Below are 57,671 nucleotides of genomic sequence, written 5' to 3'. Positions count from 1 at the left end.
ATACAAGTAGTGGGGGAGCCTGTGATAGAACGAGTGCTCTTTACTGACTTTGTAATGCAATAGGTGAGTACGTGACTGATTTATTAAGTCAAGACGAAATTGATGCGCTGCTTCATGGCGTAGACAGTGTCGATGAAGGCGAAGATGAGTTAGATTCCGCTGATGCGGGGGCTGTCTCGTTTGATTTTTCATCACAAGATCGCATTGTTCGCGGTCGGATGCCGACTTTAGAGCTGATTAATGAACGTTTTGCTCGGCATATGCGCATTAGTTTATTTAATATGCTTCGCAAAACCGCAGAAGTTTCGATCAATGGCGTACAAATGATGAAGTTTGGTGAATACCAAAATACCTTGTATGTCCCCACCAGTTTAAACATGGTTCGTTTTCGCCCTCTTAAAGGTACCGCGCTTGTCACAATGGAAGCTCGGTTAGTCTTTATTTTGGTGGAGAACTTCTTTGGTGGCGATGGTCGTTATCATGCTCGAATTGAAGGGCGGGAATTTACGCCTACTGAACGCCGAGTCATTCAACTATTATTAAAAATCGTCTTTACTGACTATAAAGAAGCTTGGTCTCCGGTGATGGGGGTTGAGTTTGAGTATTTGGATTCTGAAGTGAACCCAAGTATGGCTAATATCGTCAGCCCAACCGAAGTGATTGTGGTCTGTTCATTTCATATTGAAGTGGATGGTGGTGGTGGCGATTTTCATATGGTCATGCCTTATTCGATGGTTGAACCGATCCGGGAACTGCTTGATGCAGGGGTTCAGTCGGATAAAATGGAAACCGATGTGCGTTGGAGTTCCGCACTTCGGGAAGAAATTATGGATGTCCCCATTAATTTTCGCGTTAACTTATTAGAACAAGATATTGCCCTACGCGATCTAATGGAATTACAAGCAGGTGATATTATCCCGATTAATATGCCTGAGCATGCGATAATGTTTGTGGAAGACTTGCCCACTTATCGAGTAAAAATGGGCCGATCCGGTGAAAAGCTGGCGGTACAAATTTCAGAAAAAATCCGCCGTCCAGATGTGGTAAAAACCGATCTTGCGTTCTTGGGCAAAGATATTATTGCCGAATTAGAGAACGATGAACTGGAAGATGACGAACAAGTACAAGATTAAAAAAATAGGTAGCGAAGATGTCAAAATCAGATGATCAAAAGCTGGCAGATGAGTGGGCTGCCGCTCTTGGAGAAGACCCTAACGCCCCTGAAATCGATGTTGATGAGGTATTAGCGGCTCCGTTGGATGAGTTAAGGGATACAGCGCCACCCATTACCGATGATGAACGTCGTAAACTCGATACCATTATGGATATTCCCGTGACCATCTCGATGGAAGTCGGACGCTCTAAAATCAGTATTCGTAACTTATTGCAATTAAACCAAGGTTCAGTGGTCGAGTTGGATCGTATTGCGGGCGAGTCATTAGATGTGATGGTTAATGGCACCTTGATTGCTCATGGAGAAGTTGTAGTGGTCAACGATAAGTTCGGTATTCGCCTGACGGATGTGATCAGCCAAACGGAACGAATTAAGAAACTGAGATAACTTATGAAAAAGCTCATAAGTTTATTGTTCGTCTCATTCCCTACTTGGGCGGCAGAGGCGGCTTCATTGGATATAGCGACCACCTTTGGGTCGCTTTTATTCGTTGTTGTGCTGATTTTATTTTTAGCTTGGTTACTCAAGCGTATGCGCGTGCCAAGCTTTGGTCAGCAAAAAGGCTTTCAGGTCATTCGCCAATTACCTATTGGCACAAAAGAACGATTACTGGTTGTTCAAGTGGGGAAAGAGCAGTTTTTGATTGGGGTCACCGCTCAATCGATTCAATTAATCTCGAAGTTGGATACGCCGCTCTCGCAAGATGTTAACGATGAAGGCTCATTCACTAATCAACTGACTCAGTTACTGAAAAAACATGATAAATAATCGCCGATATACTTTTTTCTCTATGCCATTATCTTGGGTGATAATGTTGGTTTGCTCAGTGATTTTTCTCTGGCCTTCTTTAGCGAGTGCGCAGCAAACGTTGGAGACACCCATTCCAGCCAACACCCTTGCAGATCGTGGGGTAACGGTGAGTGTTATGGAACAAGAGCAGGGAGCATCGAGATCCTTAGCACTCACAAGCCGTAGTGGAGGCGGTGGAATTCCTGCCTTTACCATGACAACGAATTCTGATGGTAGTGAAGATTATTCGGTCAACTTGCAAATTTTAGCCTTGATGACCATGCTTGGTTTTTTACCAGCCATGGTTATCTTGATGACCTCTTTTACTCGAATTGTGGTTGTCATGTCGATTTTGCGCCAAGCCATGGGCTTACAACAAACCCCATCGAATCAGGTTATTATTGGGATAGCGATATTTCTGACCTTCTTCATTATGTCCCCGGTACTGAATCAGATAAACGATCAAGCGATTCAGCCTTATCTTAATGAACAGATCTCTGCGCGTCAGGCTTTTGATTTAGCTCAAGACCCAATGAAAGCTTTTATGCTCAAGCAAACACGCATTAAAGATTTGGAAACATTCGTGCATATTGCTGGCTCAGATGTTCAAAGCCCTGAAGACGTTTCGATGGCTGTTTTAATACCTGCGTTTATTACTTCAGAACTCAAAACGGCTTTTCAAATTGGCTTTATGCTGTTCTTGCCTTTTTTAATTATTGATTTAGTTGTAGCGTCAGTTTTGATGGCTATGGGGATGATGATGCTCTCTCCTATGATTGTCTCATTGCCTTTTAAGTTGATGCTTTTTGTCTTAGTCGATGGTTGGAATCTCATTTTATCCACCTTGGCAGGCAGTTTTGCCTTGTAGCGGGAGAAGCCGATGACACCTGAACTGTTTGTTGAGCTGTTTCGTGAGTCGCTGTGGATGGTACTTATTATGGTGTGTGCCATCATAGTTCCTAGCTTACTGATTGGTTTAGTCGTGGCCATTTTTCAAGCCGCTACATCGATTAACGAACAAACTCTGAGTTTTTTGCCGCGTCTTATTGTGACACTTCTGGCGTTAATGATGTTTGCTCACTGGATGACACAGATGTTGATGGAATTTTTCTTAGCCATGGTTGAGCGTTTACCACAGGTTCTCTATTAGGAGTATTGATGGAATACCCGACGAGTGTGGTGCTGGATTTTATTGCTCACTATTTTTGGCCTTTTACCCGAATTTCGGCCATGTTAATGGTGATGTCTGTCACGGGGGCTCGGTTCGTTTCTCCCCGAATTCGTCTTTATCTCGCTTTAGCGATTACCTTCGCCGTCATGCCCGCTATTCCTGAAATTTCAGAGGAAGTCCCGCTTCTCTCTTTTCAAGGTTTTTTAACGACTTTAGAGCAGTTAATCATTGGTGTTGCTATGGGGATGGTGACACAATTTTTGATCCAATCTTTTGTTATTTTGGGGCAAATTCTCGGTATGCAAGCTAGTTTAGGCTTTGCATCGATGGTTGATCCGGCTAACGGTCAAAATACGCCTTTATTGGGTCAACTGTTTATGTTTCTGGCGACCATGTTTTTTTTGGCGACCGATGGTCATCTACAGATGATCCAATTAGTGGTGATGAGTTTTAAAAGTTTACCCATCGGCAGTGGCTCACTGACAAGTGTGGATTTTCGGGAGTTGGCACTGTGGCTTGGTATCATGTTTAAAGTGGCGTTGAATATGGCCTTGTCTGGCATTATCGCCCTGCTTACCGTAAACCTTTCTTTTGGGGTGATGACACGGGCAGCCCCTCAGCTGAACATTTTTTCACTTGGTTTTGCTTTTGCATTATTGGTCGGTTTATTGCTTTGTTGGTATATCGTAGGCGGTTTATTTACTCACTATGAACTCTTCTGGTCAGACGGTGAACAGCAACTTTGCCGCTTGATTCGCTTAAATTGTTAGGAGGCGACGATGGCAGATTCTGACGGACAAGAAAGGACCGAACAGGCCACCCCCCGACGGTTGCAACAGGCGAAAGAAAAAGGCCAAGTTGCGCGCTCAAAAGAGTTGGCCTCGGTTTCTGTATTAGTGGTAGGGGCGGTATCACTGATGTGGTTTGGTGATCGATTAGCGCGAGGCTTATATAGCATGATGGAGCGCTTATTTTCACTCAGCCGCGAAGAGATTTTTGATAGCAGTAAGTTGTTTGAAATTATTGCGGGAACCTTCGTGGGGTTATTGTTGCCATTAATGCTGATTTTGATCACGCTTTTTGTGGCCGCATTATTTGGAGCAGCAGGGGTTGGCGGTGTGAACTTTTCTGCGGAAGCGGCAATGCCTAAGTTTTCTAAACTCAACCCGTTGAGTGGTATTAAACGGATGTTTGGCCTACAAAGTTGGGTGGAATTGGTCAAATCGATTTTAAAAGTGCTGCTGGTGGCGGGGGTGGCCTTTTATTTAGTTGATGCCTCAAAGAGCGATCTCTTCCAGTTAAGTTTGGATGTGTTTCCTCAGAATTTATTCCACGCTTTAGATATTTTGCTGAACTTCGTTTTGCTCATTAGCTGCTCTTTATTGGTGGTTGTGGCGATTGATGTGCCTTTTCAGATTTGGCAACACGCTGAAAAGCTCAAAATGACCAAACAAGAAGTTAAAGATGAATATAAAGATACCGAAGGGAAACCTGAGGTGAAAGGACGGATTCGGATGCTGCAGAGGGAAGCGGCTCAGCGGCGTATGATGGCTGATATTCCTCAAGCAGACGTCATTATCACCAACCCAGAACACTTTTCTGTGGCTTTACGTTATAAGCAAGAGACTGACCGTGCACCCGTTGTGGTGGCGAAAGGTGGGGACTTTCTGGCGTTAAAGATTCGAGAAGTCGCTCGTGAGCACGATATCATGATTGTTCCAGCTCCTCCTCTCGCTCGTGCGCTTTATCATACAACGGAGTTAGAGCAAGAGATCCCTGATGGCCTGTTTATGGCGGTAGCACAAGTGCTCGCATATGTTTTTCAGCTTAAGCAATATCGGCGTAAAGGGGGAGAGCGTCCGGTGCTTAAAGAAGATAATCTGCCTATTCCACCGGATATGCGTTATTGATGAGACTGGGGCTATTTTTCTGGAATAGACAAGAGAATTAATAATGCCCCATTGCCACCAAACTCTAATGGTGCTTGGTGAAAAGCCAACACATCAGGGTGCTGAGCTAACCACAGTGGCACCTTTTGTTTAAGAATATGCTTACCTATACCATGTTGAACACAAGCACAGTGTACGTTTTCTTTTAGGCAGTAAGCTATCATTGCTCCCAGTTCCCGCTTGGCTTCGAGCTGAGTCATGCCATGCATATCAAGAAAAACATCGGGGACATATACGCCACGGCGCAACTTCTTGACTTCATACTTTGAAACGTCACTACGAGCGTAACGGGTTGGCCCTTCTTCACTCAGCATTGGTACAAATTCGTCAGAAAAGTAAAAATCGTTATCACTAGCTTCGCGTGAGGTTCGGCGGATTTCTTTTTGTTTGGGGTTTCTGTTTGGTAGCTGGACTATGGTATCCTGCGCAAACTTTTTTACGCCTTTTACTGCATCCTGAAACAGAGAAAAATCATCAGCATCGAGATCAGCGTTTGGATTGAAATCGGTGTGTTTTTTGTTCATGTTGGGTAAATAATCGGTTATGAATCGGAATTGGCAGTATTGTAGCGCTTTTCGGAGGCAATTTTGGATAAGATTTTTGTAGATGAAGCAGTTTCTGAACTGTATACGCTTCAAGATATGATTCGTTGGACGGTGAGTCGCTTCAACGCCGCGAAACTCTTTTATGGTCACGGAACTGATAACGCTTGGGATGAAGCGGTTCAACTTATTTTACCGACGCTCTACTTACCGATTGATGTGCCTCCTCATGTCCTGAGTTCACGCTTAACAGGCAGCGAACGTTTACGCGTGGTTGAGCGAGTGGTGAAACGCATTAATGATCGGACTCCAGTAGCGTATTTAACCCATAAAGCATGGTTTTGTGGGCTAGAGTTTTTTGTTGATGAGCGTGTATTGGTGCCTCGTTCTCCAATTGGCGAGATAATTCAAGCTGAATTTGCGCCTTGGTTAGTGGAAGAACCGACTCGAATTATGGATTTGTGTACCGGAAGTGGCTGCATTGCCATTGCTTGTGCTTATGCTTTTCCTGATGCAGAAGTCGATGCGATTGATATTTCGACGGATGCGCTACAAGTGGCTGAGCAAAATATTCAGGATCATGGTTTAGAGCAGCAAGTCTTCCCTATTCGTTCCGATCTGTTCCGAGATTTACCTCAAGAGCACTACAATATCATCGTGACTAATCCACCTTATGTGGATCAAGAAGATATGAATAGTTTACCTGAGGAGTTCAAGCATGAACCCGAGCTGGGATTAGCCGCTGGAACTGACGGGCTTAAATTGGTTCGCCGTATTTTAGCCAATGCTCCTCGTTACCTGACCGAACAAGGTATTTTGGTGTGTGAGGTTGGTAATTCGATGGTTCATTTGATGGAACAATACCCAGATATTCCATTTACTTGGCTGGAATTTGAAAATGGCGGGCATGGTGTCTTTTTATTAACCCGTGAGCAGTTAGTGGCGTGTGCGGATGAGTTTGCACTGTACCGCGATTGATCATTGAATCGCCATTAAGCGCCGGCTTCGTGCCGGCGCTTTGGTCTCCGCTAGAAATTAGTGCGCGATAGGGGCTTTACATCATTCGTTAATCAAGCGAGTATGATTCTACGAATAATAGTCATGAATGCGATGGGCGAAACCACACGCTCAACGTAAGCGAGTATGAGGAAACAATGGCAGGAAACAGTATCGGACAACATTTCCGAGTGACCACATTCGGAGAAAGTCACGGTATCGCACTAGGATGTATCGTTGATGGATGCCCTCCAGGTTTGGAAATTAGCGCCGCCGATCTACAAGTTGATTTAGATCGCCGCCGCCCTGGAACCTCGCGCTATACCACACAGCGACGTGAGCCGGATGAAGTGAAAATTTTGTCCGGAGTGTTTGAGGGAAAAACAACGGGCACTTCGATTGGTCTGTTAATTGAAAATACCGACCAACGCTCAAAAGACTACTCGGAAATTAAAGATAAATTCCGCCCCGGTCATGCCGATTATACTTATCACCAAAAGTATGGTTTGCGTGACTACCGAGGTGGTGGCCGCTCTTCTGCTCGGGAAACGGCGATGCGTGTTGCCGCTGGGGGAATTGCTAAGAAATATCTCAAACAAGAATTTGGTATTGAAATTCGAGCATATTTGTCGCAAATGGGGGATGTCTCGATAGAGAAAGTCGATTGGAATGAAATTGAGAACAATGCCTTTTTCTGCCCTGATGCTGATAAGGTGGATGCGTTTGATCAACTGATTCGTGAGTTGAAAAAAGAGGGTGACTCCATTGGGGCTAAAATTCAAGTGGTGGCGACTCAAGTTCCGGTTGGTTTGGGCGAACCCGTGTTTGACCGTTTAGACGCGGATATTGCACACGCTCTCATGAGTATCAATGCCGTAAAAGGGGTTGAAATTGGTGATGGTTTTGAGGTTGTACGTCAAAAAGGCAGCGAACACCGAGACCCACTTACTCCTCAAGGCTTTGCTAGCAATCATGCAGGGGGTATCTTAGGCGGTATTTCGTCTGGGCAAAACATAGTGGCAAACATTGCCCTAAAGCCGACCTCAAGCATTACCGTTCCTGGTGAAACCATTACCCGAGAGGGGGAGGCGACTCAGTTGATCACCAAAGGTCGTCATGATCCTTGCGTGGGTATTCGTGCGGTACCAATTGCTGAAGCGATGTTAGCGATTGTATTGATGGACCATTTACTGCGTCATCGAGGTCAGAACCACGGTGTCCATACGGAAACACCAATACTGTAAGGTTTTCCGTTTAGCAAAACCTCATATCTTGTATCGGATGTGAGGTTTTTTTGTTAGGAAAAGAGAATTAATGCAGCGGTTTATCGGTTTCAACCAAATGGAAAGAAGGTAAACGCCACTTAAATCGAACCGCAGCCATACGTAAAAGATAGCCGACGACTAAGGTGGTAATCGTATTGGTTATCTCACTGACCCCCAGCTCAAGTAATGTCAGATAGAGTCCTGATGCGACGAGTGTGACTGAAGCGTACAGTTCATCATGCAAAACCAAAGGGGTTTGGCGGCAGATTAAGTCTCGTAATAAGCCACCAAAGACGCCAGTGACTAATGCGGCCACCATGCAGATCATCACATGATGTCCCATACCTAGCGCGACTTTAGTACCAATGATGCTAAATACAATCAGCCCTAGTGCGTCTAAGCGAATAAATAACCCTTTTAGTTTAATGACCCAGCGATAAACCCCAGTGGTTAATACGCCAGCTAGGCAAGTAATTGCAAGGAATTCTGGGTTTTTTACCCAGCCTAATGGGTAGTGACCAAGTAAAATATCACGCACGGTGCCACCACCAATCGCGGTGGCACTGGCAACCAACATAACGCCAAACCAGTCCATTTTACGGCGACCCGCACTGAGTGCGCCAGTCATTGCTTCCGCCGTAATACCAATAATATACAGAACGCTCAATAACATGTTGGTACACCTTACCTATTCATCTGAAGCTTGAGAAAGCGAGAGTGTAAGAGGAATTTTTCAGGTTGGCGAATGAGTTTTTATATAGATGAAGTCACGGATAGATTACTTAAACTAATTATTAGACCGAATGGGTGGGCGTGAGTGAGTGTCATGTCAGAGAGTGTTGATTCATTTACAGGCCGATTGTCAGGGTAGCTCTTTACCCCGTGATAAAAAACCGAGAGAATGCCTTTCGTTAATGAGAGGGGAGAGGCAAGTACCCATGACACATCAATATCAGGATCTCATCACCATTTTTAACCAGACTTTTTTTACTGATTATCAGACCCAATTAGAATTAGGGGGTGAGGAGCCGATTTATTTACCTGCGAATGAGCAAACGCCTTATCACCGAATTATTTTTGCTCGGGGTTTCTATGCCTCGGCTTTGCATGAGATTGCACACTGGTGTGTTGCTGGGCCTCAACGACGGTTACTGGAAGATTTTGGCTATTGGTATGAGCCTGATGGGCGGTCGGCGGAAGTGCAGGCGGAGTTTGAACGCGTCGAAATTCGCCCTCAAGCTTATGAATGGATTTTTGCACAAAGTGCGGGTTTTCCATTTACCGTCAGTTGTGACAACCTAAATGGTGATATTGAGCCAGATCGATTAGCCTTTATGCATAAAGTGCATCAACAGGTGCTAGCACTGTTAAAACAAGGGTTACCCTTGCGAGTGAAACGGTTATCGGATGCCTTGCGCCAGCACTATGCTAGGCCACCTTTAAGCCCTGACCAATTTATAGTGAAATAATGAGTAAAAGATGATTATTGAATTTGAAGAAAAATGGCTGAATTTGATTGATACGCGTATTGAGTCCGCCTCTGATGATGAGCTGTTTGCTGGGGGGTATTTGCGCGGTCATATTTCACTCTCTGCTGCGGCTTGCGAAGAAGAGGGGATTGATGATTTGACTGAATTTAAAACGCGAATCGAACAGAGCTTAACGGCGGCACGTTCAGAGTTATCACCGGCGGATAGAGCGATTGTTATTGAACTTTGGCAACAACTGGTCGCGCAAGTTTAAAATTCCGTTGCAGTGAGCCATTGAAGAAAAAATAACGCAAGGGGAAGTGTCGATGATTGCGACTTGTTCAAAATATTTGAATAACCCCATTTGATTTTACGACTTGCGACTTGCGACTTGCATGATGGATGTTTATTCTAATTGTTATCTTAGGAACGGTGAGGTTATCACAATGAAAGTTATCGCATTTGGCGCAAGTACCAGCTCAACATCAATCAATAAAGCGTTGGCAACTTACGCGGCTGGTTTGATTGACGGTGCCGATGTTCAAGTACTGGATATTAGCCAGTATTCAGTGCCTATGTTTAGTGAAGATGTAGAAAAAGAAATCGGTCAAGCTGAAGGCGCTCAAGCTTTCTTGAATGATTTAGCGCAAGCGGATGCCTTTGTTATTTCATTTGCTGAGCATAATGGCCACCACCCAGCGGCGTATAAAAACTTATTTGACTGGGCAACACGAATCGACCGTAATGTCTTTAAAGATAAACCTGCGGTTTATTTAGCTACTTCACCAGGCCCGGGCGGAGCGAAATCCGTATTAGCTGCAGCGATAGGTTCTGCGCCATTTTTTGGTGGTAATGTTAAAGCCTCGCTCTCTATTGCCAGCTTCTATGATAACTTTGACCAAGAGTTGGGTAAGGTTACAAACCCAGAACTGGCGGCCCAAGTTCAAGAAGTCGTCGCTCAATTAGCGAAATAAAATGATTTATTGATTGAATGCTCTCAAACGCCTCGTCATTACGAGGCGTTTTTACATCACTCAAAAGCCATGGTACAGAGTGCTATTCTATTGGCTGAGTAACTTGCCTTTTTTCAGTTTGCGGATCCACATCCGACTTGGATGCAGCGTTTCAAGCACATCAACAGCAAGGGGAAGCGGATCCCCACAGATTTGTGATGCCAGAACTTCAGCCATTAAAGGGGCAGAGCTTAACCCCCGAGAGCCCAAGCCCAGTAATCCATATAAATGCGGATAATTTGAAACGGGAGAGATTTGTTCTGGGGACTGTTGAGGTAAATCTGAGTACTGCTCAATAATTTGGTCACGTTGACCGATATTGCCAACAAAAGGTAGATGATCTCGGCTAACACAGCGGATGCCTTGCCGAGATTGATTACCTGACACCTCTACCCGTTTAGGCCAAGGTTGGTTGGGAATACAACGCGTTAAGCGCTGAGCATTCTCTTGCTGTGCCTGAGGGTCAAAAAGACGGTCTAACGATTGTCGGTCGTAACTTGCGCCAAGGCAATGAGTGTTGTGAGTAGGGCTATTGGGGGTCATATAACCGTCATAACAAAGCACCGAATGAAGTGAGTTTAAGGTTGAATTTGTAGGCACGTGGCTCACTTGGCCTTTCACTTTACCTAAAGGAATGAATCGGGTCTGCTCGAATTGATCAAATTGATGACCATTAGCAATGACCACACATTGATGTTGAAATGATTGGCCATCACTGTCTAATTGCCAACACTGTTGGTTTTCCAACCAAGTTAATTTATTAATTGGTTGTTCGAAATAGGCGGTTAATGTTCCTTCTTCTTGTAATAATGTCAACAATGCTGTGGTGAACTCTGCCGGGGATAACCAGCCACCAAGTGAGTAATAAAGGCTAGGCATATCAATCGGTAAGCCTATTTTTTCTTGAGTTTGCTCTTGAGTGAGAAACTGAACCAGCGCATCAGGAAAATGGCCTTGCAACATACGGGTGAGCTTATCAGTGGATCGGGCATCCCACATTAACTGAGTCACCCCACACCAATCATGCTCAAACGGACAGTGTTGTGCTATCTGTTTAACGATTTGACGAGTGAAAAGAAATGCTGGGGCAAAGACACGAGATACACTGCTGTGTTCACTATTGAGTAGAGGGTAAACCGCACCTTGTCGATTACCGGATGCTCCATCTGCGGGGGTGGTATCTGCGCAGTATAAGGTTACAGGAACGCCGCGTAGAGAAAGTGCGTAAGCCAGGGTTGCACTGGCAATACCGCCACCAATAATGGCCACCTCTTTAAGGTTGGTGACTTTTTCTCTGTGATAGCAAGGGTGAATATTGGTGTATGGGGTTTTGGATGCCAGATGGCCAGTAATCATTTCTCGTTTTGTACCAAAACCCTTGACCTTTTTCATGTCAAATCCGGCTTCGATAAGGCCTCTGCGAACAAATCCCGCGGCGGTAAAAGTCGCACACGTAGCCCCTTGTTTGGCTAATTGGCTCATGCCGTTAAACAGATTTTGATTCCACATTTCAGGGTTTTTACTGGGCGCAAATCCATCAAGAAACCAAGCATCAACCAATCCTTGTGGCGGAACTGGCACCTTGGGCATGCAATCTTTAATATCCCCGAACCACAAATCAAGCGTTACGGTTCCGCCAGCTAATAGAATGCGATGGCATTCAGGAACGGCAATTGGGTAATGCTCTTGTAATTGCTGAGCATACTCGGCCAGTTCTGGCCAAGATTGATGTGCTTTGATCAAATCGGCTTTGTTGAGTGGATACTTTTCAAAACTGATAAAATGCAATGTTTTTAGCGTAGAATCAGGGGATTGCTGTAAAAACTGATCAAACCACTGCCAAGCCGCAAGGAAGTTGAGTCCAGTTCCAAATCCTGTTTCTGCGATAACAAAACGGCGTTGGTCATACTCATGCCATCTTTGTGGGAGATGATTTTTTTCAAGAAAAACGTAACGAGTCTCTTCTAATCCATTAGTATTAGAAAAATAGACGTCGTCAAATTGGTCTGAAACAGGTGTTCCTGCGTCATTCCAAGCTAATTGTGCATGAGTAATGGAAGTCATAATCGATGAGTTCTAGGAAATATGCGTTGAATAAGGCAAGATTGTACGGATTTATAGGAAAGCTGACCACTTTTGTTACTTATCTTCGTTATTATCTAACGAGAAATTTTGAATTATAGGAATGTTACATGAAACGAGTCGTAATCACTGGTATGGGTATTGTTTCCAGTATCGGTAACAACGTCCAAGAAGTTTTAGCATCTCTGAAAGCTGGCAAATCAGGCATTACTGCTTCTGAGCAATTTAAAGAGCAAGGCTTACGTTCTCAAGTGTGGGGCAATCTGAAAATTAATCCTGCGGAACATATTGATCGCAAACAAATGCGTTTTATGGGCGATGCCGCTGCGTATGCTTATTTATCCATGGAACAAGCCATTGCAGATGCAGGGTTGACGCCAGAACAAGTTTCTAATGATCGTACTGGGATTATTGCTGGTTCCGGTGGCGCATCATCATTAAACCAAGTGGTGGCTGTTGATACACTACGTGAAAAAGGCGTGAAACGTATTGGGCCTTATATGGTCCCACGTACGATGTCTTCGACCGTTTCTGCGTGTCTGGCGACTCCATTTAAAATCCGCGGTGTGAATTATTCTATCAGTTCGGCATGTGCCACTTCTGCTCACTGTATTGGTAATGCGATGGAACTGATCCAATTGGGGAAACAGGACATCGTTTTTGCGGGGGGGGGTGAAGAGTTAGATTGGTCTTTGACCATGATGTTTGATGCGATGGGCGCACTATCAACAAAATATAATGATACACCAGATCAAGCATCACGTACTTATGATGCCGACCGTGACGGTTTCGTTATCTCTGGTGGCGGTGGCATGTTAGTGATTGAAGAGTTAGAACACGCTTTAGCTCGTGGTGCCAAAATATATGGTGAAATCGTGGGGTATGGTGCGACATCTGACGGCTATGACATGGTGGCCCCTTCTGGTGAAGGTGCGGCTCGTTGTATGAAAATGGCGATGCAACATGTTGATCGTGTGGATTATGTGAACACCCATGGTACTTCAACACCGGTTGGTGATGTGAAGGAGTTAGGTGCGATTCAAGAAGTCTTTGCGGGTAACAGCCCAGCCATTTCTGCCACAAAAGCCATGACGGGTCATGCTCTTGGTGCGGCGGGCGTTCATGAAGCTATCTATTCTACCTTAATGCTGCATCATAATTTTATTGCTCCAAGCATTAATATTGAAACATTAGATGACGCCGCTCAAGGCTTAGATATTGTGACTGAAATGCGGGAGCAGCCATTAACAACGGTTATGTCTAATAGCTTTGGATTTGGTGGAACGAACGCCACGCTGGTGATTAAAAAGTACTCAGCGTAATTACTAAATACCGTAAGGTAAAAAGGTTTCCAGAACCGATCGGTATCACCGATCAAACAGACGCAGACTCTGTCCCCTGGAGAGCGGGACAGGATCCTTTTGTTCTGGATATTCACCCGGTAGCCAATTGGTACCGGGTATTTTTATTCTCGACACAGTGAACGCTTTTCTGCACAATGCTTGCCAAACAGACGGCGCGTCTTGGTGAGTTGAGCTATCTTCTCATTGTTCCCCTTTATTCCTCAAAAATAACTTGTGTGAACCTGCTATGAAAATATTGATTGATGAAAATATGCCTTATGCTGAGTCGTTATTTGGTCAGCTTGGTGAGGTGATTTTAAAACCTGGGCGAACACTTACCGCTGACGATTTAATCGATATTGATGCTTTGATGATCCGCTCTGTGACAAAAGTGGATGAGCGCTTACTTGCTAAAGCGAACCGATTAACGTTCGTTGGTACGGCAACCGCAGGTACGGATCATGTAGACCAAGCCTTATTGGCTGAGCGGGGCATCTTTTTTACCGCCGCCCCTGGTTGTAATAAAGTTGGGGTTGCCGAGTATGTGTTTAGTGTTTTGATGGTACTTGCTCAGCAGCAAGGTTTCTCGGTATTGGATAAAACCGTAGGCATTATTGGTGCAGGCCAAGTTGGGAGTTACTTAGCTGAATGTTTAACGGGCTTGGGTATTAAGGTACTTCTTAACGATCCTCCTAAACAAGCTCAAGGGGATAGCCGTGAGTTTACCGAGCTGTCTATACTATTAGACAATGCGGATGTGATTACGTTACACACCCCGATTACTCGTGAAGGTGAATGGCCGACACACCACTTGATTAATGAGTCGGTTCTACAGCGGTTGCGTGGTGATCAAATTTTAATTAATGCAGCCCGTGGTCCTGTTGTTGATAACGAGGCGCTCAAAGCCCGTTTGCAGCAGCAAGATGGATTTACGGCGGCGTTAGATGTATTTGAGTTTGAACCCCAGGTGGATTTGTCGTTACTGCCATTGCTTGCCTTTGCAACGCCACATGTCGCAGGTTATGGTTTAGAAGGCAAAGCGCGTGGTACAACGATGGTGTTTAATCGCTATAGTGAGTTTCTAGGGCAAGCATGTTGGGCAAACCCCTCAAGCTTGCTTCCTGTTGCTCCTATTCCAGAAGTGACATTAAATCGACGATGGGATGAAGCGACGCTGCTGAACTTAACTCAATTGGTTTACGATGTACGACGTGATGATGCGCAGTTTCGCCGAGAAATCCAGCAACCCGGAGCCTTTGATCAAATGCGTAAACAGTATTGGGATCGGCGAGAATATAGCGCAATCAGGCTCGTGGGGGATGAATCTTGTCAACTCGAGCCACTAGCGAAATTAGGTTTTAATATAGAGGTAACGAATGAGCCAAGAATTTAATGTTGCCATTTTTGGCGCAACAGGAGCCGTGGGTGAAACGATGTTGGAAGTTCTGCAAGAACGTCAGTTTCCGGTCGGTGAATTATTTTTACTAGCCAGTGAGCGCAGTGAAGGTAAAACCTACCGTTTTAACGGTAAGACAGTCCGCGTACAGAATGTGGAAGAGTTTGATTGGTCTCTTGCTCATATTGCGTTGTTTTCTGCAGGTGGAGAGTTGTCTGAACACTGGGCTCCGATTGCCGCTGAGGCAGGCGTTGTCGTGATTGATAACTCTTCACAATTTCGTTATGACTACGACGTTCCATTGGTGGTTCCAGAAGTTAATCCACAAGCCATTGCGGAGTTTCGTAATCGAAACATTATTGCTAATCCGAACTGTTCAACTATCCAGATGTTGGTGGCCTTAAAACCGATCTATGATGCTGTTGGTATTGAACGTATTAACGTGACCACATATCAATCCGTTTCTGGTGCAGGTAAAGCGGGTATTGATGAACTTGCAGGGCAAACGGCTAAGTTACTGAATGGTATTCCGGCAGATCCTCAAGTATTCAGTCAACAAATTGCTTTTAACTGTATTCCACAAATTGATCAATTTATGGAGAATGGTTATACCAAAGAAGAGATGAAGATGGTGTGGGAAACCCAGAAAATCTTCAATGATCCTTCGTTGATGGTTAACCCTACTTGTGTGCGAGTTCCGGTTTTTTATGGTCATGCTGAAGCTGTACACATTGAAACCAGTCATCCGATTGATGCCGAACAAGTGATTAGGTTATTGGATCAAACGGATGGCATCGAGGTTTTTCAAGGCGAGGAGTTTCCAACGCAAGTGCGTGATGCTGGTGGTAAAGACGGTGTGTTAGTCGGACGTATCCGTAATGATATTAGCCATCATAGTGGTATCAACTTGTGGGTTGTCGCAGATAATGTACGTAAAGGTGCAGCAACGAATGCGGTACAAATTGCAGAAGTCTTGATCCGTGATTACTTTTAGCTTAACGCTTGGATATGACGAGTAATAAAAAAACCACCGTGCGGTGGTTTTTTTATGTGATTACTTTACTTTGTGAGCATCAGGATCGGTTTTACAGTTTCCGTTAGCACATTTACCGTACAGATAGAGACTGTGATTGGTTAATTTAACATTGTATCGAGCAGCAATCTCTTTTTGGCGCTGTTCGATAATATCATCTGAAAACTCAATCACTTCACCGCAATCGAGACAGACTAGGTGATCATGATGATGTTGAGTCGAGAGCTCAAAGACGGATTTGCCCCCTTCAAAGTGGTGGCGAGTAACAATGCCCGCATCATCAAATTGGTTTAAAACTCGATAAACGGTGGCAAGACCGATCTCTTCCCCGAGATCAATCAGCTTTTTGTACAGCTCTTCAGCACTAATATGTTGGCACTCTGGCTGTTGCAATACTTCTAAAATCTTTAGCCGTGGAAGGGTTACTTTAAGACCAGCATCCTTTAGCGCTTGGTTATTGTCTGACATATACTTTCCCGTTGATGATCTGCCGTCGTAAACAGAAGTCAATATTGCTCAATATTATAGGTCACCGAGTTAAAACAATAAACCACGAAGTTCAAAGGGTTACTGTCTTTATTAATAAAGTCGTGTCAAATCACGGTGAAATCTGATTAGACCAGTTACAATTGTGCAACATTAACTGCATTGTACTTCTCAACCTTGAACTAAAGCTACCCTTTATTACTAAGAGGCTGAGAGTTTCTTGAGTCTAAGGCACGGATAGCATGAATAAAACACTGGAAATGTTATATAAACCGAATATTGTGAAGTGGGCACTAAATAGTTGGCCCCCTTTCTGGGGAGCTGGAATAAAAATAGAGTCGATCAGTGATGACTTTCGTGAAGCAAAGCTTCGGTTAAAATTACGTTGGTGGAATAAAAATGCCAACCGATCCCAGTATGGTGGGAGTATTTTCTCTCTTACTGATCCCGTTTACTCTTTGATGTTGATGGGTATTTTAGGTAAACGCTATTATGTGTGGGATAAAGAAGCGAGCATTAATTTTATTAAACCCGGCCAGAGCGATCTCTATGCTGAGTTCTTGATTTCCCAAGCTCAGTTAGATGACATATTGGCCGTCACCGCTAATGGGGATAAATGTTTTCCTGAATTTATTATCCATGTTAAAGATAAAGAGGGAACGGTGGTTTCCGAGGTGCATCGTAAGTTATACGTTCGAAAAAGACCCAAGTACCGCACCAGTGGTGGTGATATGCTGCCTTCATGAGAGTTATGTACTCAATGTTTTATCTTGATGTCTGATACTGCTCACACAGTTCAATCCATGCTTCAGCGGTACGGGACACGTACCGTTCACCGTGCCAAATTACGCTAAGTCGCCAATCAATTGTTGGGGTGATTGGTCGTATCAGTACCCCCTCGCTCTGTATCCGTTGGCAAAGGGGTTCAGGCAAAAAGGCGACACCGACTCCACTTTTCACAAGGGCAACCAGAAAGTCCCATTGGCTGCTGCGTGCTGCAATTTGTGGGGTAAATCCTTGTTGTTGACAGAGAGACTGCACACAATCACTTAAATTAAATTCTTTGGTATAAAGATAGAAAGGTTCATTTCTCAACTTGTCCCAAGTCATTTTCACCATCTCTTTCCAAGGAGAAACATTGGGAAGAACGGCATAGATGGGATAGCTATCCAGCACTAAGGTATTCAGGTTTTGCTCAGCATGAGGAGAAAGCATGGTGACCGCGACGTCTATCTCGCCATTCAATATCGCTTGTTCTATTTTTCGGCCTCCGTATTCCACGATTGTCATCTCAACATTCGGGTAAGCTTGGCGGTATTGTCGAATGATCCCTGCATAGAGATGCCCAACCATCGGGGGAATTCCTAATCGAAGTTGACCTCGCTGTAATTGGTTGAGGTCTATCAATTCAGCCTTCAGTTGAGTTAGATGCGCGAGGATTTCTACGGCACGTTGATAGACAATTTCTCCTGCTTCGGTGAGCCAAAAACGCCTTCCTTCTCGATGTAATAGTGGTTGGCCGACTTCAAGCTCAAGGCTACGAATCATTTTACTGATGGTGGGTTGTGTTACATAGAGCTGCTCTGATGCACGGGTAAAACTTTGTTGGTTAACGAGTTCAACAAAGTATCGAAGCGCTTTAATGTCCATGATGACCTCGGTGTTCTAAACATTCCATTTTGGAATGATTTTTATAATAAAAAGTCATTTTATGCAGGTTTGTTACCTTACTATACTGTGACTAATTTCACAAAAACATCGAATAATAGAATGAGAAAAATAGAAAATGGTTTGCTGACTTTAGGTCAAATTTTGGTTTTAGCCTTGATATGGTTGATTGCCGATTACTTGGTACATCGTTTTCATCTTCCAATCCCAGCTAACTTAACGGGGATGCTTTTGTTACTGGTACTGGTGTTTAGCCGAGTTGTGAAGGTGGATTGGTTGCGTAAAGGTGCATCGTGGCTGCTGGCGGAGATGTTATTATTTTTTGTTCCAGCGGTAGTTGCGGTCGTGAATTATCAGCCGCTAATGCGTCAGCAAGGGCTACGTATTATGCTGGTTTTAGTGATTAGCACCATTGTGGTGATCGCTGTGACCGCTTGGGTTGTCGATAAACTCTATCGTTTCGAATTAAAATGGGCTCGGCGCAAAAGCCATCCGGTGAAGGGAGCATAAGATGTCGATTCATCTATCGTTACTGGGCGTCGCTTGCCTTATTTTAACGTTGCTTCTTTATTACGGCAGTAAAATGCTGTACCAACGTAAACGTTCGATATTATTAATGCCACTTCTGCTTGCACCTTTACTCTTAGTGGTCATCGTGATGGGGTTAGGTATCCCATATCAAGCCTATATGGAAGAATCTCACTGGCTGCTCTGGCTACTTGGCCCAGCCACCGTCGCCTTTGCTATCCCGGTTTATGATAATCGTAAGCTGATTGGTCGCCATTGGCTTTCATTATCTGTTGGGGTTTTGGTGTCGGTCGTTGTTGCGGTGGGCAGTACCGTTTTGCTTGCGCGCTGGTTTGAATTGCCAGAACTCCTACAGCGCAGCTTAGCCATGCGTTCGATCACCACGCCTTTTGCTGTTGAGGCAACGCGTTCTATTGGTGGACAAAGTGACTTAACGGCTCTATTTGTGGTGTTAACTGGCGTCATTGGTATGGCGGTGGGGGAAACCGTATTAACCGTACTGTCGATTCGCTCTCGTTTTGGTAAAGGGGCGAGTTTGGGGGCTTCGGCCCACGGAGCAGGAACGGCTAAAGCCTATCAAATAGGAAACTCTGAAGGGGTCGTATCTAGTGTTGTGATGATGATTGCAGGGATGGTGACTGTGTTGATTGCTCCATTTTTGGGGCAACTTTTGTGGTAATAGGTGACGGAAGATAAGTGAATTTAGGTAAAAAATAGCCCTCAGTTCAGAGGGCTATTTTTTAGTCGTCTAGCTCAGCGAGACACATTTCTTCATAAACTTGGTTTACCCAAGTTGTAACACGTTGCTCGGTGAGTTCTGGCTGGCGATCTTCATCAATACACAAACCAACAAAGTGGTTATCATCCACTAATGCCTTTGAGGCTTCAAATTCGTAGCCTTCTGTCGGCCAATGACCCACGATTGTTGCTCCTTTCGCTTCGACGATGTCACGTACTGTCCCCATCGCGTCACAGAAGTATTCCGCATAGTCTTCTTGATCTCCACAACCAAAAATGGCGACCAATTTAGTAGAAAAATCGATGGCTTCTAACTCAGGGAAAAAATCATCCCAGTCACATTGAGCTTCACCGTAATACCAAGTAGGGATGCCTAGCAGCAGAAGATCGAAATTATCGATATCCTCTTTACTACTTTTGGCGATATCTTGGACATGGACCAGTTTTTTACCGAGTTGTTTTTGAATCATTTTTGCAATAGCTTCGGTGTTACCTGTATCGCTACCAAAAAAGATACCTACACTTGCCATAGAGTCTTTACCTTTACATTGTTATCGGTTGATGGGGAGTGATGCTAGGTCATTAGCCCAGCCCTGAGCCTTCCCAACTGAGTTGAATAAGGCCTTTGGCAATAAAGCCCGCGCAACCTAAAAATAGCACCAGCCATACGATACGACGGCCAAATGGCGGAACATTACCTTGTTTCAATACGTCTTTTATTGCCATTCCAATGAAGAAAAAAATGGACGCAAAAAGTAGATCAAGCCCAATCGATTCGAGCATGTTCATATAGTCGTAAAGCATGGTTATCCTTTATACCAATTTGCTTGCGCGAACTATACCACTGTTATTCGTCAAAGTTAATCAGCCCATGAGCTTTGATTTGCCCCTTGTTTTTATAAGGTTTATGGGCTTAAACGATGAATTTTCGGATTGCTCGCAATACTTCGGCGGGTTTTTCGGCATGTAACCAATGTCCTGTATTAGCAATTACATGCGCTTTGGCATGGCTAAATTGTTGTTGAATCGCTGTTTGATGTTCTGCGGTTAAATAATCTGAATCGGCTCCTTTAATAAAGAGCGTCGGCGTCTTATTTTTCGGGATAGGTTCCCAACCGAGAATGTTTTCATAGTTAGCTTTTATTGCCTTCACATTAAAGCGCCAAGTCATTACACTGTCTTGGTTGATGAGCGATTTACTGAGAAATTGACGTACGCCTTCCAACTGAATGTGCTTGGCTAAAATCGTCATGACTTCACTACGGGAGGCGGGTTTTTGTTCTAGAATCGCGTCTAACCCTGCCAAAACATTATCATGTCGACGTACCGTATAAGCAATGGGAGCCATATCGAGTACGATTAATTTCTGAATGGCTTCTGGATCTACATCGGCCAGTTTCATGGCGACCTTACCACCCATTGAGTGGCCGATGAGGGTGGCTTGAGAAATTTGAAGATGCTGAAGCAGTCGAGCCACATCTCGCGCCATTAATGCATAGTTATGTTCTGGCGAGTGAAAAGATTGACCATGGTTACGTAAGTCAATACTTAATACTTGGTGATCTGTTTTTAGGTCTCGGGCTAATAATCCTAAATTATCCAAACTCCCAAATAGGCCATGGATCAAAACAACGGTGTGACCCTCACCTTCGAGTTTATAATTGAGCAGTGCTGACATTTTATCTTAATAGTAATGGGTTTAACGTAGAGTCTCGGCAAAGATCTCGCTATAATCCCACAGAGTTTAAACATTGAGATTGTGAAAAGCGAATGAAAACAATAGAGGTTGATGAAGATCTATACCGTTACATTGCTAGCCAAACCCGACATATTGGTGAAAGCGCGTCAGATATCCTGCGCCGTTTGCTGAATGTGGATAGACAGTCTATGCAAGAGCCAGCGTCGGATGTGCTGGTGACTAAAGGTATAGTTGTGAGTAAAGATGCCGCTCAAGAAACGAAAATCGATAGCGTCAAAGAGATGCGTGCCTTACTGATTTCAGATGAATTTGCTGATCTGAAAAAAGCGATTGATCGTTTTATTTTAGTGCTTTCTACACTCTATCGTGTCGATCCTGAAAGTTTTTCTGAAGCCATGTCGGTTAAAGGGCGGAAACGAGTGTATTTTGCGGATAATGAACAAACATTATTAGCTAATGGGCAAACCACGAAGCCTAAAGCTATCCCACATACGCCATTCTGGGTGATTACCAATAATAACACGAGCCGAAAACAGCAAATGGTTGAGCAAGTTATGGTTCGGATGAATTTTCCGACCGAGATCATTGATAAAGTGACTCAATCTATTTGACTTTTTAGAGAACAAAGGCCAAAAGTCTGATTGAAACCTCATAATATGCAATTAAAACAGCGTACTATGGGGTTTTTTATTTGTCGTTATTTTACATAGGATGTCATTATGGCTATGCACCCACGTGCAGGACAAAAAGCACAACAGCAGGATTTGCACAATATCCCCGCCCTTGTGGCCAACTACTACTTATTGCAACCCGATCCAAAAAATCCGCAACATCAAGTTCAGTTTGGTACATCAGGCCATCGGGGTAGCGCCGATAAGGCGACATTTAATGAAAATCATATTTTAGCCATTGCTCAAGCAGTGGTGGATATTCGAGCGGAGCAAGGAACGAATGGCCCTATTTATGTGGGGAAAGATACTCATGCTCTATCAGAACCAGCATTGAGCAGTGTACTTGAAGTTCTGATTGCCAATGGTGTTGAAGTGATTATTCAAGAAAATAATGGCTATACACCAACACCGGGCATTTCCCATGCCATTTTGACTCATAATCTTCAGCATACGGCGAAAGCGGACGGTATTGTGATTACCCCATCGCACAACCCTCCTCAAGATGGTGGGATCAAATACAACCCAACCCATGGTGGGCCTGCTGAGGGGGAGTTAACCCAAGCGATTGAAAATCGGGCTAATCAACTGATTGCGGAAGGGTTAAACGGTGTTAAGCGTCTTTCTATAACAGAAGCCAAACAATCCCCATTATTGAAGCAAGTAGATTTGGTGAAACCTTATATTGATGACCTTGTTAATGTTGTTGATATGCAAGCGATTCAAAAAGCCAAGCTAAAAATAGGTGTGGATCCTCTCGGTGGGAGTGGTATTGATTATTGGCGTCAAATTGGGCAAGCCTACAACCTAGACTTAACCTTAGTGAGTGAAGCGATTGATCCTACTTTCCAATTTATGTCATTAGATAAAGATGGCGTGGTGCGTATGGATTGTTCATCCCCTTATGCGATGGCCGGACTATTAGCACTGAAAGATCAATATGACCTTGCCTTTGGTAATGACCCTGATTATGACCGTCATGGTATTGTAACCCCACAAGGCTTGATGAATCCCAACCATTTCCTCGCGGTGTGTATTGATTACCTTTATCGTCATCGTACAGAGTGGAACGAAGAGGTTGCCGTTGGCAAAACATTAGTGTCCAGCGCTATGATTGATAAAGTCGTTGCTGATTTAGGTCGTGAATTATGTGAAGTGCCTGTTGGATTCAAATGGTTTGTTGATGGCTTATATTCCGGAAAATTTGGTTTTGGTGGCGAAGAGAGTGCGGGTGCTTCTTTCTTACGTACAGACGGTACACCTTGGTCAACGGACAAAGATGGCATTATTTTATGTTTGCTGGCTGCTGAAATTACTGCCGTTACCGGGAAAAATCCTCAACAATATTATGATGAACTCGCCGCTAAACATGGTGATTCATATTATAGCCGTATTCAAGCGGTGGCGAATGGACCACAAAAAGCAGTACTCAGTAAGCTATCACCAGAAATGGTTTCTGCTCAGACATTAGCCGGTGACCCCATTACGGCTCGTTTAACCCATGCTCCGGGTAATGGTGCCGCCATTGGTGGGCTCAAAGTGACTACAGAATTTGGTTGGTTTGCCGCTCGCCCATCGGGAACGGAAGATATTTATAAAATTTACTGTGAAAGCTTTAAAGGGGCGGAACATTTAACCCTGATTGAGCAAGAAGCGCAGCAGATTGTTAATCAAGTTTTTAACGACGCTGGTTTGTAAACACGTTATGAACCCTCTGTTGGGAAGGGAAGTACGAAGTACTTCCCTTTTTTATTTGAGCTAATTGACGTCAGCCGATGCTGGCCAATGGCGAGGCATGATAAACCAAAAGAGACCCGATTCACTTTGGCAATGAACAAACCCCTGATCGTGTTGGCCAGCTAAGTAAAGGGATGATGTTTTTTCTCGGCCTGTTAACCATTGGGGTTTATCTAAAGGGTAGAGTGGTTCACCAATCAGAGATACTTGATCGTGATAGCACCAATGTCCTTGAATTTGCGTGTGATTGAGCGGGTAGCCTAAACAGTCTTTGGGAATGGCCTCTGGCTGAAATGGATTGGTATATAAACGCCCTTGCATCAGTAAATGCGGTTTTGCCTTCGCCCACAATGGGTAGTTCTCACAGAAAGTAGGATGGGTTGAGAGGATTAACTGGTGGTTGAGCATGTGGGAAAGTTTACTATCCAGTCGATCTTCCGCATTAGGGCCATACCATACCCCTTGATGAAGAAGGTAAAATTTTATTGCCACTTCCCAGTGTTCATACTCATTGGTATGGCGATTTTTAGCAATAAAATCAATAGCACCAAGCGTTTGCCCATGTTCATTAAGTTGAATTTCTTCCGATACCGCATTATAACGCGGGGTGAGAGTAAACAGTTGCTGGCATATAAACTGATAAATAAACCCTAACCTTGGGTTTCCTTGATAGGGGGGCCAGTGTTGCTCATTCGGTGGTGGCGTAAAAGGCACTTTTGCCACCAAAGGAAAAGAGTGCTCAAACAGGGTTGGGGTTTTGACGACCCAAGTGATCAGTGGTGTTATGTCCATAATGCTTACTCTTACTGCGACCGTACAGTTTTCGACATTCTAGCTTGAAATTGTTATAACCACGCCATGCTAATCAAGTAATGGAACACAAGATGAACAATTTTCAGCTAGAAGCTTTGCTAAATGAGACCTTGTCCCCACAATTAATCAAAGATTATTGCCCTAATGGGTTACAAGTCGAAGGTAAACCTGACATCAAAAAAATCATTACCGGTGTGACTGCGTCAAAAGCCTTGATTGAACAAGCAGTAGAACGTCAAGCGGACGCGCTACTGGTTCATCATGGCTATTTCTGGAAAGGAGAGCCAGAATCCATTCGTGGGATGAAAGGGGATCGACTACGGACTCTGATAAAACATGATATCAATTTGCTGGCTTATCATTTACCTCTCGATATTCATCCTCAACTGGGTAACAACGCTCAGTTAGCCCAGTTGCTTGAGATTGATGTCGAAGGCGGTTTAGAGGGACACCCTCAATCTGTGGCAATGTATGGCGCTCTACGTCATGTGTTGAGCGGAGAGGAATTGGCAACCAAGATAACTCAAGTGCTGGAACGCCCACCGTTACACATTGCACCTGAGCAGCAAGATAAACCGATTAAGAATATTGCTTGGTGTACTGGTGGTGGGCAAGACTACATAACGCTTGCTGCCGAACAAGGAATGGATGCCTTTATTTCAGGAGAAGTTTCTGAGCGAACGACCTATATAGCGCGTGAACTTAATATTCACTATTTTGCAGCGGGCCATCATGCCACGGAGCGTTATGGTGTGAAAGCCTTAGGGGAATGGTTGGCGAAGGAGCATGGGGTTGAGGTCGAGTTCATCGATATTGATAATCCAGTATAACAAGGTAAAGAGCGAGGTATTGACCTCGCTCTTTTCTTTATCCAACAAATATTAGGAACTTATTCACGTTCATGGAGTGGTTGGAAATTTCTTAGCTTCTGCCCCGTATAAAGCTGACGTGGACGACCAATTCGGTTATCTGGGTCACTGTGCATTTCATTCCAGTGAGCAATCCAACCAATGGTGCGAGACATAGCAAAGATCACGGTAAACATTGAAATGGGGATACCAATGGCTTTCAAAATGATACCTGAATAGAAATCTACGTTAGGGTAGAGTTTCTTCTCAATAAAATATTCATCTGAAAGTGCGATGCGTTCTAGTTCCATTGCCACATCCAAGAGTGGATCTTGAATATTGAGTTCTTTCAATACTTCATGGCACGCCTCACGCATCACGGTCGCACGAGGGTCGTAGTTTTTATACACTCGATGCCCAAAGCCCATTAAACGGAATGGATCATCTTTATCTTTTGCTCGTTCAACATATTCTGGGATCTTATCGACAGAGCCGATTTCTTCCAGCATACGTAGGCAAGCTTCGTTTGCTCCACCGTGAGCAGGCCCCCACAATGATGCGATACCTGCGGCAATACAAGCAAAGGGGTTGGCTCCTGATGAACCAGCCAAGCGTACGGTTGAGGTTGAGGCGTTTTGTTCGTGATCGGCATGTAAGGTAAAGATTTTATCCATGGCACGAGCAACAATAGGGTTAACTTCATATTCTTCACATGGATTGGCAAACATCATGTGGAGGAAGTTTTCCGCGTAAGTCAGATCATTACGTGGATAGATAAAGGGTTGGCCGATGGAATACTTGTAGCACATTGCTGCGAGAGTGGGCATTTTAGATAACAAGCGATAAGCTGCAATCTCTCGGTGTGTATCATTGTTGATATCAAGTGAATCGTGGTAGAAAGCCGCAAGTGCTCCTACAACCCCACACATGACAGCCATGGGGTGCGCATCACGACGGAATCCATGAAAGAAACTCGCAATTTGTTCATGAACCATGGTGTGGCGAGTGACGGTCTTCTTAAACTCATCATACTGTTGTCGGGTAGGGGCTTCGCCATAAAGCAGGATGTAACAAACTTCTAGATAATCTGCGTTATTGGCTAATTGATCGATGGAGTAACCTCGATGCAAGAGAACACCTTTATTACCATCAATATACGTGATTTGAGATTCACAAGATGCCGTGGCAAGAAAACCCGGGTCAAAGGTAAAGTAGCCATTCGAACCTAACTGACGAACATCGATCACTTGAGGGCCCATAGTCCCATCCATGATCGGCAGTTCGATCGGCGCTTTTCCTTCAATGTGAAGGGTTGCTTTCTTATCTGCCATAACAATCTCCTTTGTTTATTATTTAATCCGTCCAGGATGTTTGTGTGTCATTCTTGTACGTCTGATCTCATTTAAAGTCAATTTTTCTCCTCTGTTGTGTGCACTTACTTTGATTTTTTATACAGATAAAGTTAAAAATCTGTTCTGTGTAGCAAAAATTGTTACATCATTTGTTGTATAATGTTGCCAGCCGAATATCGGCGTAGCAAAATTTAGTGAAAACCTCATAAAATCAATATAAAAAAATAAACACGAAGTAATCATTGAGTTTTATTTTTTAACCCTTATTTTACATTTTTATTATGATAATTCTGGTGAATATGTTGAATAAATAGAGTGGATTTTATCGGTTTATCACTAAATTTCATTCATAACTATAAATGCTTCAATTAGAGCTGAGTGAGCAAGCCCGTGAAAGAAAGAAAGTTAAGACCTGTTAATCTAGATTTGCAGACCATAAGCTTTCCGATCACTGCAATCGCTTCTATCCTCCACCGAGTGGCGGGGGTTATTACGTTTGTCGCGGTCGGTATTTTGTTATGGTTATTATCCCTCTCCTTATCCTCACCGGTTGGATTTATGGAGGCGAGTGAAATCGTCAGTGGTTTCTTCGTTAAATTTATCTTATGGGGCATCTTGACTGCGTTGGCCTACCATATTATTGGTGGAATTCGTCATCTGATCATGGATCTGGGTTATTTCGAAGAGCTTGATACAGGTTCAATGACGGCCAAAGTGTCATTTGCCATTACTGTTGTTTTATCGTTATTGGTGGGGGTGTGGTTATGGTAAAGCATGTCTCTTCATTCGGTCGTAATGGGGTTCATGATTTTTTATTACTCCGCGCGACAGCGATCATTTTAACCTTGTATACCATATATATGGTGAGCTTTGTTATGTTCACCGATATTACATACCTATCTTGGACGCAATTCTTTGGTAGCACGTCAACTAAAGTGTTTACTATGTTGGCACTCGTTTGCATTCTTATCCACGGCTGGATTGGTTTATGGCAAGTACTCACTGACTATGTTAAGTGCTCGAAGCTGCGAGGTGCATTGCAGCTTATCGTTATCACGGCCTTATTTGGGTACTTTTTCTCTGGACTATTTGTATTGTGGGGTGTGTAAGTGACTATTCCTGTTCGTGAATTTGATGCTGTTGTCATCGGCGCAGGTGGTGCAGGTATGCGTGCTGCACTACAAATTTCAGAGCAAGGTTTAACCTGTGCTTTGCTTTCGAAAGTTTTTCCAACTCGCTCTCATACCGTCTCGGCTCAAGGTGGTATTACGGTTGCTTTGGGAAATTCCCATAAAGATAACTGGCAGTGGCATATGTATGACACGGTGAAAGGTTCAGATTACATTGGCGACCAAAACGCTATTGAGTATATGTGTAAAAATGGGCCTGAATCTGTTATTGAGCTAGAACGTATGGGGCTGCCTTTTTCTCGTTTTGAAGATGGCACCATTTATCAACGCCCCTTTGGTGGGCAATCTAAAGAATTTGGTGGTGAACAAGCTGCGCGTACGGCGGCGGCGGCTGACCGTACTGGCCATGCTTTATTACATACGCTTTACCAACAAAACATTAAACATAAAACCACGATTTTCTCAGAATGGTATGCACTTGATTTAGTGAAAAACCAAGATGGAGCCGTACTCGGTTGTACTGCGTTATGCATGGAAACCGGAGAAATTTGTTACTTCAAATCCAAAGCTACTATCTTAGCTACAGGTGGGGCTGGGCGCATTTATGCCTCAACAACCAACGCACACATTAATACTGGTGATGGGGTTGGAATGGCACTGCGAGCGGGTGTTCCGATGCAAGATATGGAAATGTGGCAGTTCCATCCCACAGGCATTGCAGGTGCGGGGGTTCTGGTTACAGAAGGTTGTCGTGGTGAAGGCGGTTACCTACTCAATAAAGATGGTGAGCGTTTTATGGAGCGTTATGCTCCAAATGCGAAAGACCTCGCTGGCCGTGATGTGGTGGCTCGTTCAATGATGATCGAAATTCGTGAAGGCCGTGGCTGTGATGGTCCATGGGGTCCACACCTTAAGTTGAAACTTGATCACTTAGGTAAAGAGGTGTTGGAGTCTCGTCTGCCTGGCATTTGTGAGCTTTCACGTACCTTTGCACACGTTGACCCTGTTAAAGAGCCGATTCCAGTTATCCCAACCTGCCATTATATGATGGGTGGTGTTCCGACTCAGGTTTCTGGGCAAGCATTAAAACAAGATGCATCAGGTAAGGATCTCGAGATTCAAGGCTTATTTGCTTGTGGTGAAATCGCCTCAGTTTCTGTTCATGGTGCAAACCGTTTAGGGGGGAACTCACTGCTTGATCTTGTGGTGTTTGGTCGTGCAACCGGGTTACACCTAGGCGAAACATTGGCTGCCCAAGCTGAAGCTCGCCCTGCGACTCAATCAGACATTGAAGCTTCTTTGGCCCGTACTATGCGTTGGGAAAATAGCACCAGTGGTGAAGATCCTGTACAAATCCGTAAAGATCTCCAACGTTGTATGCAAAACAGCTTCTCAGTATTCCGAGAAGGGGAAGCCATGGCAACAGGGCTTGAAGAGCTAAAAGTGATTCGTGAACGTCTAAAAGACGCTCATTTGGCCGATAAATCTAAAGAGTTTAATACACAGCGTATTGAATGTTTAGAACTCGACAACTTGATGGAAACGGCATTTTCGACGGCAGTAGCAGCAAACTATCGTACCGAGAGCCGAGGCGCTCATGCTCGTTTTGACTACCCTGATCGTGATGATGCAAACTGGTTGTGTCACTCTATTTATAATCCGGAAACTGAACAAATGAGCAAGCGTGACGTGAACATGTCACCCGTTCATCGTGAAGCTTTCCCACCTAAAATTCGTACATACTAAGGGAGGAATAACGAATGAAACTGAACTTCTCTTTGTATCGCTACAATCCGGATGTCGATAAAAAGCCTTATATGAAAGACTATCTACTTGAAGTCGAAGATGGCTCGGATATGATGGTGTTGGACGCGCTGATTTTATTGAAAGAACAAGATCCAACGATTGCGTTTCGTCGTTCATGCCGTGAAGGAGTATGTGGCTCTGATGGTTTAAATATGAACGGTAAAAATGGTTTGGCCTGTATTACACCGTTATCTGCCTTGAAAGGGGGTAAAATCGTCATTCGACCTTTACCTGGTTTACCGGTAGTACGTGATTTGATCGTTGACATGACACAGTTCTACGATAATTACGCGAAAGTGAAGCCGTTTTTGATCTCTGAAGGTGAATTGCCGCCATCACGTGAACATTTACAGTTACCAGAAGAGCGTGAGCATCTTGATGGTCTGTATGAATGTATTATGTGTGCTTGCTGTTCTACTTCTTGCGCTTCTTTCTGGTGGAACCCGGATAAATTTATTGGTCCTGCTGGTTTGTTAGCCGCTTACCGTTGGCTAATTGATAGCCGAGATACTGCAACAGATGAGCGCTTGTCAAATCTTGATGATGCATTTAGCGTTTTTCGTTGCCATGGCATCATGAATTGTGTAAGTGTTTGTCCTAAGGGACTAAACCCAACGAAAGCGATAGGCCATATTAAGTCCATGTTGGTCAATCGTTCGGTTTAGATGATAAAAATTGCAGGCCCTTAGGGCCTGCCTTTATAGCTCGGCGTAAGACCGCAGCAAACGTGAAAACTACTGGTTAAGGGAAAAGAATGCACAACGGCGTGATGAAGGCATGGCTCGAGTCTTCACACTTGGCTGGCGCCAATGCAACGTATGTAGAAGATCTCTACGAACTGTATCTAAGTGATCCCGACCTGGTAAGTGAGGAGTGGAAACGTGTTTTTGAAGGTTTGCCTGCGCAACCTGATCATGTGGTTGAACAACCACACTCACGTATCCGTGATTACTTCCGGCGACTCGCTCAAGAAACGAAGCATTACAATGTCCAAGTTAGTGATCCTGAAGTCGATGCAAAGCAAGTAAAAGTTCTGCAGCTAATCAATGCGTACCGCTTCCGCGGGCATGAAGCAGCTCAACTTGACCCCCTAGGTTTATGGAAACGCCCTCCCGTGGCGGAATTAGCTCCTTCCTTCCATAACCTGACTGATGATGATATGGAAGAAACGTTCAACGTGGGTTCTTTTGCCGTTGGCGCAGATACCATGAAGTTGAAAGATATCTACCATTCTCTGAATAAGATTTACTGTGGCTCGGTTGGTGCAGAATACATGCATATGACGGATACAGAGCAAAAGCGTTGGATTCAACAGCGTTTGGAGCCTGTATTAGGTGAGCCTAGCTTTACGCTGGACGAGAAACGAACCTTCCTTGATGAACTGACCGCTGCCGAAGGGTTGGAGCGTTATCTCGGTGCGAAATTCCCAGGTGCTAAGCGTTTTTCCTTGGAAGGAGGAGATGCCTTAATTCCAATGACCAAAGAGCTTATTCGTCATGCCGGTAAGAGTGGTATGCGAGAAGTGGTGATCGGTATGGCTCACCGTGGTCGTTTGAATATGTTGGTCAACGTTTTAGGAAAAAAACCGCAAGGCTTATTTGATGAGTTTGCTGGTAAGCACGATGAAACTTGGGGTACTGGTGATGTGAAATATCACCAAGGTTTTTCGGCTGATTTCGCCACAGAAGGCGGAAATGTTCATCTTGCTTTGGCTTTTAACCCTTCACATTTAGAGATTGTTAACCCTGTAGTGATGGGCTCGGTGCGAGCTCGTCAGGATCGTTTAGGCGATTCCGAAGGGAGTCGAGTTCTACCAATTACCATTCATGGCGATTCAGCGGTTGCGGGTCAAGGGGTGGTTGCAGAAACCTTTAACATGTCACAGGCTCGTGGTTATTGTGTCGGTGGAACGGTTCGAATTGTTATCAACAACCAAGTTGGATTTACCACATCAAACCCTCGAGATACACGTTCAACGATGTACTGTACTGATATTGCCAAGATGGTACAGGCTCCGATTTTTCACGTAAATTCTGATGATCCTGAAGCGGTTGCTTTTGTGACTCGAATGGCATTGGATTATCGTAATGAATTCAAACGTGATGTCGTGATTGAGTTGGTGTGTTATCGCCGTCATGGCCATAACGAAGCCGATGAACCGAATGCGACTCAACCTTTGATGTACCAGAAAATCAAGAAGCATCCGACACCTCGCAAGCTTTATGCTGATGTTTTAATTGAGCGTGGTGAAAGCGATATAGAAACCGCCACTCAAATGGTGAATGAATACCGCGATGCTTTGGATCATGGTGAAGTAGTGGTTAAAGAATGGCGACCAATGACGATGCACTCGGTGGATTGGTCTCCTTATATTGGACATGATTGGAACACCGCTTGGGATAATGAATTTTCATTAGAACGTTTACAAGAACTAGGCCAGAAAATTTGCCAATACCCCGAAAGCCATAAGTTGCAAAGTCGAGTTGAAAAAATCTACCACGATCGAATGTCCATGGTATCGGGTGAGAAAATGCTCGATTGGGGGATGGCTGAAACATTAGCATATGCCACGTTAGTGGATGATGGTCAACGTATTCGCATCTCAGGGCAAGATTCAGGGCGTGGAACCTTCTTCCACCGCCATTCGGTCTTACACAACCAATCTGATGCAAGTACCTACATCCCATTGGCGAATGTTCATGATAAGCAAGGGCCTTTTGAAGTCATAGACTCAGTGCTGTCTGAAGAAGCCGTTTTAGCTTTTGAATATGGTTATGCTACGGCTGAGCCTGGTGGATTAACGATTTGGGAAGCTCAGTTTGGTGACTTTGCCAACGGTGCTCAAGTCGTGATTGACCAATTTATTTCATCAGGTGAACAAAAGTGGGGGCGTTTGTGTGGTTTGACTATGCTGCTTCCTCATGGATATGAAGGCCAAGGCCCAGAGCACTCCTCAGCTCGTCTTGAGCGATATTTACAGCTTTGCGCTGAACAAAATATGCAAGTGGTGGTTCCATCAACACCGGCACAGGTCTATCACATGTTGCGCCGTCAGGTAGTGCGTAAAATGCGTCGACCTCTAGTGGTCATGTCACCTAAGTCTCTGCTGCGTCATCCGTTATGTATATCGAGTATGGAAGATCTGGCTCAAGGGACTTTCTTACCGGCTATTGGTGAGGTGGATAACCTTGACCCTGCGAAAGTGAAACGAGTCGTTTTCTGTTCAGGTAAAGTGTATTACGACTTATTGGAGCAGCGCCGTAATCATGCGCAAGAGGACGTGGCGATTATTCGTATTGAGCAGCTTTACCCTTTCCCATTGGAGGAAGTTCAAGCGGTAATCGCGCAGTATACGAATGTAGTGGATTATGTCTGGTGTCAGGAAGAACCTCAAAACCAAGGGGCTTGGTACTGTAGTCAGCATAATTTTCGAGCGGCGATTCCTACCGGCGCGGATCTTAAATATGCCGGTCGCCCAGCTTCGGCATCACCAGCCGTCGGTTATATGTCGGTACATATGAAACAGCAGAAAGCGTTGGTAGAAGACGCTCTGACCCTAGCTTAAGAACTAGAAGTAAAAGGAAGAGACAGATTATGACAGTTGAAATTCTGGTTCCAGATTTACCTGAATCAGTCGCAGACGCAACGGTAGCGACATGGCACAAGCAACCGGGAGACGTCGTCGCTCGTGATGAAGTGATCGTCGAGATCGAAACGGATAAAGTGGTGTTAGAAGTTCCAGCTCCTGAAGAAGGTATTTTGGAAGCTATTTTGGAACAAGAAGGTGCGACCGTTTTGTCTAAGCAACTCTTAGCTCGGCTTAAACCGGGTGCGGTTGCAGGTGAACCAACACAAGATAGTACGGCAGCGACGGAACCATCTCCCGATAAACGTCACAAAGCCGTTCTCACCGAAGAAACGAATGATGCATTAAGCCCAGCGGTTCGTCGTTTATTAGCCGAGCACAGTTTAGAGGCTTCGCAAGTGAAAGGCTCCGGTGTCGGTGGCCGCATTACTCGAGAAGATGTTGAAGCTTACTTAGCGGCGAATAAAACTCAACCTGAGGTTGAACAAACGGCTATTGCAGCCCCTGTAGCTGCACGTAGTGAAAAACGTGTTCCGATGACCCGCTTGCGTAAGCGTATTGCTGAGCGTTTGCTCGAAGCCAAAAATAGCACAGCGATGTTGACGACATTTAATGAAGTCAATATGAAGCCTATTATGGAACTGCGTAAACAGTATCAAGATCTGTTTGAGAAGAAGCATGGCATTCGCTTAGGTTTCATGTCTTTCTACGTTAAAGCCGTGACAGAAGCGCTTAAGCGTTACCCTGAAGTCAACGCTTCGCTTGATGGGGATGATATTGTGTACCACAATTTCTTCGACATCAGTATTGCTGTCTCAACGCCGCGTGGTTTAGTCACTCCTGTATTGCGAGACAGTGATACGTTGGGCTTGGCTCAGATCGAGAAAGGCATTAAAGATTTGGCGGAGAAAGGCCGCGATGGTAAGTTGACCGTAGATGAATTGATTGGTGGAAACTTTACCATTACTAATGGCGGCGTTTTCGGTTCTCTAATGTCAACACCTATCATTAACCCACCGCAAGCTGCGATTTTAGGAATGCATAAAATCCAAGATCGAGCCATGGTGGTGGATGGTCAGATTGAAATCTTACCAATGATGTATTTGGCATTATCTTATGATCACCGCTTGATTGATGGTCGAGAATCCGTAGGCTTCCTCGTCACGGTGAAAGAGTTACTGGAAGATCCAGCACGCCTATTATTGGATGTATAAAATTTAGACGTGATGAACGTTTAAGTACGGGGCCGGATCTGCTCAACATCCGGCCTAATTTATCAGCCATTAGCTACTCATTGAGAGTATCCCTACAGACGTACAGCCCAACAAAGTATTAGGCTATATGGAATAAAAATATACAAATGGAATAACATAATGAATTTGCATGAATATCAAGCCAAACAGCTGTTTGCAGAATTCGGTTTGCCTGTCCCAGAAGGTTATGCTTGCGATACTCCACAGGAAGCTTTTGAAGCTGCTGGGCGTATTAGCACCGTTAAGAAAGTCGTGAAATGCCAGGTTCATGCTGGTGGTCGCGGTAAAGCGGGTGGTGTAGAACTGCATGAAAGTAAAGATAGTATTAAAGAATTTGCTCAAAAGTGGTTAGGGAAAAACCTAGTTACTTACCAGACGGATGCGAATGGACAACCAGTGTCAAAAATCTTGGTTGAAGAAGCGTCCAACATTGCCAATGAGCTCTATCTGGGAGCCGTAGTTGACCGTGCCACCCGTCGAATCGTTTTTATGGCTTCGACTGAAGGTGGCGTAGAAATTGAGAAAGTAGCAGAAGAAACACCAGAGCTTATCCACAAAGCTGCGATTGATCCCCTTGTTGGACCTCAGGCTTATCAAGGCCGAGAACTCGCATTTAAACTTGGTTTAAACGGCGATCAAATTAAACAGTTTGTGAAAATCTTCATGGGATTAGGGCAGATGTTTACGCAGTATGATCTTGCTCTCTTAGAAATTAACCCGCTTGTGGTGACAGCAGAAGGTAACCTACTGTGTTTAGACGGTAAAATTAATATCGATTCAAACGCTTTGTATCGCCAACCTAAATTACGTGAGATGCATGACCCTTCTCAGGAAGATGCGCGTGAAGCCCATGCAGCGCAATGGGAGCTTAACTATGTTGCCCTTGATGGTAATGTGGGTTGCATGGTTAATGGTGCCGGTCTTGCTATGGGTACTATGGATATTGTCAATCTACATGGTGGCAAGCCTGCCAACTTCTTAGATGTGGGTGGTGGTGCGACGAAAGAACGTGTTGCTGAAGCATTTAAAATTATCTTATCTGACGATAATGTAAAAGCGGTTCTGGTTAATATTTTCGGCGGAATCGTGCGTTGTGACATGATTGCGGAAGGGATCATCGGTGCTGTAAAAGAAGTCGGTGTGGAAGTCCCAGTGGTGGTTCGCCTAGAAGGAACCAATGCGGAACTTGGCCGTGAAGTGTTAGCGAAATCGGGTTTAGATATCATTGCCGCTGAGTCGTTGACAGACGCAGCGAAGAAAGTGGTTGCTGCTGCGGAGGGCAAATAATAATGTCAGTATTAATTAACAAAGACACCAAAGTTATTTGTCAGGGCTTTACTGGTGGTCAAGGAACTTTCCACTCTGAACAATCTATCGCTTATGGCACTCAGATGGTGGGGGGCGTATCTCCCGGTAAAGGTGGAACGACCCATCTAGGTTTACCCGTCTTTAATACCGTTCGTGAAGCCGTCGAAGCGACAGGGGCGACAGCATCGGTTATTTATGTACCTGCGCCATTTTGTAAAGATGCGATTTTAGAAGCGATTGATGCTGGCATCCAGCTTATTGTCACCATTACTGAGGGCATTCCAACCACTGACATGATCGACGTAAAAGTGAAGTTGGAAGAAACGGGTGTACGCATGATTGGTCCAAACTGTCCGGGAGTGATTACTCCGGATGAGTGTAAAATCGGCATTATGCCTGGTCACATTCATAAGAAAGGTAAGGTCGGTATCGTATCTCGTTCTGGAACCCTTACATACGAAGCGGTGAAACAAACCACGGATGAAGGTTTTGGTCAGTCTAGCTGTGTGGGGATTGGCGGCGACCCTATCCCAGGTTCGAACTTTATTGATATTTTAAAACTGTTCCAAGAAGATCCTGAAACCGAAGCTATTGTGATGATTGGTGAAATTGGTGGAACCGCTGAAGAAGAAGCAGCTGCCTTCATTAAAGAGAATGTGACTAAGCCAGTTGTTTCATATATTGCAGGTGTAACCGCGCCTCCGGGTAAACGAATGGGGCACGCGGGAGCGATTATTTCTGGTGGGAAAGGCACGGCAGATGAAAAATTTGCAGCGCTAGAATCCGCCGGAGTAAAAACTGTGAAAAGCCTAGCTGATATAGGTCAAGCCTTACGTGAAGTGACAGGCTGGTAAGTCTTTATCGTGATGGATAAAAAGAGCCACCAGATATCGGTGGCTCTTTTTCATGTGTTAACGTTGTTTAATCCATTGGCTTAGCATAAACATCATCGTTGCACTGACGACAACAGAAGGGCCTGCCGGGGTATCAAATTGCCAAGAAAAAGAAAGCCCTGTCAGTACACAAATAATGCCAATTGAAGAGGCAATCAGTGCCATCTGCTCTGGTGTTTTGGCGACACGTCTGGATGTTGCTGCGGGAATGATCATCAAAGATGTCATGATTAACGCACCCACAAACTTCATGCCAACTGCAATAACCACGCCAATCAACAACATTAGGATCAAGCGCATTAACTCAATGTTGACCCCTTCAACACTTGCCAACTCTTCATTGACACTGCTGGACAGCAAAGGTCGCCAAAAGAGATAAACCAATCCACTTACCGCAATGACACCACTCCAGATAAACCAGAGATCCATAGGGCTAACTGCGAGGAGATCACCAAATAAGTAGCTCATGAGATCAATTCGTACATTATCGAGAAAACTGACCGCAATCAGGCCAAGTGATAGAGAACTGTGAGCTAAAATGCCGAGTAATGTATCGGTCGCAATCAGTTTTTGTCTTTGCATGGTGACTAAAATAATAGCAAGCCCCAAGCAGCAGATGAGTAAGGCAAAGTAGAGATTAATGTCGAGCAAAAAACCAAGAGCAAGACCAAGTAAGGAGGCATGTGCGAGAGTATCGCCAAAATAAGCCATTCGACGCCAAACAACAAAAGAGCCCAAAGGCCCTGCAATAATAGCGATTCCGATTCCGGCAGCAATAGAAGGCAATAAAAACTCAATCATGGTGATGGTGACCGTGTGAATGGTGAGAACAAATTTGAGCATCTCCTTTAACAGGTTGACCCGCTAAATCGTGATGGTGTTGGTGATTATGCTGATAGAAAGCCAGAGTCTCTCGGCTGCGATGACCAAATAATGCCAAATAGCTGGGATGCTGAGAAATATCAGCAGGAGAGCCTGAGCAACAAATATGGTGATGCAAACAGATGACTTCATCCGTTTTTGCCATCACTAAGTGTAAGTCATGGGAAACCATAAATACGGCACAATGAAAACGAAGACGAATCGCATCAATCAGATCATAAAGGTCGATTTGCCCTTGTACATCGACCCCTTGGGCTGGTTCATCTAATACTAAAACATCGGGGCGTTGTAGTAGTGCGCGTGCAAGAAGCACCCGTTGATTTTCACCACCCGATAATTTATGCATATCACTGTGATTAAGGTGTTCAGCGCCGACTAAGAGTAGTGATTCATTGATCTCTTGCGGACTGTACTTACCTGCAAGGCGAAGAAAGCGATTAACTGTTAATGGCAGCGTATCATTGAGTTTGAGTTTTTGGGGGACATACCCAATTTTGATATTCTCCCCTCGGGAGATGGAACCGGAATCTTGCGGATGTAGCCCGAGTAATACCCGGACTAACGTGGATTTTCCTGCCCCATTAGGGCCGATTAATGTTGTGATTTTGCCGCGAGAGAGCGACAGATTGACCTTGTCTAAAACTCGGCGCTGATTGAAATCAACACAGATGTCATGCAATTCAATTAGCGTTGACATGAAAGAAACTCATTTGCAATTAAGTGATGTTATAATGTAACATTTCGAATCTACGAACGCTACCAGCAGGAAATTATATCATGCTATCGAGATTGACACTGATCGCTATGCTAACCACATTACCTTCAATGGTGTTGGCCAGCGATATTTTGACCAGTATAAAACCCATTCAGATGATCACTTATGAACTGACAGCTCAAGTAAGCACACCTGATGTTCTTGTTGCTGCGAATGCTTCGCCGCACGATTATGCGCTTCGTCCGTCAGATGTAAAGCGGATTCGTCAGGCTGACCTCGTGATTTGGTTTGGGCCTGATCTCGAACCTTTTCTAGCTAAATCATTAAGTCAACACAGCAATGTATTGACCTTGAGTGCTATTCCCAATTTAGCTTTGCGTTCATATGGAGATGACCATTCTCATGCTCATGATGGTCACGATCATGGTACTCATGACCCTCATTTCTGGCTTGGAATTGAACAAGTCAAAACCGTCGCGCAAGCAATTGTACAGCGATTGATTGATACTGACCCAAAGCATAGTAAGCTTTACCAAGCGAATTTAGTCCAATTTTTAGCAAAATTAGAGACGACAGATAGCAAGATTACCCAAAAACTGGCCTCGATAAAAACTAAGCCTTACTATGTGTTCCATGATGCTTATGCTTATTTTGAAGAACGGTATGGGCTTAATAATATCGGGCACTTTACCGTAAGCCCAGAACGGAAACCGGGAGCCAAAACACTGATTAGTATCCGCCGAGATTTAGCGAATAACCAAGCCAAGTGTGTTTTTTCAGAGCCGCAATTTCAACCCGCTGTGATTGAAACGGTGGTACGAGGTAGCCAAGCTCATATTGGTGTTTTAGACCCATTAGGTTCCTCTATCCCAGTACAAACGGGGAGCTATTTTACTTTTCTTGATCAGTTAGCAGAGAGCTTTTACGCTTGTTTATCTCAGTGACTGAACGAGGTCATTAAATGGCCCAGTCTGAAGATAGCCGGATCTGATTCTAAACAGAAATAATAACAATCGTGTTCTGATGTACTCATCCGGATACGATTGTTTCAAATGAGAATCGTATCTGTTGTCCATTATTCTAATGGCTGAATGTCGAGTTTATACTTTGGTCGTGTTGACCTATTGGATACTCTATCAATTAAACCTCTATAAACCGCATCACATATTCCTTCATCATTTCTATCTAATTGAGTTCTTTTCGATAAAATACTCTACAGTTGCTCATCCGCCACTCTATTCACCCTAAGACATGAACGATAATACGATTCATTGGAATCAAGACTCGATGGTTTACTTCATCCCGAGTATGATTTAATTCGCTATAGAAAATAACTGGCTTTCTGTCACTCATCGAGGTAAGGGGATTAGGGTGTTTTTTCTATCGGGTAAAGGAAATATTTTGTATCGTATATTATTCGCTATCTTCTTGATGGTTGGAGTTTCACCTCTATCAGCACAAACATTAGATCAGACATCGTCGATATTTTATCCTTTACCGGCCTTTTTACAGGGCAAAGTGTTTGTCGCCAAACAGCTTTTTTTAGGAGATGAAGGCGGGATTTGGATCCATGATATTCATGGCAAGGTGGTCTTCTTTGATGGGCAAACCATTTTGCCAAGGCGAGGGTCTGTCTTACCAAAACCTTATCAGGAATTAGTCTATCAGCAAGGGGCATTTTGGACCTTTATTGACAACGAACTTTATCGCACTTATCCGGGAGGAGAACCGGATCTGATTCTGAGTTTAACGCCCGGCGTCGTGATTAAAAATATTGGTGCATCCAATGGTTACCTTTGGTTAACCGATAATCGTTTTTTCTATTCTTATCATCTCGAAGATGGCGAATTACGAACCCTTTCTTTAAGTAAACTTTACCAACTCAATCAAGCCAGTAACATCATCATTAATGATGCGGTGAATGTTCGAAATAAATGGGTTTTAGCGACAAACGTTGGAACCTATTTATCCAAACAGAATCAATTTACCCACATTACTCAATCAGGGAAGAATGCGATAGAAAGCTTATTTCTTTCTTCACTAAGAAACCATCTATTGGTGGGAACTCACCACGGTGCTTTGGTTATTGATATTGAACACCCTGATCAAGTGGTGAAAAAAATCGGAAACTCTACCGTTTTTAGCATGATTGAAACGGAGGAAGCTTACTGGATAGGGACCGACAATGGGCTATTGATTTATTCATTAAGCCAAGATGACATCACGGAGTTTTCTGGCATAAAGCCCACTGAATATGGGTTACCAGGTGGGAAAATTTATGCTCTTGTTAACGATCAACGTGGTGGTATCTGGATAGCAACCAATAAAGGTATTCGATATTTCTCACTTTTTAGTCAAAAGCTAACTCGTCATTTTACCGATAACGCCGCTCAAGATGGCATCGTGTCTAGCGTTAAAAAATTACAACCTCTGCTGGGTTCAAGTCACTATTTAATGCTTACCCATACAGGGCTTTTTTTGTTGGATATGCAAAATGACAAAATGAAAACACTGATCTATCAAGGGGAAGTGAATGATGTCCAGCAAATAGGCCAACAACTTTGGATTGCGACAGATCATGGGGTGGTTCGCCATGAGCTTTCTAACTCACCGTTACCTTTGTCCCCGATCCCCAGTCGGTTACCCCATAATAAGACTGAGTTTTTAACGGCAGATCAACAAGGTACGTTATGGGGAGCTTCTGGTGACCAGCTTTGGGCTTATCAGACACAGAGAAATCATTATGTCGATTTTAGCCAAGAGTGGCAGTTCTTTCACCATTCACCACTCACCATCACTTGGTTGCATGCTAGTCAAAAATATGGGTTGCTGATTGGTACGGAACAAGGGGTTTATCGATTAGATAACGATCAAATCACCTACTACAAAGAGAGTGCTCCTTATGGTAGCAGCCTACAAGTGGTTGAAGCAACGAATGGTACGCTTTGGTTTCTGAGTGAATTTGGTCTTTTTCGTTTCCATTCTCTTAATCATCCGGCAATCGCCCTTCCTCTGGTAGAAGATAACCTTCGTTTGAAGTGTTTATTACTGACCTCTCAAGGGCTGTGGCTGTCATCATCCCAAGGGATCACGCTTTATCACTTTGATGGCTCAATTCAGAAACAGATTGGTGCCCCTTATGGGCTAATCAATAATGAATTAGAAACGGGGATTTGTGCTGCCAGTGGAGGGCGAGGCCAAGAAACTCTGCTTTTTTCCTCTGCACACGGGCTTATTTATATGCAAGCCGAAGAGATAGCGGATACCCCCCTTCCGAACGCTCCTATTGTATTGAGTCAAGTGAGTATCGATTATCAACCGACTCATATTGGTGGGCTTTCTCAACAAAAACTAGAAGTGGATTATGGCAAGGCAATCAGCTTTCATTTTGGTTCAGCATCACTCACTGGTAATCAACGTCTTGAATTTCGAATTAATCATGATGATTGGCAGCCGTTCGAAGGGCCTCATCTTACCTTAGATCACCTTTTCCCTGGTGAGTATCGCTTGTCATTACGTAACCAGAATGAACCGACACAGAGATTTACTTGGGGATTTCATGTTCTGAAACCTTGGTATTTCTCTTTATTGGCATGTATAGGCTATTTACTTATTTTGACGATTTTGATGGTGTTATTTATCCGTTGGCGAGCTCGGGTGATGATTCGTCTTAATGAAGATTTACGCCAGCAAGTGGCATTAAAAACACGTCAAGCCCAGCAACAAAGTAAAATTCTGATTAGCCATAATCAACAGTTACGTAAGCAAATGCAGATTCGTCAGTTATGGATTGACCATTGGTTAGCCAAGAGTCGGTCATTATTAACGCTACTGATAGAAGAGGCCATCACCAAGAAAAGTAATGCACTGTTACCATTAGCTCAGAGGCTTACGACACAGTTTAAGCAAATCAGCCTGTTAAATGAGGGCAAAGTTTCTCGTGGTATTAATCAGCCGTTAAAACTGGTACTGGATACCGTACTTGAAGGTTGGAAGCCTGAATTTGAACGGCTTGGGGTTAAAGTTGTCTGCGATTTTCCTGATCGGCTTCCGGATATTTGTCTTAAACAATCGGGTCTTGATGCTATTTTTAACGCTATTTTTTCCGATGCGCTAGAGCGTCTTCATCCACATCAGAGGTTGTCGATTACAGGGAGGCAACAGAAAGAGTGGGTTGTGGTGACCATAACAGACTGTGCAGAATCGACTGAGCGATTCGATTGGCAGATGGTGACGTTTGATGATGATGGAGCTCTGACCTTCCCTGAGGCGGTTGATTTAACCGGAGGAGAGTTCAACTATTTTTCTTCCTCTGAACGTAATTTGATTGAACTGAAATGGCCTGCTTATGTTCAACCTACGGCGGATGCTGCTGTGGATATTCATTATGCACCAGATCTTTCCGAATCTCATTGGTTGGCGAAGTTGGAGAAAATCATAGCGACTCATTATGCAGACCCCGACTTTACGACTTCTACTGCCGCCTCACAAATGTTCGTATCTGAACGCAGCCTACAACGCCGATTTAAACAGGCGACCGGAAAAACATTTAAAGAGTACTTAACAGAATATCGTTTGGATCAAGCGTGTCGCTTATTAATGAGTGGAGAGAAAATTTCTCAGGTTGCCTTTCTCTGTGGCTTTAATGACCCCTCTTATTTTAGTCAGCGCTTTAAGCTGCATTTTGGATTATCTCCATCACAGTTTACTGAAGATGAGATTTCATCCTCCTCACATTGAGCCGATTCCCTCAGATTGAATAGCGATGGATTTTTATTATGGTGTCAATTGAACGTAAGGTTTCAGGCCAGAATGAAGAGAGGGATGAAAACAATAGAAAAAAAAGATCGTGGCATAGCCGGGGGGACTATACCACGGGTGTCAATGACACCTTCGCTTGCTGCCGGAGTGATATGGACAGTGTCATATCACCTCTGGAATTCTATCGGTAGGGATAAACCCCGTTGATGAAAAGACTATACTTAAAGCTACTTATTTCACGTATAAAATTAACGACAATGTAACCTGATAAAACCGCCATTCTTGATGTTTGTTTCTATCTCTTTGTTTTCTATTTAAATTTTATTCTTTTATCTTGTCGGGCGAAAGTTTTATCCCTACCACGATGGATAGGGATAAATTCTTTGACGTTTTTAACGAATCTGTTTTAGCGAAAGTAACGAGCTAATTTGTGGGATCTTTGATTTCACACAATGATTCATACGTTTTTAAAGCGTATCATTTAACTAAGAAATAGAAATCCTTCTCATTTACAATACAGTTTGCGTGGCAACCAATGAAACTATCTGAATTGAAAGCAGGTGAGTCTGGCCTCATCGTGGCGTTGAATGAATTGTCGATAGATATTCGTAAAAAACTAATGGTAATGGGGTTGTTACCAAATACCCAAGTTACCCTTATTCGTCGAGCTCCTATGGGAGACCCTCTTCAGATTGAAGTTAGAGGCGTTTCTATTGCGATGCGGGAAAGTATTGCCGCAGCGGTGGAAGTGGAGAAAGCATAATGGAATATCAAATTTTAACTGTCGGAAACCCCAATAGCGGTAAAACAACGCTGTTTAACGGCTTAACTGGTGCTAAGCAACAGGTTGGAAACTGGGCAGGGGTGACCGTTGAAAAGAAAACGGGCCACTATCGTCATTCTGGTGATGAGTTTCGGGTAACAGATTTACCGGGTATTTATGCCCTAGACAGTGGTAATGATAGCAATAGTATTGATGAGTCGATAGCGTCTCGTGCGGTGCTCACTCACCCTGCTGATTTAATCATTAACGTGGTTGATGTAACTTGCCTAGAACGTAGCCTGTATATGACGCTACAACTGCGTGAGCTAGGGCGTCCAATGGTGGTCGTTCTAAATAAAATGGATGCACTGAAGCGTGTGCGCCAAAGTATTGATATCAAAAAATTGGAGCAGCTGCTGGGTTGTCCTGTTTTAGCGTTGTCTGCAAATAACAAACATCAGGTACGTCGTTTTAAAGAGCGATTGCATAAAAGGGTTGTGCAAGGTATTGCGCTTAAACAGTTAGAACTCGATTATGGCATGGCGTTTGAACAGGCCATTTCACAGTTAGAGCCCATTTTTGCTGGGCAGGAAGTGTCCGCTCGTGCTTTAGCCATTCGAGCGTTAGAGAATGATTTATTAGTGCTCAATGAGCGTATGGAAGAAGAGCGCCATCGGATTCATAGTGAACAGCTGAAATGTGAACTGGATATTGATTTACTTGTTGCCGATGTGAAATACACATTTTTACATCATTGTTGTCAACAAGTTCGTCGGAGTGAAGGGAAACTAAGCCACACTTTTACCGAAAAAGTGGATCAGGTCATTTTAAACAAATGGGTAGGAATTCCCTTCTTTTTCGCTGTTATGTATTTAATGTTTATGTTCTCTATCAATATTGGTAGTGCTTTTATCGATTTCTTTGATATTGGTGTTGGGGCATTATTGGTTGATGGCGGCCATTATCTGCTTGATGATCATCTTCCTCTTTGGTTGGTGACTCTACTGGCTGATGGTTTGGGGGGGGGGATTCAAACGGTCGCAACGTTTATTCCAGTCATTGCCTGTCTGTATATTTTCCTTGCTCTACTCGAAAGCTCTGGCTATATGTCGCGTGCTGCATTTGTGCTTGATAAAGTAATGCAGAAGATAGGCTTACCAGGCAAAGCATTTGTTCCATTAGTTCTTGGATTTGGCTGTAATGTGCCAGCTATTATGGCCACTCGGACGCTGGATCAAGAGCGTGAGCGAAAACTGGCGGCATCGATGGCACCTTTTATGTCATGTGGCGCTCGATTACCTGTCTATGCACTTTTTGCGGCGGCTTTTTTTCCAGACAATGGACAAAATATCGTATTTATTCTGTATCTCTTAGGCATCGCTGCGGCAGTCTTTACTGGATGGGTATTAAAGAAAACCTTATACCCCGGCTCAAGCGATAGTTTATTAATGGAAATGCCTGATTATGAACTGCCGACTTTACAAAATGTGTTGATCAAAACATGGCAAAAATTAAAGCGCTTTGTCTTAGGAGCAGGGAAGACCATCGTTATTGTGGTTACCATTTTGAGCTTCTTTAATTCTTTAGGTACAGATGGCAGTTTTGGTAATGAAGATAGCGACCAATCTGTCTTATCCAGTGCGGCTCAAGTTGTCACACCGATATTTGCTCCTATTGGTATTAATCAGGATAACTGGCCAGCAACGGTTGGTATTATTACTGGAATTTTTGCCAAAGAAGCCGTTGTTGGTACGCTTAATAATCTTTATACCTCTGTTGAAGAGGAAGAAGAGGCGTTTGATTTACTCGCCAGTTTGCAAGAGGCGGTGATGTCTATTCCTGAAAATTTAATGGGTCTCAATTTTGCAGATCCGTTAGGTATTGAAGTGGGTGACCTTACGGATAATGAGGCAATTGCTGAAGATCAAGAGGTAGATGCTTCAATTTTCGGTAATTTACAAAGCTATTTTGTGAGTAGTTATGCCGCATTTTCTTATTTGATCTTTATTTTGCTATATACACCTTGTGTCGCGGCGATGGGTGCTTATGTGCGTGAGTTTGGTGCGAAATACGCTCGTTTCATTGCTGTATGGACAATGGGGCTCGCTTATGGAGCCGCTGCTCTATTTTATCAAGCCGCGCATTTTAATGATCACCCCGTGAGTAGTGGTGGTTGGATTTTGGGAATTGTGTTGACGTCTGTTTTGGTGTTCCACTACATGAAACGTCTGGGGCGTAAACATCAGACACTTGAGGTACAATTGGCATGATTTTATCTGAGCTAAAGCAGGCGATTGAACAACAAGGGTCGGCAACCCGTAAAGATCTCGCTAAACGTTTTGCTCTGAGTGAAGATGGTGTCGATGCAATGCTTGCCATATGGATCAAAAAAGGAGTGATTTCACGTTTGATTGATACCAATGCGGCGAATTACGTGACTCGAGTTCGGTATTGTTTAAATCGTGAGAATAGCTTGTCATTAACCGTCACCATGTAATGTCATGGTTTACTTTACTAAAAAGAGTCGCCATATGCGGCTCTTTTTATATTAGAGGTCAAGAATCAGCGTTAATGGTGGGAATAATGGTATCGGTTTATCCCTCGGAAGAGAACAGCGTACTCAGTGATAAAATATTACGTAACTTCTGTAGCATCTCTTGTTGATCTTTATCGCTACGTTGCACACCTTCCGTATTGCCCCATAAGGGCCCAGGCCAAGCACAGTCAGTGGTAAAGCGAGCTATGTGATGAATATGCAGCTGGGGAACGATATTACCTAAAGCCCCTAAATTAAGTTTATCTGGCTGAAATAAAGCTTCGAGAGCTTGGCTGACAGCCTGTGATTCAAGTAAAAATTGCTGTTGATCTTGCATTGGTAGGTGGTGAAGTTCTTTGAGTGGGCTTTTTTTAGGTACTAGGATAACCCAAGGCACCGCCGCATCTTTATGAAGTAAGGCTAAGCAGAGAGGAAATTGCCCAATCATATCGGTATCTTGGGCTAGCTGAGGGTGAAGTTCAAAGTGCATATCTCAAATCCATCATATTTCAATGATGAGATTATATCGCTAATAGGGAAAGAGATCCGCAACAGAGCGTAGGGGAATAGAGAGAAAAAAGGTTGGCGTAGCGGCCAACCTTTTTGACATGAGATAATGTTAAGGTTACATCCGTTCTAGCGTATGAATTCCTAAAAGATCCAAACCTTGCTTAATGGTTTTCGCTGTAAGGGCGGCTAATTTTAAACGGCTCTGCTTGATGGATTCTTCACTCGCCACCAAAATTGGACACGCTTCATAGAAACTGGAGAATTGACCAGCCAACTCGAATAAGTAGCTACACATAATGTGTGGTTGGCCCTCACGAGCAACGGCTTGAACCGCTTCTTCGAACTGAAGCAATTTAGCGATCAAGGCTTTTTCCTTTTCTTCACTTACGATGATTTCACCATTCAGGTTTTCCATCGCCACGCCTGCTTTGGCAAAAATAGAGGCTACGCGAGTATAAGCATATTGCATATAAGGTGCAGTATTGCCTTCAAAGGCGAGCATGTTATCCCAATCAAAGATGTAATCCGTGGTGCGGTGTTTTGACAAGTCGGCGTACTTCACGGCTGCCATCGCCACCGTTGTTGAGATTTGAGCTTTTTCTTCATTAGAAAGCTCTGGATTTTTCGCTTCAATTAAAGCTAATGCACGATCTTCTGCTTCATCTAAAAGAGCGGCGAGTCGAACAGTACCACCTGTACGGGTTTTAAATGGACGGCCATCTTTACCTAACATCATCCCAAAGGCGTGGTGCTCTAGGCTGACGGCTTCAGGGATATAACCCGCTTTACGAACGATGGTCCAAGCTTGCATCAAGTGCTGATGCTGACGTGAATCAATGAAATATAAAACGCGATCAGCCCCTAATTGTTCATAACGATACTTTGCACAAGCAATATCGGTGGTGGTGTAGAGGAAACCGCCATCGCGTTTTTGGATAATGACGCCCATCGGTTCGCCATCTTTATTTTTAAATTCATCCAAAAAGACCACTTGTGCGCCATCGTCTTCTTGCGCTAGGCCTTTTTGCTTAAGGTCGGCAACAATACCAGCCAGCATATCGTTGTACATGCTTTCTCCCATCACATCATTTCGAGTGAGGGAAACATTGAGGCGATCATAATTGCGCTGGTTCTGGATCATGGTCACATCGACCAATTTTTTCCACATTTCTAAGCAAAAAGCATCACCACTTTGTAGTTTAACCACGTAGTTACGTGCTTTTTCTGCAAAGGTTTCATCTTCATCGTATAGCTTTTTCGATTCACGGTAGAAGGCTTCGAGATCCGCCAATTCCATGGAGACTTCACCCGATTGCTGCTGCACTCTTTCAAGGTTGGCGATAAGCATACCAAACTGCGTGCCCCAGTCACCAATGTGGTTAGCGCGGATCACTTTATGGCCTAAGAATTCAAGAGTACGGACGACCGCATCTCCAATAATGGTTGAGCGTAAGTGTCCAACGTGCATTTCTTTGGCAACGTTGGGGGCTGAATAGTCAACAACGATGGTTTGCGGAGTTTCTTTGGCAACACCCAAAGCCGCATCCGCTAAAGCAAGTTCTGCTTGCTGTGCTAGAAATGACTCACATAGAAAAATGTTAATAAAACCTGGGCCAGCAATTTCAGTTTTGCTCGCAATACCGTCTAAATCGAGAACATCCAGAACTTTTTGTGCGAACTCTCGTGGGTTCATGCCCAGTTTTTTGGCGGCACCCATTACGCCATTTGCTTGATAGTCGCCAAATTGTGGTTTAGCGGATTGGCGTACCGCAGCAGGTGTCCCTGCTGGCGCACCAGCGGCTTCAAGAGCCTGAGAGACTTTATCATTAATCAGTGCTTGAATATTCACACGTGTGTCCTTCAATTCCGAGAATTGGTGAGGTATGCATTAATGTCACACAAAAGGTGTGAATGCATATCTTGATCTTGTTCATAAATTGGCGCACATAATAGCAATATTCTGAAATGGCTTATAGGGTGAAAATTAGGAATTTTTCTACTTTCCCCATGTAATGTTGATAACATAGCGGATAAATCCGTCTTTTTGGCTAAGGCTATGTGTTCTTTACTGATTGAATCTTCTCTTCATCCTCAACAAATGAAAAATCAATTCAATGATTTTATGGGCAAAGTTCAGCAACTTTGCCAACTTTTACAGCTCGATCTTTCCTCTTTTTTATTGGATCACATCGCGTTAAGAATCAATGATAGGTCATTGGCTGAAGCGGCGCATCAGGCATGGTTAGAGCATGGCGATGTTTTATCTATGGCAGAAATACATGGGCGGCCGATTATTGTTTTCGCGTTAACTCAACCTTTGGTGAGTGAAGGTTGGTCGGTTGATTGCCTAGAGTTACCTTATCCGGCTGAGGGAAAATCATACCCTCAGCAAGGCTGGGAACATGTGGAGTTTGTTGTTCCTTCTGCTGCTGAGAATGCAGAGGCGTATCAGCAAGATATTTTACGTCAATTCCCATCACTGGCTAAGCAGTGGGAGCAATTGGCTAAATTGGGTATTCAGACCAAACTGTCTTCACCGAAAGGAGAGGGTGAGCGTCTCGCTAACCCTACGCTGGCGTTTAAGTGGCAAGGGGTCTGTATTAAGTTACACCCCCATAGTTTAACGTCTATCATCCAATCGGAGCACTAACCTAAATCACAGGCTTTGGGGCGGCGTTGAAATTGGGAAGCTGATTTAATCGTTTCTCCTCGTTTAAGAGGTTGATGATCGGGGTGAGCGTTACCCTGAGTATGCATAATTAAACGGTTAGCGGTTCTTGGTTTGAGCTCATTGACGATGAAGCGAATCATATCTGAGCGGCGAAGTTGTTTAAGTTCATCCAGAACTTGCTCTCGTTGATCAAACGTTTCATCTTTATTACCAATCGCAACCCATAAACGTTGCGCTCGACTTCTCAATGTGGAATCCGGGGCAGCAATCTGATTCCATAACCCGCGTTTACTGCTATGCCATTGATATTCATTCAGTTCCAGTAAGACCATGTAAAAGGCGTTAAGAAATTCATCAATTGAGCGAATCAGTTCAGCAGGAGCCGCATTCGGCGATTGCACATAAAGCACAATACCAGGGTGGCGATTGAGAGGCATATTTCCGGTACCAACCATATAACCAAGCTGCTGTTTGGTTCGGATTTCATGGAAGAAAGTGGCCGACATTAAATGATTAGCCAGAGAGTAAAGCGCAATATTACGAGGTGTAATCTCTTGCGATTGGTAATAGACCACAATGGCTGAGTCATCTTGGTCACAGTCGATTTCGTATTGAAACGTACCATTATTACCGAGCATGACCAGTGGCCGCAATGATTCCTGATAAGATTGATTACTCACTCTTAATGCATCTTTGAGCACTTCAGCCATGGCTTGCGCATCTTGCTGTTGCCAATCGCCATAGACAAACATTTCTACATGAAGTTGGCTAAGAATTTGTTCAACAAAAGGGGCTAATTCTTGGCGCTCAATGGTGTCGAGCGCCGTAAGCAGGTGACCATAAGGCGGATTATTGGGCTGTAATAGCCCCGTCATGGCATTAAACAGTTGCGATATTGGACGATCATGCGCCGCATTACGCCAATTCCGTTGTAATTGATGTTTGACTGTTTGAAAGCGATGTTCACTAAATTCACGCAAGGCAAATTTATCTAAAATCATTTTCATTAATTGCGGTTGTTTTTGACTAAACCCTGATAATGACAAGGTGACGCCGCCTTGATGTGCGTACATGTTATAGCTCATTCCTGCGATTTCAGCTTGGTAAGTCTCTTTTGCTAAGCTATCAAGAAACATCTCTACACATAAACGAGTCATCACAATGTTGCGCGTATTGGCAACGGAGTGAGGGCTATCAATGGCGATATAAATCACCCCTTTAGGTACCCTAAACTCGTTTTCTTGCAGGTGCCATAAACGAAAACCGGGTAGTTCTTGAAGCACTTGTGGCTGAGTTTGTGGTTGTTCTAACGGTTTAGCCTCCAACTGCTCACAAATAAAAATATTCTTCGGTGGTAGGCTCAATGGCCAGTGAACATCTTGTAAACGAAATTGCTGAAGTTGGTGTGGCGTCCATTTTTGGACTGCGTAAGGCGTTTGATACCACCGAGCTTTACGATCATAGTGTAAGCCTTGGGCAACAAGGGTTGCGCGTAAGTTTTCAGGGGTTAAATACGCTAAAATCTGTCGCAGCAATTTTTCATCATAAGCTTGCATCATGTAGTCACCATAAATGATGTCTGCAGATGAGTAGTGCTGCATATTAATAACGAGGTGGCTTACCATGTCTAAAGGACGAGCATTTTCTTGAAACCGAAACGCCGCTTCGAGAACGGCTCTTTTCTCCATGTAACGCCACTCGTTAAGCCCTTGTTGACGAATGAGGGTTAAGGTTTGAAAAACGGCTTGAATGATCGCTTCAATATGTGTCACACCTTGCTCGGTTAATGTGCAGCTGATGGAAAATTCACGATAATTACTTCCACTGCTGCCTCCTCCGGCAGAAAGAGAGGTGATCCAATCGCGCTCTTTCAGCGCAATCAATAAGCTGCCTTCACCTTCATAGCCTAATAAGTGAGCAAAATAGGAGAGGGGTTTTCGTTGATAATAAGCATCGGTACTCGGCATCGGAAAGCTTAGGATCAGTTTGCGAATTTCTTTTAGCGGCTCGATAGAGATCAGTAGGCCGGTGTGCTCTTCGGTTACAAAGGGAGGTACAATATTTTTATTTGCTTGCTGGGTATTTACAATCTCCGTGAACTTATCGGTCGCCCACGTTTCCAGTTCATCCAGAGACTGTGGCCCTAACAATGTTAGCGTCATTATATCTGCGGAGTAATGATCTTGATAAAACTCGATAATTTCATCACGGATCGACTGCCCTTCTCGATCAGCTAAGGTTTCTTGGTTCCCCACCGAAAATTTAGCGAAAGGATGAGCTTGGTTGATGGTCTCTTTTTGTACTTGGTACAGCCGACGAGAATCGTCGTTTAATTTCAGTTTAAACTCAGAATCGACAGCTTGGCGTTCTTTATCTAAGGCCTCGGCATTAAAGAGCGGAGCAATAAAAAACTGGCTAAATCGGTCAAGTGCTTTATCAAAAGTATTGGGGGAAACATCAAAGAAAAAGCAACTGTGCTCCGTTCCGGTCCAAGCATTATTACTGCCACCATGCTGGCTAATGAACTGTTGAAAATCCCCACTTTTTGGGTATTTTTTTGTACCAAGAAAAAGCATGTGTTCTAAGTAGTGTGCCAGCCCTTGGCGTTCTATCGGATCATCAAAATGCCCCACTTTTACCGCTAAGGCTGCTGCCGATTTTTGTGCGCTAGAATCATGGATCAAAAGCACTCGCAAACCATTGGTCAACGTTAGATTACGGTAGCGATTAGAATCATTAGGGCTAATGTGCACAGGGTTCTCCGAATTGAGGGAAAAGAAAGGATAAGTGGGTGTCAAAAAAATATCGTATTCATGACCTTTTGCTTTTAATCATAACGAAATTGCGGTAACGCCGTGATTTGCATTTAGACCTATGTTGTTACTAGTATGGGTCTGAAACTTGTTGATGCCAATGAATCGGGATTAAATTTTTGAGCAGGCAAACATTTTGATCACCGAAAAGACTTTTCGGGAGATTGTTATCTCTATCGAGGTCTTTCCATTTTATACTGTTATAATCGCTAGTATTAATGAGCCCAAATTGGCGAAGACAACGAAACGTGGCGGATTAGAACATGAGGATAACCCGCTATCAATAAAGTAGATTAGGTAGAGATAATGAAAATTGTGATTATGCGCCATGGTGAAGCTCATCACTACGCGGCTAGTGATGCGGAACGAGCATTAACAGAGCGAGGGCGTAATGAGTCTCTGGCCGTTGCACGAGTATGCGCTGAGCAACAAGATCTACATCAGTTTGATAAAGTGTTGGTGAGCCCGTATTTACGCGCACAGCAAACATGGCAAACGATTTCACATTATTTTTCAGCCGAACAAGTGGAGGTTTGTGAAGATATTACGCCTTATGGTCAGGCTGATTCTGTTTATGATTATTTGGTAGCATTAATTGAAAGCGAACAATTAGAGAGTATTTTGTTGGTTTCACATCTTCCTTTAGTGGGATACCTTTGTTCTGAATTTGTAGCGAACATGCCTGCTCCTATGTTTCCAACTTCAGGGGTTATGTGTATTGAATATACCCCCCATGCTTCTCAGGGAGAGGTGTTGTGGAATGTGCATCCTTAGCGAAAGTGACAGGGTAAAAGGGCTGCTTATGGCAGCCCTTTTATTTTGCAATGAAAATAAGTGATTCCTCTTTATAATGGCGAGTCATTTTTTTGACTATTTATTATGGAATAAAAATTGCATGATAAATTGGAAGTTAGAGGGGTAACGTACGGTTACCTCATGAAATATCATTAAGTTATAGCTGCATGCCTATGAAATTTACTCTGCCATTTGCGGATAAATTACCTAACATCCCTCAACGCAGTTTACCCGCGATTGGTGCGCCGATCATGGTACTGGCAACGTTGGCGATGGTGGTATTACCCATCCCAGCGTTTTTACTCGATTTGTTTTTTACCTTTAACATCGCCCTAGCCATGGTGGTGTTACTCGTGACCGTCTACACTCGGCGTCCACTTGATTTTGCTGCTTTTCCGACGGTGTTGCTGATTGCAACCTTGTTGCGTTTGGCATTGAACGTGGCTTCGACTCGAGTTGTTTTACTGTATGGGCATGAAGGTTCGGGGGCTGCGGGTAATGTTATTGAAGCCTTTGGTAGTGTGGTTATTGGTGGAAACTATGCCGTTGGTTTAGTTGTCTTCCTTATTTTGATGATCATCAACTTCATGGTGGTGACCAAGGGTGCCGGGCGTATTTCAGAGGTAAGCGCTCGCTTTACCTTAGATGCCTTACCAGGTAAACAAATGGCGATTGATGCGGATTTAAACGCAGGGTTGATCGATCAAGAACAAGCTCGCACTCGACGATTTGAAGTCACCAAAGAAGCTGACTTTTACGGTTCAATGGATGGTGCCTCTAAATTTGTTAAAGGGGATGCGATTGCCGGTATTCTCATCTTATTTATCAACATTATTGGCGGGCTTATCATTGGGATGATCCAGTATGGTTTGAGTTTTAGCCAAGCAATGGAAATTTATATCCTACTGACTATTGGTGATGGCTTAGTCGCACAAATACCTTCATTGCTGCTCTCTATTGGCGCGGCAATCATGGTGACACGCCAAAATACCGATGAGGACATGGGGCAACAGGTGATTTTTCAACTGTTTGATAACCCCAAAGCCTTGACGATTACAGCGGGCATTCTTGGCGTGATGGGGTTGGTTCCTGGTATGCCTCATTTCTCTTTTCTAGGGTTAGCCACACTGGCTGGTGGAGCCGCTTACTGGTTGCAACGTAAGCAAGCCAAAGAGAAAGAAACGGCGCAATCTCCGGTGCAAGCCCCATCTGAATCGACTGCTCAGCGAGAGCTCTCTTGGGACGATGTTCAGCCAGTCGATGTGATTGGTTTAGAAGTGGGCTATCGTTTGATTCCATTGGTTGATCGTGACCAAGGTGGAGAATTACTCGAGCGCGTTAAAGGAGTGAGGAAAAAACTTTCACAAGACTTTGGGTTTCTTATTCCTCCAGTACATATTCGGGACAACTTAGAATTAACCCCCAATAGTTACCGGATCACGTTGATGGGCGTCGCCGTTGGCGAGGCTGAGATTCGACCAGATCAAGAGTTAGCGATTAATCCTGGGCAAGTGTATGGCATGATTGATGGAGAACAAACTTTTGATCCTGCATTTGGCTTAGAAGCGACTTGGATTCGAGAAGATCAACGAGAACATGCACAAGCATTGGGCTATACCGTAGTTGACTCTTCTACCGTTTTAGCAACGCATCTTAGCCAGTTATTAACAAATAACGCATCTCAGCTTTTGGGCCATGAAGAAGTACAAAATTTATTAGAAATGTTAGGTCGAACGGCACCTCGGCTGGTTGAGGGGTTTGTTCCAGATCAGCTCTCACTTGGAACCATGGTTAAGGTTTTACAAAACCTACTCAATGAAGCCATTCCTATTCGTGACATTCGAACCATTGTGCAGACTTTGGCTGAGTACGCGAGTAAGAGTCAAGAACCTGACATTTTGACAGCGGCAGTCCGTATCGCATTAAAACGATTAATTGTTCAAGAAATCAATGGGATAGAACCTGAGCTTCCTGTTATAACACTTGTTCCTGAGTTGGAACAAATCTTGCATCAGACCATGCAAGCCTCAGGTGGGGAGTCGGCCGGTATTGAACCTGGCCTAGCAGAACGCTTGCAAATGGCGCTTAGCCAAGCGACACAAGAGCAAGAACTCAAAGGAGAGCCAGCCGTATTACTGACCTCAGGAGTATTGCGTTCAACCTTGGCGAAGTTTGTCAAAAATACAATTCCGAATTTGCGCGTGCTTTCTTATCAAGAAATTCCAGATGAAAAACAAATTCGAATTGTGCAGGCGGTGGGTAATTAACCACCTTAACGTAAAGTACGGATATCTGCTTTGAAAATAAAACGATTTTTTGCCAAAGATATGAGAATGGCCTTACTGCAAGTAAAAGAAGAATTAGGTGCAGATGCTGTGATCATGTCAAATAAAAAAGTCGCAGGTGGGGTTGAGATAGTGGCCGCTATTGATGGTGAGCCCGCATCAAATACCCCTCCGGCTACGAAGCAATACCGAGTGCAGGCATCTCAGAACGACAACCGGATCGCTTCATTGGCTGCGGCATCGGCTCGGCAGTCCAAGAGAGAACTCGAAGAAGACCGCGTCAGTTTACAGCAGAGCAGTGATGCGAATGGTCGTTCCATGACTCAGCGTTTTGCGAGTATGCTCAAGCAATACAGCAACAATCAAATGTCAGGAGCAGAATCTCGTCAAGAAAACGAAGATTCACTGACCGCATTGCTGAACCGAAGAAATAACTCGGGTTCTTCTCGTCAAAAAGCCAATGAATCTTCCTTGGCTAAGCTTATGGGCGAAGAGAGTACGCTACCACGACAGCGTACACGTTTGGATCCCACACGCTATGAACAAAAAACGAGTGAAGATATCATCTTAACGCCAAATGAACTCGAAAGTATGCGTGAAGAGATGAACTCGATTCGCCGATTGTTAGAGCATCAAGTCTCTGGATTGATGTGGCAAGAAGTTGAGCGGCGCGAGCCTCTACGAGCCATGTTAATTAAACGATTAGAGCGGATGGGATTATCGCTGGATCTTGCTGACCAACTGGCTTGTTATATCCCCGAGGACACACCGCCTCCCAAGGCTTGGAAAGCCTTATTAGGCTTAGTGTCAGATCAAATCCCGGTCGTTAAAAAAGACATTTTAAAACGAGGGGGCGTTGTTGCACTACTTGGCCCAACTGGCGTGGGCAAAACAACCACCGTGGCCAAACTGGCAGCGCGTGCAGCGATGGAGTATGGCTCAGATAATGTCGCTTTGATTACTACCGATACATATCGGATTGGAGCGCATGAGCAACTGTCTATTTATGGGCGAATTATGGGTTGCCCTGTAAGAGTTGCTAAAGATTCCAAAGAGTTAGCCGATGTAATCTCTCAGTTACGTAATCGACGGCTAATTCTCGTTGATACCGCTGGAATGGGGCAACGGGATGTACGCCTTTCTGAGCAGTTAGATACTTTGATGCAAGAAAGTGGAGATGTCATTCACAGCTATTTAGTGTTGCCAGCTACCGCACAACGAAAAGTACTACAGGAAACCATCGAGCACTTTAGAAGAATTCCTCTTTCAGGGTACATTATGACTAAGCTCGATGAATGTTTGAGCTTAGGTGAATTTGTCAGTGTTGTCGTTCAAAACGCGTTACCGGTTGCGTATATCGCTAATGGACAGCGTGTTCCCGAAGACATAGTGATTGCTCAGCCTAAATACATGGTAGCAAAAGCGAATGAGTTACTTGAGCAGTCGACAGAAAATGAACCTCATTACTGGAATAGTGATTCAGAGAGATTCTAGGCGGCGGACAGATATGACGGATAATATGATATATGATCAAGCAAGTGGCTTACGCCGTTTAACTCAACCTTCGGTCACCAAAGTAATCGCTGTTACTGGTGGTAAAGGTGGGGTGGGTAAGTCAAACGTGACACTTGGTATGGCTATCTGTATGGCTCGCCAAGGAAAGAAAGTCATGGTACTGGACGCCGATTTAGGTCTAGCAAATATTGATGTAATGTTAGGCATTCGCCCTAAAAAAAACCTAGGTCATGTTTTAGCCGGTGAGTGCGAACTAAAAGATGCCATCGTTGAAGGACCTCATGGTATAAAAATCATTCCCGCGACTTCGGGGACCCAATCGATGACGGAGCTTTCTCATGCTCAGCATATTGGTTTAATCCGTGCATTTGGTTCTTTAGAAGATGAAATGGATATCCTGCTTGTGGATACGGCTGCAGGAATATCAGATATGGTGGTGAGTTTCTCTCGTGCGGCGCAGGATGTGGTTGTGGTAGTATGTGATGAACCAACGTCTATCACTGATGCATATGCGTTGATCAAACTTTTAAGCAGAGAACACCAAGTTCAGCGATTTAAAATTGTCGCTAACATGGTGAGAAGCTATCGTGAAGGAAGAGAACTGTTTGCTAAATTGACATTAGTAACAGAACGCTTCTTAAATGTGAGCTTGGAACTCGTCGCGTGTATACCTTTAGATGATAATGTACG

The 57,671-nt window shown here is 44.1% G+C and carries 54 protein-coding genes and 2 pseudogenes (2 of these 56 cut by a window edge); 41 read left to right on the top strand and 15 right to left on the bottom strand.

The window, feature by feature from the left end:
- The 8 genes in view from fliL to flhB are tightly spaced (at most 43 nt apart) and all read left to right on the top strand, a layout consistent with a single transcriptional unit that may run on beyond the window.
- Positions 1-63, top strand: the 3' end of a protein-coding gene (gene fliL / locus B5D54_RS04715) for a flagellar basal body-associated protein FliL (protein ID WP_078925338.1). The gene continues 420 nt to the left of window position 1, outside the view; 63 of the gene's 483 nt are visible here — the last part of the coding sequence; the start codon falls outside the window, past its left edge; its stop codon occupies positions 61-63.
- Positions 64-71: 8 nt separating this feature from the next.
- Complete coding sequence (gene fliM, locus B5D54_RS04710) at positions 72-1,133, top strand: flagellar motor switch protein FliM (RefSeq protein WP_078925337.1); 1,062 nt, start codon at positions 72-74, stop codon at positions 1,131-1,133.
- Positions 1,134-1,150: 17 nt separating this feature from the next.
- Positions 1,151-1,561 carry a flagellar motor switch protein FliN gene (gene fliN / locus B5D54_RS04705; RefSeq protein WP_078925336.1) on the top strand — a complete coding sequence of 137 codons (411 nt, stop codon included), beginning with the start codon at positions 1,151-1,153 and terminating at the stop codon, positions 1,559-1,561.
- Positions 1,562-1,564: 3 nt separating this feature from the next.
- Positions 1,565-1,942 (top strand): flagellar biosynthetic protein FliO, encoded by a 378-nt coding sequence (gene fliO / locus B5D54_RS04700; RefSeq protein ID WP_078925335.1) that lies wholly within the window; start codon positions 1,565-1,567, stop codon positions 1,940-1,942.
- 43 nt (positions 1,943-1,985) lie between these two features.
- Positions 1,986-2,831 carry a flagellar type III secretion system pore protein FliP gene (gene fliP, locus B5D54_RS04695; protein ID WP_115174049.1) on the top strand — a complete coding sequence of 282 codons (846 nt, stop codon included), beginning with the start codon at positions 1,986-1,988 and terminating at the stop codon, positions 2,829-2,831.
- Between the two features lie 12 nt (positions 2,832-2,843).
- Complete coding sequence (gene fliQ, locus B5D54_RS04690; protein ID WP_078925333.1) at positions 2,844-3,113, top strand: flagellar biosynthesis protein FliQ; 270 nt, start codon at positions 2,844-2,846, stop codon at positions 3,111-3,113.
- Between the two features lie 8 nt (positions 3,114-3,121).
- Positions 3,122-3,904, top strand: a complete 783-nt coding sequence (gene fliR / locus B5D54_RS04685; protein ID WP_078925332.1) for a flagellar biosynthetic protein FliR — start codon at positions 3,122-3,124, stop codon at positions 3,902-3,904.
- Between the two features lie 9 nt (positions 3,905-3,913).
- Entirely contained in the window at positions 3,914-5,044 is a 1,131-nt protein-coding gene (flhB, locus tag B5D54_RS04680; RefSeq protein ID WP_078925331.1) for a flagellar biosynthesis protein FlhB, read from the top strand.
- Between the two features lie 11 nt (positions 5,045-5,055).
- Here the strand turns inward: flhB and smrB are convergent, their stop codons facing one another.
- Positions 5,056-5,607, bottom strand: a complete 552-nt coding sequence (smrB, locus tag B5D54_RS04675; RefSeq protein ID WP_078925330.1) for an endonuclease SmrB — start codon at positions 5,605-5,607, stop codon at positions 5,056-5,058.
- A 63-nt stretch (positions 5,608-5,670) separates the two neighbouring features.
- Between smrB and prmB the strand changes: the two genes are divergently transcribed.
- Together prmB and aroC are read left to right on the top strand one after the other, a co-directional pair.
- Positions 5,671-6,603, top strand: a complete 933-nt coding sequence (gene prmB / locus B5D54_RS04670) for a 50S ribosomal protein L3 N(5)-glutamine methyltransferase (protein ID WP_078925329.1) — start codon at positions 5,671-5,673, stop codon at positions 6,601-6,603.
- A gap of 176 nt (positions 6,604-6,779) precedes the next feature.
- Positions 6,780-7,865, top strand: coding sequence for a chorismate synthase (gene aroC, locus B5D54_RS04665; RefSeq protein ID WP_078925328.1), 1,086 nt, complete (start codon positions 6,780-6,782; stop codon positions 7,863-7,865).
- Between the two features lie 67 nt (positions 7,866-7,932).
- Here aroC and B5D54_RS04660 read toward each other — a convergent pair whose 3' ends face one another.
- Complete coding sequence (locus B5D54_RS04660; protein WP_078925327.1) at positions 7,933-8,559, bottom strand: trimeric intracellular cation channel family protein; 627 nt, start codon at positions 8,557-8,559, stop codon at positions 7,933-7,935.
- Between the two features lie 265 nt (positions 8,560-8,824).
- On the opposite strand from B5D54_RS04660, the gene B5D54_RS04655 reads away from it, so the two are divergent.
- The 3 genes from B5D54_RS04655 to B5D54_RS04645 all read left to right on the top strand — a co-directional run bounded on the left by B5D54_RS04655 (position 8,825) and on the right by B5D54_RS04645 (position 10,329).
- Positions 8,825-9,355, top strand: a complete 531-nt coding sequence (locus tag B5D54_RS04655; protein ID WP_078925322.1) for an elongation factor P hydroxylase — start codon at positions 8,825-8,827, stop codon at positions 9,353-9,355.
- A gap of 10 nt (positions 9,356-9,365) precedes the next feature.
- Positions 9,366-9,629 carry a YfcL family protein gene (locus B5D54_RS04650; RefSeq protein WP_078925321.1) on the top strand — a complete coding sequence of 88 codons (264 nt, stop codon included), beginning with the start codon at positions 9,366-9,368 and terminating at the stop codon, positions 9,627-9,629.
- A 172-nt stretch (positions 9,630-9,801) separates the two neighbouring features.
- Complete coding sequence (locus tag B5D54_RS04645; RefSeq protein ID WP_078925320.1) at positions 9,802-10,329, top strand: NADPH-dependent FMN reductase; 528 nt, start codon at positions 9,802-9,804, stop codon at positions 10,327-10,329.
- An 87-nt stretch (positions 10,330-10,416) separates the two neighbouring features.
- On the opposite strand, the gene mnmC is transcribed toward B5D54_RS04645, so the two are convergent.
- A complete protein-coding gene (gene mnmC, locus B5D54_RS04640) occupies positions 10,417-12,432 on the bottom strand; it encodes a bifunctional tRNA (5-methylaminomethyl-2-thiouridine)(34)-methyltransferase MnmC2/FAD-dependent 5-carboxymethylaminomethyl-2-thiouridine(34) oxidoreductase MnmC1 (protein WP_078925318.1) in 2,016 nt (671 codons plus the stop codon).
- A 128-nt stretch (positions 12,433-12,560) separates the two neighbouring features.
- Here mnmC and fabB point away from each other — a divergent pair, with 128 nt between their 5' ends.
- The 3 genes from fabB to B5D54_RS04625 all read left to right on the top strand — a co-directional run bounded on the left by fabB (position 12,561) and on the right by B5D54_RS04625 (position 16,183).
- On the top strand, positions 12,561-13,772 hold the full coding sequence (gene fabB, locus B5D54_RS04635; RefSeq protein ID WP_078925317.1) for a beta-ketoacyl-ACP synthase I: 1,212 nt from the start codon (positions 12,561-12,563) through the stop codon (positions 13,770-13,772).
- A gap of 268 nt (positions 13,773-14,040) precedes the next feature.
- Positions 14,041-15,186: a 4-phosphoerythronate dehydrogenase gene (locus tag B5D54_RS04630; protein ID WP_078925316.1), complete on the top strand. Its 1,146-nt coding sequence runs from the start codon at positions 14,041-14,043 to the stop codon at positions 15,184-15,186.
- A complete protein-coding gene (locus B5D54_RS04625) occupies positions 15,170-16,183 on the top strand; it encodes an aspartate-semialdehyde dehydrogenase (protein ID WP_078925315.1) in 1,014 nt (337 codons plus the stop codon). The genes B5D54_RS04630 and B5D54_RS04625 overlap by 17 nt, the downstream gene beginning before the upstream one ends.
- Before the next feature lie 60 nt (positions 16,184-16,243).
- Here the strand turns inward: B5D54_RS04625 and fcrX are convergent, their stop codons facing one another.
- On the bottom strand, positions 16,244-16,690 hold the full coding sequence (gene fcrX, locus B5D54_RS04620) for a ferric iron uptake transcriptional regulator FcrX (RefSeq protein WP_078925314.1): 447 nt from the start codon (positions 16,688-16,690) through the stop codon (positions 16,244-16,246).
- 260 nt (positions 16,691-16,950) lie between these two features.
- On the opposite strand from fcrX, the gene B5D54_RS04615 reads away from it, so the two are divergent.
- Complete coding sequence (locus B5D54_RS04615; protein ID WP_078925313.1) at positions 16,951-17,454, top strand: DUF4442 domain-containing protein; 504 nt, start codon at positions 16,951-16,953, stop codon at positions 17,452-17,454.
- Positions 17,455-17,473: 19 nt separating this feature from the next.
- Here B5D54_RS04615 and B5D54_RS04610 read toward each other — a convergent pair whose 3' ends face one another.
- Entirely contained in the window at positions 17,474-18,358 is an 885-nt protein-coding gene (locus B5D54_RS04610) for a LysR family transcriptional regulator (protein WP_078925311.1), read from the bottom strand.
- 120 nt (positions 18,359-18,478) lie between these two features.
- On the opposite strand from B5D54_RS04610, the gene B5D54_RS04605 reads away from it, so the two are divergent.
- Both B5D54_RS04605 and B5D54_RS04600 read left to right on the top strand, forming a co-directional pair.
- Positions 18,479-18,886 carry a CidA/LrgA family protein gene (locus B5D54_RS04605; RefSeq protein ID WP_078925309.1) on the top strand — a complete coding sequence of 136 codons (408 nt, stop codon included), beginning with the start codon at positions 18,479-18,481 and terminating at the stop codon, positions 18,884-18,886.
- A 7-nt stretch (positions 18,887-18,893) separates the two neighbouring features.
- Positions 18,894-19,583: an LrgB family protein gene (locus tag B5D54_RS04600; protein WP_115174051.1), complete on the top strand. Its 690-nt coding sequence runs from the start codon at positions 18,894-18,896 to the stop codon at positions 19,581-19,583.
- Positions 19,584-19,644: 61 nt separating this feature from the next.
- Here the strand turns inward: B5D54_RS04600 and fldA are convergent, their stop codons facing one another.
- The 3 genes from fldA to B5D54_RS04585 form a co-directional block, all read right to left on the bottom strand.
- On the bottom strand, positions 19,645-20,172 hold the full coding sequence (gene fldA / locus B5D54_RS04595) for a flavodoxin FldA (protein WP_078925307.1): 528 nt from the start codon (positions 20,170-20,172) through the stop codon (positions 19,645-19,647).
- Between the two features lie 52 nt (positions 20,173-20,224).
- The gene (locus B5D54_RS04590; protein ID WP_078925306.1) at positions 20,225-20,446 is read right to left on the bottom strand and encodes a DUF2788 domain-containing protein; all 222 of its coding nucleotides are present in this window, start codon (positions 20,444-20,446) and stop codon (positions 20,225-20,227) included.
- Positions 20,447-20,555: 109 nt separating this feature from the next.
- Positions 20,556-21,320 (bottom strand): alpha/beta fold hydrolase, encoded by a 765-nt coding sequence (locus B5D54_RS04585; RefSeq protein WP_078925305.1) that lies wholly within the window; start codon positions 21,318-21,320, stop codon positions 20,556-20,558.
- A 92-nt stretch (positions 21,321-21,412) separates the two neighbouring features.
- On the opposite strand from B5D54_RS04585, the gene seqA reads away from it, so the two are divergent.
- Both seqA and pgm read left to right on the top strand, forming a co-directional pair.
- Complete coding sequence (gene seqA, locus B5D54_RS04580; protein WP_078925304.1) at positions 21,413-21,952, top strand: replication initiation negative regulator SeqA; 540 nt, start codon at positions 21,413-21,415, stop codon at positions 21,950-21,952.
- Between the two features lie 108 nt (positions 21,953-22,060).
- Positions 22,061-23,707, top strand: a complete 1,647-nt coding sequence (gene pgm, locus B5D54_RS04575) for a phosphoglucomutase (alpha-D-glucose-1,6-bisphosphate-dependent) (RefSeq protein ID WP_078925303.1) — start codon at positions 22,061-22,063, stop codon at positions 23,705-23,707.
- A gap of 60 nt (positions 23,708-23,767) precedes the next feature.
- Here pgm and B5D54_RS04570 read toward each other — a convergent pair whose 3' ends face one another.
- Entirely contained in the window at positions 23,768-24,538 is a 771-nt protein-coding gene (locus B5D54_RS04570) for a DUF1853 family protein (protein WP_078925302.1), read from the bottom strand.
- Between the two features lie 92 nt (positions 24,539-24,630).
- Here B5D54_RS04570 and B5D54_RS04565 point away from each other — a divergent pair, with 92 nt between their 5' ends.
- Positions 24,631-25,389: a Nif3-like dinuclear metal center hexameric protein gene (locus B5D54_RS04565; protein ID WP_078925301.1), complete on the top strand. Its 759-nt coding sequence runs from the start codon at positions 24,631-24,633 to the stop codon at positions 25,387-25,389.
- Between the two features lie 59 nt (positions 25,390-25,448).
- Here the strand turns inward: B5D54_RS04565 and B5D54_RS04560 are convergent, their stop codons facing one another.
- A complete protein-coding gene (locus B5D54_RS04560) occupies positions 25,449-26,738 on the bottom strand; it encodes a citrate synthase (RefSeq protein WP_078925300.1) in 1,290 nt (429 codons plus the stop codon).
- Positions 26,739-27,137: 399 nt separating this feature from the next.
- On the opposite strand from B5D54_RS04560, the gene sdhC reads away from it, so the two are divergent.
- From sdhC to sucD, 8 genes are all read left to right on the top strand, one after another.
- Complete coding sequence (gene sdhC, locus B5D54_RS04555; RefSeq protein WP_078925299.1) at positions 27,138-27,530, top strand: succinate dehydrogenase cytochrome b556 subunit; 393 nt, start codon at positions 27,138-27,140, stop codon at positions 27,528-27,530.
- On the top strand, positions 27,524-27,868 hold the full coding sequence (gene sdhD / locus B5D54_RS04550) for a succinate dehydrogenase, hydrophobic membrane anchor protein (protein ID WP_078925298.1): 345 nt from the start codon (positions 27,524-27,526) through the stop codon (positions 27,866-27,868). Before sdhC ends, sdhD begins: the two co-directional genes overlap by 7 nt.
- Positions 27,869-29,635 (top strand): succinate dehydrogenase flavoprotein subunit, encoded by a 1,767-nt coding sequence (gene sdhA / locus B5D54_RS04545; protein ID WP_078925297.1) that lies wholly within the window; start codon positions 27,869-27,871, stop codon positions 29,633-29,635. It begins immediately after the preceding gene.
- Positions 29,636-29,649: 14 nt separating this feature from the next.
- On the top strand, positions 29,650-30,360 hold the full coding sequence (locus B5D54_RS04540; RefSeq protein ID WP_078925296.1) for a succinate dehydrogenase iron-sulfur subunit: 711 nt from the start codon (positions 29,650-29,652) through the stop codon (positions 30,358-30,360).
- Positions 30,361-30,449: 89 nt separating this feature from the next.
- Positions 30,450-33,260, top strand: a complete 2,811-nt coding sequence (gene sucA, locus B5D54_RS04535) for a 2-oxoglutarate dehydrogenase E1 component (protein ID WP_078925295.1) — start codon at positions 30,450-30,452, stop codon at positions 33,258-33,260.
- 29 nt (positions 33,261-33,289) lie between these two features.
- Positions 33,290-34,495, top strand: a complete 1,206-nt coding sequence (gene odhB / locus B5D54_RS04530; protein ID WP_078925294.1) for a 2-oxoglutarate dehydrogenase complex dihydrolipoyllysine-residue succinyltransferase — start codon at positions 33,290-33,292, stop codon at positions 34,493-34,495.
- A 159-nt stretch (positions 34,496-34,654) separates the two neighbouring features.
- Positions 34,655-35,821: an ADP-forming succinate--CoA ligase subunit beta gene (gene sucC, locus B5D54_RS04525; protein WP_078925293.1), complete on the top strand. Its 1,167-nt coding sequence runs from the start codon at positions 34,655-34,657 to the stop codon at positions 35,819-35,821.
- Between the two features lie 2 nt (positions 35,822-35,823).
- Positions 35,824-36,696, top strand: coding sequence for a succinate--CoA ligase subunit alpha (sucD, locus tag B5D54_RS04520; protein WP_078925292.1), 873 nt, complete (start codon positions 35,824-35,826; stop codon positions 36,694-36,696).
- Between the two features lie 57 nt (positions 36,697-36,753).
- On the opposite strand, the gene znuB is transcribed toward sucD, so the two are convergent.
- Complete coding sequence (gene znuB, locus B5D54_RS04515; protein WP_078925531.1) at positions 36,754-37,536, bottom strand: zinc ABC transporter permease subunit ZnuB; 783 nt, start codon at positions 37,534-37,536, stop codon at positions 36,754-36,756.
- Positions 37,529-38,314, bottom strand: a complete 786-nt coding sequence (gene znuC / locus B5D54_RS04510) for a zinc ABC transporter ATP-binding protein ZnuC (RefSeq protein ID WP_078925291.1) — start codon at positions 38,312-38,314, stop codon at positions 37,529-37,531. Before znuC ends, znuB begins: the two co-directional genes overlap by 8 nt.
- Positions 38,315-38,394: 80 nt before the next feature.
- On the opposite strand from znuC, the gene znuA reads away from it, so the two are divergent.
- From znuA to B5D54_RS04485, 5 genes are all read left to right on the top strand, one after another.
- Complete coding sequence (gene znuA / locus B5D54_RS04505; RefSeq protein ID WP_078925290.1) at positions 38,395-39,276, top strand: zinc ABC transporter substrate-binding protein ZnuA; 882 nt, start codon at positions 38,395-38,397, stop codon at positions 39,274-39,276.
- 457 nt (positions 39,277-39,733) lie between these two features.
- A complete protein-coding gene (locus B5D54_RS04500) occupies positions 39,734-43,072 on the top strand; it encodes an AraC family transcriptional regulator (protein WP_078925289.1) in 3,339 nt (1,112 codons plus the stop codon).
- 556 nt (positions 43,073-43,628) lie between these two features.
- Entirely contained in the window at positions 43,629-43,856 is a 228-nt protein-coding gene (locus tag B5D54_RS04495) for a FeoA family protein (protein WP_078925288.1), read from the top strand.
- Positions 43,856-46,126, top strand: coding sequence for a Fe(2+) transporter permease subunit FeoB (gene feoB / locus B5D54_RS04490; protein WP_078925287.1), 2,271 nt, complete (start codon positions 43,856-43,858; stop codon positions 46,124-46,126). Before B5D54_RS04495 ends, feoB begins: the two co-directional genes overlap by 1 nt.
- On the top strand, positions 46,123-46,353 hold the full coding sequence (locus B5D54_RS04485) for a FeoC-like transcriptional regulator (protein ID WP_078925286.1): 231 nt from the start codon (positions 46,123-46,125) through the stop codon (positions 46,351-46,353). Before feoB ends, B5D54_RS04485 begins: the two co-directional genes overlap by 4 nt.
- 97 nt (positions 46,354-46,450) lie before the next feature.
- Here the strand turns inward: B5D54_RS04485 and B5D54_RS04480 are convergent, their stop codons facing one another.
- Both B5D54_RS04480 and argS read right to left on the bottom strand, forming a co-directional pair.
- A complete protein-coding gene (locus B5D54_RS04480; protein ID WP_078925285.1) occupies positions 46,451-46,882 on the bottom strand; it encodes an HIT family protein in 432 nt (143 codons plus the stop codon).
- Positions 46,883-47,017: 135 nt separating this feature from the next.
- A complete protein-coding gene (gene argS, locus B5D54_RS04475; protein WP_078925284.1) occupies positions 47,018-48,751 on the bottom strand; it encodes an arginine--tRNA ligase in 1,734 nt (577 codons plus the stop codon).
- A 207-nt stretch (positions 48,752-48,958) separates the two neighbouring features.
- On the opposite strand from argS, the gene B5D54_RS04470 reads away from it, so the two are divergent.
- The gene (locus B5D54_RS04470; protein ID WP_078925283.1) at positions 48,959-49,552 is read left to right on the top strand and encodes a VOC family protein; all 594 of its coding nucleotides are present in this window, start codon (positions 48,959-48,961) and stop codon (positions 49,550-49,552) included.
- Here the strand turns inward: B5D54_RS04470 and B5D54_RS04465 are convergent.
- Positions 49,549-52,326: an insulinase family protein gene (locus B5D54_RS04465; RefSeq protein ID WP_078925282.1), complete on the bottom strand. Its 2,778-nt coding sequence runs from the start codon at positions 52,324-52,326 to the stop codon at positions 49,549-49,551. The genes B5D54_RS04470 and B5D54_RS04465 overlap by 4 nt on opposite strands.
- 366 nt (positions 52,327-52,692) lie before the next feature.
- Between B5D54_RS04465 and sixA the strand changes: the two genes are divergently transcribed.
- The 5 genes and pseudogenes from sixA to B5D54_RS04445 all read left to right on the top strand — a co-directional run.
- On the top strand, positions 52,693-53,160 hold the full coding sequence (gene sixA / locus B5D54_RS04460; protein WP_078925281.1) for a phosphohistidine phosphatase SixA: 468 nt from the start codon (positions 52,693-52,695) through the stop codon (positions 53,158-53,160).
- A gap of 194 nt (positions 53,161-53,354) precedes the next feature.
- Positions 53,355-55,448, top strand: coding sequence for a flagellar biosynthesis protein FlhA (gene flhA / locus B5D54_RS04455; protein ID WP_078925528.1), 2,094 nt, complete (start codon positions 53,355-53,357; stop codon positions 55,446-55,448).
- A 30-nt stretch (positions 55,449-55,478) separates the two neighbouring features.
- Positions 55,479-55,625: pseudogene (locus B5D54_RS17500) on the top strand (flagellar biosynthesis protein FlhF); the annotation flags it as partial.
- A 96-nt stretch (positions 55,626-55,721) separates the two neighbouring features.
- Positions 55,722-56,960: pseudogene (flhF, locus tag B5D54_RS04450) on the top strand (flagellar biosynthesis GTPase FlhF); the annotation flags it as partial.
- A 13-nt stretch (positions 56,961-56,973) separates the two neighbouring features.
- Positions 56,974-57,671 carry the 5' portion of a MinD/ParA family protein gene (locus B5D54_RS04445; RefSeq protein WP_078925279.1) on the top strand. It continues 190 nt past the right edge of the window, so only the first 698 of its 888 coding nucleotides appear in the window; it begins with the start codon at positions 56,974-56,976; its stop codon lies off the right edge, out of view.

Origin of the sequence: Vibrio cincinnatiensis DSM 19608, from assembly GCF_900167345.1 — a bacterium.
GTDB lineage: Bacteria > Pseudomonadota > Gammaproteobacteria > Enterobacterales > Vibrionaceae > Vibrio > Vibrio cincinnatiensis.
Note: the sequence above shows the minus strand (reverse complement) of the source record. Positions and strands in the feature narration are given on the sequence as shown.

What these genes read in the sequence shown, in the direction of transcription:
- fldA (WP_078925307.1), bottom strand. Translation starts at nt 20,172, where the DNA reads ATGGCAAGTGTAGGTATCTTTTTTGGTAGCGATACAGGTAACACCGAA.
- B5D54_RS04570 (WP_078925302.1), bottom strand. Translation starts at nt 24,538, where the DNA reads ATGGACATAACACCACTGATCACTTGGGTCGTCAAAACCCCAACCCTG.
- pgm (WP_078925303.1), top strand. Translation starts at nt 22,061, where the DNA reads ATGGCTATGCACCCACGTGCAGGACAAAAAGCACAACAGCAGGATTTG.
- aroC (WP_078925328.1), top strand. Translation starts at nt 6,780, where the DNA reads ATGGCAGGAAACAGTATCGGACAACATTTCCGAGTGACCACATTCGGA.
- B5D54_RS04585 (WP_078925305.1), bottom strand. Translation starts at nt 21,320, where the DNA reads ATGTCAGCACTGCTCAATTATAAACTCGAAGGTGAGGGTCACACCGTT.
- B5D54_RS04655 (WP_078925322.1), top strand. Translation starts at nt 8,825, where the DNA reads ATGACACATCAATATCAGGATCTCATCACCATTTTTAACCAGACTTTT.
- flhB (WP_078925331.1), top strand. Translation starts at nt 3,914, where the DNA reads ATGGCAGATTCTGACGGACAAGAAAGGACCGAACAGGCCACCCCCCGA.
- fliO (WP_078925335.1), top strand. Translation starts at nt 1,565, where the DNA reads ATGAAAAAGCTCATAAGTTTATTGTTCGTCTCATTCCCTACTTGGGCG.
- flhA (WP_078925528.1), top strand. Translation starts at nt 53,355, where the DNA reads ATGAAATTTACTCTGCCATTTGCGGATAAATTACCTAACATCCCTCAA.
- smrB (WP_078925330.1), bottom strand. Translation starts at nt 5,607, where the DNA reads ATGAACAAAAAACACACCGATTTCAATCCAAACGCTGATCTCGATGCT.
- fliR (WP_078925332.1), top strand. Translation starts at nt 3,122, where the DNA reads ATGGAATACCCGACGAGTGTGGTGCTGGATTTTATTGCTCACTATTTT.
- seqA (WP_078925304.1), top strand. Translation starts at nt 21,413, where the DNA reads ATGAAAACAATAGAGGTTGATGAAGATCTATACCGTTACATTGCTAGC.
- B5D54_RS04590 (WP_078925306.1), bottom strand. Translation starts at nt 20,446, where the DNA reads ATGCTTTACGACTATATGAACATGCTCGAATCGATTGGGCTTGATCTA.
- B5D54_RS04645 (WP_078925320.1), top strand. Translation starts at nt 9,802, where the DNA reads ATGAAAGTTATCGCATTTGGCGCAAGTACCAGCTCAACATCAATCAAT.
- znuC (WP_078925291.1), bottom strand. Translation starts at nt 38,314, where the DNA reads ATGTCAACGCTAATTGAATTGCATGACATCTGTGTTGATTTCAATCAG.
- znuA (WP_078925290.1), top strand. Translation starts at nt 38,395, where the DNA reads ATGCTATCGAGATTGACACTGATCGCTATGCTAACCACATTACCTTCA.
- feoB (WP_078925287.1), top strand. Translation starts at nt 43,856, where the DNA reads ATGGAATATCAAATTTTAACTGTCGGAAACCCCAATAGCGGTAAAACA.
- odhB (WP_078925294.1), top strand. Translation starts at nt 33,290, where the DNA reads ATGACAGTTGAAATTCTGGTTCCAGATTTACCTGAATCAGTCGCAGAC.
- B5D54_RS04565 (WP_078925301.1), top strand. Translation starts at nt 24,631, where the DNA reads ATGAACAATTTTCAGCTAGAAGCTTTGCTAAATGAGACCTTGTCCCCA.
- mnmC (WP_078925318.1), bottom strand. Translation starts at nt 12,432, where the DNA reads ATGACTTCCATTACTCATGCACAATTAGCTTGGAATGACGCAGGAACA.
- B5D54_RS04610 (WP_078925311.1), bottom strand. Translation starts at nt 18,358, where the DNA reads ATGGACATTAAAGCGCTTCGATACTTTGTTGAACTCGTTAACCAACAA.
- B5D54_RS04615 (WP_078925313.1), top strand. Translation starts at nt 16,951, where the DNA reads ATGAATAAAACACTGGAAATGTTATATAAACCGAATATTGTGAAGTGG.
- B5D54_RS04540 (WP_078925296.1), top strand. Translation starts at nt 29,650, where the DNA reads ATGAAACTGAACTTCTCTTTGTATCGCTACAATCCGGATGTCGATAAA.
- B5D54_RS04605 (WP_078925309.1), top strand. Translation starts at nt 18,479, where the DNA reads ATGAGAAAAATAGAAAATGGTTTGCTGACTTTAGGTCAAATTTTGGTT.
- sdhD (WP_078925298.1), top strand. Translation starts at nt 27,524, where the DNA reads ATGGTAAAGCATGTCTCTTCATTCGGTCGTAATGGGGTTCATGATTTT.
- fliN (WP_078925336.1), top strand. Translation starts at nt 1,151, where the DNA reads ATGTCAAAATCAGATGATCAAAAGCTGGCAGATGAGTGGGCTGCCGCT.
- sucC (WP_078925293.1), top strand. Translation starts at nt 34,655, where the DNA reads ATGAATTTGCATGAATATCAAGCCAAACAGCTGTTTGCAGAATTCGGT.
- sixA (WP_078925281.1), top strand. Translation starts at nt 52,693, where the DNA reads ATGAAAATTGTGATTATGCGCCATGGTGAAGCTCATCACTACGCGGCT.
- sucD (WP_078925292.1), top strand. Translation starts at nt 35,824, where the DNA reads ATGTCAGTATTAATTAACAAAGACACCAAAGTTATTTGTCAGGGCTTT.
- B5D54_RS04625 (WP_078925315.1), top strand. Translation starts at nt 15,170, where the DNA reads ATGAGCCAAGAATTTAATGTTGCCATTTTTGGCGCAACAGGAGCCGTG.
- B5D54_RS04480 (WP_078925285.1), bottom strand. Translation starts at nt 46,882, where the DNA reads ATGCACTTTGAACTTCACCCTCAGCTAGCCCAAGATACCGATATGATT.
- fabB (WP_078925317.1), top strand. Translation starts at nt 12,561, where the DNA reads ATGAAACGAGTCGTAATCACTGGTATGGGTATTGTTTCCAGTATCGGT.
- B5D54_RS04630 (WP_078925316.1), top strand. Translation starts at nt 14,041, where the DNA reads ATGAAAATATTGATTGATGAAAATATGCCTTATGCTGAGTCGTTATTT.
- znuB (WP_078925531.1), bottom strand. Translation starts at nt 37,536, where the DNA reads ATGATTGAGTTTTTATTGCCTTCTATTGCTGCCGGAATCGGAATCGCT.
- B5D54_RS04560 (WP_078925300.1), bottom strand. Translation starts at nt 26,738, where the DNA reads ATGGCAGATAAGAAAGCAACCCTTCACATTGAAGGAAAAGCGCCGATC.
- fliQ (WP_078925333.1), top strand. Translation starts at nt 2,844, where the DNA reads ATGACACCTGAACTGTTTGTTGAGCTGTTTCGTGAGTCGCTGTGGATG.
- sucA (WP_078925295.1), top strand. Translation starts at nt 30,450, where the DNA reads ATGCACAACGGCGTGATGAAGGCATGGCTCGAGTCTTCACACTTGGCT.
- fcrX (WP_078925314.1), bottom strand. Translation starts at nt 16,690, where the DNA reads ATGTCAGACAATAACCAAGCGCTAAAGGATGCTGGTCTTAAAGTAACC.
- B5D54_RS04485 (WP_078925286.1), top strand. Translation starts at nt 46,123, where the DNA reads ATGATTTTATCTGAGCTAAAGCAGGCGATTGAACAACAAGGGTCGGCA.
- B5D54_RS04660 (WP_078925327.1), bottom strand. Translation starts at nt 8,559, where the DNA reads ATGTTATTGAGCGTTCTGTATATTATTGGTATTACGGCGGAAGCAATG.
- B5D54_RS04495 (WP_078925288.1), top strand. Translation starts at nt 43,629, where the DNA reads ATGAAACTATCTGAATTGAAAGCAGGTGAGTCTGGCCTCATCGTGGCG.
- B5D54_RS04470 (WP_078925283.1), top strand. Translation starts at nt 48,959, where the DNA reads ATGTGTTCTTTACTGATTGAATCTTCTCTTCATCCTCAACAAATGAAA.
- fliP (WP_115174049.1), top strand. Translation starts at nt 1,986, where the DNA reads ATGTTGGTTTGCTCAGTGATTTTTCTCTGGCCTTCTTTAGCGAGTGCG.
- B5D54_RS04650 (WP_078925321.1), top strand. Translation starts at nt 9,366, where the DNA reads ATGATTATTGAATTTGAAGAAAAATGGCTGAATTTGATTGATACGCGT.